The organism is Streptomyces torulosus (genome assembly GCF_001419765.1).
Lineage (GTDB): Bacteria > Actinomycetota > Actinomycetes > Streptomycetales > Streptomycetaceae > Streptomyces > Streptomyces torulosus.
Genome location: NZ_LIRK01000262.1, coordinates 1 through 57,671, shown reverse-complemented (window position 1 = coordinate 57,671; position 57,671 = coordinate 1). Strand labels below are relative to the sequence as shown.

Below are 57,671 nucleotides of genomic sequence, written 5' to 3'. Positions count from 1 at the left end.
CCCTACACGTACAAGTCGATGATCACGGGTGCCAACCTCTACCCGACCAACTGGCTGATCGACGCGAGCGTCCTGCGGGTGAACGGTCAGAGTTACCTGGTCGGCAGCGGCAGAACGAACAGCAGCACGCCACCCGGCCTGGTCATCGCCCAGATGACCAACCCGTACACCGTCAGCGGGAACTGGACGGTCATCTCCACGCCGACCCTCAGCTGGGAGACCCACAAGGCAGCCATCAACGAAGGCCCGGAGGCGCTGCAGCGTGACGGACGCACCTTCCTCATCTACGCCGCGAGCGCCTGCGACACCCCCGACTACCAGCTCGGCCAGCTGGAACTGACCGGCAGCGACCCGCTGAACCCCGCCGCGTGGACGAAGAAGCCGACACCGGTCTTCAGCCGCGACGACGCGGCGAGCGTCTACGGCCCAGGGCACAACGGCTTCTTCACCTCTCCCGACGGCACCGAGAACTGGATCGTCTACCACGCCAACGACTCCACCACCGACCGCTGCGGCAACGAACGCACCACCAGGGCCCAGAAGTTCACCTGGAACGCCGACGGCACACCGGACTTCGGCACCCCCGTGGCCCTCGGCACCACCCTGCCGGGCCCCTCCGGAGAGACGGCGGCCACCCCGACCGCGTACACGCTCGTGAACCGCAACAGCGGCAAGTGCCTGGACGTCGCGGGCGCCAACACCGCCGACGGCACCAACATCATCCAGTGGACCTGCGACGGCGGCGCCAACCAGAAGTGGCGGATCGAGGACCTGGGCAACGACACCAACCGGCTGGTCAACGTCTCGACCGGCAAGGTCATGGACACCGCCAACTGCGGGACGGCCGACGGCACCGACATCCGGCAGTGGTCCTGGCTGAACAACAACTGCCAGAAGTTCCGCCTGGTGTACACGGCCACGGGTGACTACGTACGGATCATGAACGAGAACAGCGGCAAGGTCGCCGACGTCGCGAACTGCGGCACCGCCAACGGAACCGATGTCCGCCAGTGGACCTGGCTGAACAACAACTGCCAGCAGTGGCGGATCGTGCCCACCACCTGACTGCCGTCAGCCGGCCGCTACCGACCGTCACCGCCCGGGGCAGGAGACCCAGGGTGTCGGCACTCCGCCGGAGGCGCCGACACCCGGGTCCGACTCACAGTGGTTCGCCCCTCCCGCGGATAAGACGTCGAGGGCAAGGCCGACGACATCGGTGCCGAGCATACGGGCGGGTACGTACCACGGCTCCGTCCGCTGACGGCTCATCATCTCCAGATGGAGCTCAGCTGCCACGCCTCCAGGTGGTTGAGGGTGGCAGTGCCGCCTTCGGCGAAGACCTCGACGCCTGTGCCGGACAGGTCGGGGAAGACCTGATCGGTGATCACGGTCTCGCCGTTGCCGCCGAAGACCTCGATGGACGACGAGTCCACGAGGACACGTAGCTTGATCTTGCCCTTCTTGGGATTCAGGGGTGCGGTCTGGACGCCGGTGGAGAAGGCGTCGTGGAAGTCCACGGCGCCGGAGCGGGAGCGGTCGACGTACAGCTCCTGAGTCGTGGCGTCGTAGCCGATGACGGTCTCCTCGCCGCCCGCGCCGGTGCGCACCTTCAGACCGAAGCGGTCGGCGTCCTTCAGGGAGAAGGTCGCCTCGATGTCGAGCGCCCTGCCCTTGGCCGTTCGGCTGAGCACAGCCTTGCTGGTGTTCTTGACGGTGACGCCGGACGCCGTCGCCGGGCGCTTGTTCCTGAGAGACTCCAGGCTGCTCACCGGCTTGCTGGTCAGCCGGATCCGGCCGTCGACCGTGCGCAGGGCCATCTCCCGGGGGATGCTCTGCGCGCCGCGCCAGGGGGAGGTGGGGACGGAGAGGCCGTAGTCCCAGTTGTTCATCCAGCCGATCATGTACCGCTTGCCGCCCGGCGCGTTCTCCCAGGAGACCGCCGCGTAGTAGTCCTTGCCGTGGTCGGTCCAGTCGGCCCGTTGCAGGACGGACTTGGCGGGCTTGTCGGCGGCGGTGAACTGGTCGGCCATGACGTGGCCCCAGCCGCCGGTGTTCATGTCGACGACCTGGATCCGTGCCTGCTTGCCGGTGTAGGGGCGCAGGTCGAATGAGGCCCAGTCGAGGGTTTCGCTGCCGGCTCCGGTGGCGCTGCGGACGACCTCGCCGTCGACGATCAGGTTGACGGACGTCTCGGTGGAGACGCGCGGGGCCGTGGTGTCGGAGAGCACGATGTGGTCGACGTTGATGTGGCCCCAGCCGCCGGTGTTGTCGTCGACGATCCTGATCCGCGCCTTCTTGCCGGCGAGGGCGCTGACGTCCCAGGACGCCCAGTTGAGTGCTTCGGCGTCCTTCCCGGTGGCACTGCGGACGACCTGGCCGTCCACGAGGAGTTCGATCGCGGTGGGGTGGTCGGAGCCGGCCGGGTGGTTGCCGCCGCCGATGAGGAAGTTGATGTGCTTTCTGTCGAGGGTGAACTCGGGCGAGGTGAGGGCGCCCGTGGTGGAGTCGCCGTTCAGGAAGGTGTTGGCCAGCCCCTCCCCCAGGAAGCCGGAGACCTGGCCCTGGTCGGGGAGGGTGCCGGTGGCCGGTACGGTGCCGAAGGCGTCCCCGGTCGCCGTCCAGTCGCCGTAGGTGCCGCCCTCGAAGTCGGCGAGGACCTTGCCCTCGGGCGGAGACGCGTCCAGAACGGTTCCGGCTTCGTGCGGATGCCTCCCGCCACCGATCTTGAAGTTCAGGTAGGGGCTGTCGACGGTGAAGGAGGGGGAGGTGAGAACGCCGGTGGCGCCGTCACCGCCGTGGAAGCTGTTGGCGAGGCCCTTGCCCTCGAAGCCGGAGACGGCCCCCTGCCAGTCGACGGCCCCGGCGGCCGGTCCCTGTCCGAACGCCGTGCCGGCCGTCGTCCACTCCTCGAAGCCCGCGCTCTCGAAGCCCTGCATCACGGTGCCCACGGGCGGGGTGTACGTGCCCTTGTCCTCGGCGGTGAACTTCTTGCCGTCGAAGTCACCGATGAAGTACTGCGATCCCGAACCACCCGCGATGCCACCGGGGTTGATGTTGACGACCAGGACCCACTTGATGTTCTTCCTGTCCCCGTCGACCGCGAGGGGGAACAGGTCCGGGCACTCCCACTCGCCGCCCGTCGCGCCCTGCGGCCCGAACTCGCTGAGCAGGCTCCAGTCCTTGAGGTTCTTCGACGAGTAGAACCGCACCTTGTGCTCTTCGGACAGCGAGACCGTCATGAGCCAGCTCTTGGTCGGTGCGTACCACTGGACCTTCGGGTCGCGGAAGTCCTTGGACCCGATGTCGATGACGGGATTGCCCTGGTACTTGGTCCAGGTGCGGCCGCGGTCGGTGCTGTAGGCGAGCGACTGGGCCTGCTTGCCGCCGTTCTTGTAGGCGCTGGTGTAGATCGCCACCATGGGCGGGTTCTTCTTGGTTCCGAAGCCGGTGGTGTTGTTCCGGTCGACGACCGCGCTGCCGGAGAAGACCATCTCCTCGTCGTCGTGCGACAGGGCGAGCGGCAACTCCTCCCAGTGCACGAGGTCCTTGCTCACCGCGTGCCCCCAGGACATGTCGCCCCAGGAGTTCCCGTTCGGGTTGTACTGGTAGAAGAGGTGGTATTCGCCCTTGTAGTAGACGAGGCCGTTGGGGTCGTTCATCCAGTTCTTCTCCGGGGTGAAGTGGAACCGGGGTCTGTGGGTCTCGGTGTACGGCGGCGTGTCGGCGGCGACGGCCCGGGGGGCGAGCGGGGCCGCCGACAGGGCGCAGACGGTCGCCACCGCCGCCATAAGTCGCATGCGGGCATGCCCCGATACACGTGCAGAGCTCATGGTGACTCCTTGTCCCGCGGACCGTCCGCGCAGCGGTGACCGCGGCCATGGCGCGGGCGGATCGAAAGTTGGCATCCCAGCGACGGCGACGTCCACGCAGCCGACTGGAGTGTCATCGTTGACTTATGTCATCGATGACAGCGAGTGCCCGATTATGAAGCGCAATCCGGCCAGTGCGTCAACGGTTCTGACGCGATCGCTCCGATACGGGCTACGACCCTCGGGCGTCGTCGGCGGTCGCGAACTGTGCCCACACGTGCGAGGCCCGGCGGATCCCGTGCCGCAACCGTGCAGGTCAGAGCAGGTAAAGCCGGGCGACTTCCTGCTGCCTTCCGGGGCATCGGCGAGGTCGCGACCGGCCGGCCAGGCGATTTGTTTCCGATGTGTTGACCGGTCGGTCCTCTCGGTGCTTCACTTCCGGAACCGGTACCGAAACCGGTTCCGGAACCGCTTCCGGTACCGGTTCCGAGGGTCGCTGTACGATCGGCCCTTCGGCGCGGGAGGACGTCTTCCGCCTCTACCGGGAGAGAAGGGAGGTGACATGGGAGTCACCATCGCCGACGTGGCCACGCGGGCCGGAGTGAGCAAGACGACGGTTTCGCGGGTGCTGAACAGCAAGGGCGAGATCAACGAGAACACCGTCTTGAAGGTCCGCAAGGCGATCTCGGAGCTGGGCTACGTGCCGAGCGCCGGGGCCGTGGGGCTCGCCCGCGGCACGACGCAGATGATCGGCATGCTGGTCCCTGACATGGCATGGGCCTGGGCCGGCATCGTGCAGGCAGTCGTCGAGACACTGGAGACCGAGGGGTTCGGTCTGCGCATGCTGACCTGTAGCCGCGGTGAGGAGTCGCTGCGCAGACTGGGCCTGCAGGTCGCCGCGAAGTCGTTCGACGGTCTGCTGGTGATAGAGCCCGAGGGCGCCCTGGGATACATCACGGAACTGCACGAAGCGGGGCTGCCGATGGTGCTGATCGATGACCGCTTTCACCGGCCGGGGTTCCCCTACGTGGCCACCACCAACAGGGAGGGCGGTGAACAGGCGGCACGCCATCTGCTGGACATCGGCCGTCGTCGCCCTCTGGTGGTGACAGGCCCCGAGGGGTTCGGCTGTACCGAGGAACGGTTGGGCGGCTTCGTCGATGTCTATGCGCAGGCCGGGATCGAGCTCGACCGGCGCAGCATCGTCTGCGGCGACTTCCTCTTCGACACCAGCCGGGCCGCGGTCGCGAAAGCTCTCGCGGACGGCGTGGAGTTCGACGCGGTCTTCGGGCACAACGACCCCTCCGCGGCAGGTGTGCTCGTGGCCTTGAACGAGGCCGGCCTTCGTGTTCCGCAGGATGTCGCCGTGGTGGGGTTCGATGACGTCGAGGTGGCGTCCTACACCTATCCGGCGCTGACCACCATCCGCCAGCCGATGCGGGAGATGGGTGAGGCAGCGGCGCGTCTGCTGCTGGACCATGTGCGCAGATCTCCGGAAGCCGCCACCTCGCGCATCATTCCCACCAGCCTCGTGGTGCGTGGCTCGACCTTGGGGCCGAGCGCGAACTGACGCTCCTCACCGCGATGCGCCCGGCCGGTCGGCGCTTCGTGGTCGGGCGGTGTGTCGCCGCTGTGTGACACACCGCCCCTGTCCTCCCGAGGTCTCGGCGAACCCTCTTCGGCCTCCCCCTCCTCACCACTCCGTTCGGCCGCGCCTGCGTTGGCGTGGCAGCGCACACACGCACCCTCTTTCTCGCGCGTTCCTGATCCCGGACACCGATCGATGCGCCTGGCACATCCCGCCGGGCCGTCGTCCCACTCAGCGTCGGACTTCCCTGCCGCGACCCGCGTCTTGCGTCTGACCGTCGATGCCGCTCTCTCCGCACACGGTCCCCACTCGTGGGACCACGCGTCCGAGCGCACGTCCGCTCCCCCACTTCGCCGCTCGCCGGCACACCCGCTTCCGTATCGCTCACTGGCAAGGAGCCGCACCATGCGTATATCGACCCGTCACGCTGTCAGAACCGTCCAGGTCCTGTGCGTCACCGTCACGGCAGCCCTGGTGGCCACCGGCTGTGGCCGGAGCGAGGACTCCGGTCCCGGCAAGGACGCGCCCGCCGAGATCGGCGCGGGCAAGGCCAAGGGGACCGTGGTCATGTGGAACCTGGGCGACATCGAACCCGCCCTGAAGGACCTGGCCGAGAAGTTCGAGCAGGAGAACCCGGACGCCGACGTCAAGATCACCGCGGTCCCGTGGGACGGCGCCCACGACAAGCTGACCACCGCGATAGCCGGCGGCAACACACCGGACATGTCCATGATCGGGAGCACCTGGATGGCCGAGATGGCCGCCATGAACGGCTTCCAGGCCACCCCGACGTCGATCAAGTCGTCGGACTTCTACCCCGGCCAGTGGGACACCACCAAGTACAAGGACACCTCCTACGGCGTCCCGTTCACCGCCGACACCACGGTGGTCTACTACCGGACCGACCTCACCGAGAAGGCCGGTATCAAGGGTGCCCTGGCCGGCGACCGGGAGGGGTATCTGAAGGACCTCAAGGCCATCCAGGCCACAGCCGGGAAGCAGAACCCCAAGCTGCGCCATGCCGCCGGGCTGGTGATGGGCTTCAACTCCTGGGTCTTCTGGGTGCCGATGGTCTGGCAGCAGGGCGGTGACATCTACGACGCCAAGACCGAGAAGTTCACCTTCGACACGCCCGAGGTCGCCAAGGCGCTGGAGTACTGGGCGAGCGTCCCGCAGAAGGGCCTGGCGCCGACCGACAGGTCGGACGGTGTGCAGGGCTTCCGGGACGGGCTGATCGCCACCTATCAGCAGGCCGCGTGGGCCGGTGCCAGCTTCCACAAGGACGCCCCGGAGCTGGACGGCAAGTGGAAGACCATGCCGGTGCCGTACTCCGAGCAGCCGGCCGGGTTCGCCGGCGGCACCGACCTGGCGGTGTTCAAGGAGGCGGAGAACCCCGACGCGGCATGGAAGTTCGCCCGGTTCCTGACCGAGCCCGCCAACCTCGCGGCCTATGTCAAGGCCACCGGCGGCCTGCCTGCCTCGCCCCAGGCGTGGTCGGACGGGAACCTGAGCGCGGACGAGAACATGAAGCCGTTCGACGAGCAGCTCAAGGTCAGCAAGGCGCCGCCCGCCCTCACGACCTGGCAGCAGATCGCCGACGCCATCGACTCCGAACTGGAGAAGCTGGCCCTCGGCAAGGCCACCGTCGCCGAGGTGCAGAAGGCGCTGCAGTCCAAGGCCAGCAGCATCGGCACCGGTCGCTGAGCACCACCGCCATGAGCAGCCCTCGTACGGACGGATGACATCCATGTCCACGAAAACGCTCCCCGGGCGGGGCGACACCAACCAGCAGAGCACCGCGGGGCCGGAGCGACGTGCCGAACGCCGGCGCCTCCCGCTCCGGGGCCTGGCACGGGGCAGGCAGGCCCGGGCCGCCTGGATCCTCGCCGCGCCCTTCCTCGCGCTGTTCGCGACCTTCATGCTGCTGCCGCTCGTCTGGTCGCTGCTGATGAGCCTGACCGACACCAGCAGCTCCGACCTGCGCACACCCCTGAACGTGTCGTTCATCGGCCTCGACAACTACGTGCGGCTCTTCCAGGACGAACAGTTCTTCACGGCCCTGCGCAACACGGCCGTGTTCGTCCTGGTGGCCCTGCCGCTGACGCTGGCCGCCGGGCTTGCCGCGGCGGTCGCCCTCGACCGCGGCATCCGGCGCTTCAGGGCCGTCTTCCGGGTCGGCTTCTACCTGCCGGTGATCACCAGCATCGTCGCCGTCGCCGTGGTGTGGAAGACGCTCCTCGAACCTCGCGCGGGCCTGGTGAACCTCGTCCTCGGCTGGTTCGGGATCGACGGACCGGCCTGGCTGGCGGACACCCGCTTCGCTCTGCCCGTCATGATCGTGATGGCGGTGTGGCGCAACCTCGGCACCGTCATGATCATCATGCTGGCGGGTCTGCAGTCCGTCCCCCAGTCCCTGATGGAGGCGGCCGAACTCGACGGCGCCGGGGCGTGGCAGCGGTTCTGGCGGGTCACCTTCCCGCTCCTGCGTCCGGCCCTGCTGCTGACCGCCGTGACCACGGGCATCGGCTATCTGCAGTTCTTCGACGAGCCGTTCGTGATGACCGACGGAGGACCGCTGGACTCCACCCTGTCGGCCACGTTGTACGCCTACAAGCAGTTCGGCAACGGCAACTACGAGATGGCGTCGGCCGCCAGCTACGTCATCTTCGTCCTCATCGTGGCGCTGACCGTGCTGCAGTTCCGCGTGCTGCGAGACAAGGACTGACGACCCATGAGCACCCTCTCCACTCGTCCCACACCGCACCACCCCGGCACGGACCGTGTACTGAGGCGCCGCCGCATCCGCCGGACCTGGGGTCAACCCTGGCTGTACATACCGCTCGCCGGTGCCCTGCTGCTCATGATCGCGCCGTTCCTGTGGATGCTCTCCGGCTCCTTCAAGCCCGAGGCCGACATCCGCAGGGTGCCGCCCGTGCTGATACCCACGGCGCCCACCACGGCCAACTACGGTGAGCTGTTCAGCAGGCTCGACTTCACGAGCATGTTCGCCAACTCCGTGACCGTGGCCCTCGCCGTCACCGCGGGCAACCTCCTCTTCTGCTCGATGCTCGGATACGCCCTGGCCAAACTGGAGTTCCGCGGACAGCGCGCCGTCTTCCTGCTGGTCATGGGGACGCTCATGATTCCCGGTCTGGTCACCTTCGTCCCCCTGTACGTGCTGGTGTCCAACATGCAGTTGTCCGGCTCCCTGTTCGGGCTGATCCTGCCGTTCCTGGCCGGCCCCTTCGGGGTGTTCCTGATGCGGCAGTTCATCTCCACCCTGCCCGACGAGCTGATCGACGCCGCCCGTGTCGACGGCTGCCGCGAACTGGCCATCTACTGGAAGATCATCCTTCCGCTGACCAAGCCGGCCCTCGCCACCCTCGGGATCATCACCTTCCTCGGCTCCTGGAACAACTTCCTGTGGCCCCTGGTCGTGGCCCAGAACGAGAGCCAGTACACCCTTCCCGTCGGCCTCGCCCTGGCCAGCAGCGGGCAGTCCTTCACCCGCTTCGGCATCCTGCTCGCCGGTGCCGTGGTGGTCCTGCTGCCGGTGATGGTCGTCTTCCTCGTCTTCCAGCGCCAGTTCGTGGCCGGCATCGCCACCACAGGCCTGAAGTGACGCCCCGGCGACCGCCGCCGGACATCGACTCTCCGCCCCTCACCACACATCACTGGGAGTTAAACGTGGGACAGCCGGTCCGCACCATCGTGTACCTGGACCCGGAAGCGACCGTGGAAGCGAGAACCGAAGACCTGCTGTCACGGATGACCCTGCCGGAGAAAGTCGGGCAGCTGCTGATGCTCGACGCACAACACGGGGACCTGGCGGACATCGTGTCGGCCAAGCTGGCCGGATCGGTCCTGCACGTGTCTCCCGACCTGATGCCGCAGGCCATGGAACTGGCCCGGCGGACACGGCTCGGCATTCCGCTGCTGACCGCCGACGACGGCATCCACGGTCACTCGTTCTGGCCCGGCGCGACGATCTTCCCGACCCAGCTGGCCATGGCCTGCGCCTGGGACCCCGCCCTGCTCCACCGGGTGGCCCGTGCGGCCGCGACCGAGATCGCGGCGACCGGAATCCACGGGACGTTCTCCCCGGTTCTGTGCATCACCCGGGACCTGCGCTGGGGCCGGATCAACGAGACGTTCGGCGAGGACCCGTTCCTGATCGGCGAACTCGGGGCGGCGATGGTGCGCGGCTATCAGGGCGAGGGACTCAGCGACCCGACCGCCGTGCTGGCGTACGCCAAGCACTTCGCGGGCTACTCCGAGACCCTCGGCGGGCGCGACGCGAGCGAGGCCGATCTCAGCCCGCGCAAGCTGCGCTCGTGGTTCCTGCCGCCGTTCGAGCAGGCGGTCCGGGCCGGCTGCCGGGCCCTCATGCTCGGGTACCAGTCGATCGACGGGGTGCCCATCACCGCGAACGAGTGGCTGATCAACGACGTGCTCAAGGGCGAGTGGGGCTTCACCGGCACGCTGGTGACCGACTGGGACAACGTCGGCCGGATGGTCTACGACCAGCGGACCTGCGCCGACTACGCCGAAGCGGCGGCGGTCGCCGTCAACTCCGGGAACGACCTCGTCATGGCCACCCCCGCCTTCTTCGAGGGCGCGCAGGAGGCGGTCGCCCGCGGCCTGGTCGAAGAGCAGCAGATCGATGACGCGGTGCGGCGGGTGCTGCGGCTGAAGTTCGAACTCGGGCTCTTCGAGGACCCGCGCGCCCCCGACCCCGAGCGGCAGGCGCAGGTGATCGGCTGTCGCACCCACGCCGACCTCAACCTCGAGACCGCCCGACGCTCCCTGGTGCTGCTGCGCAACGAAGGAGTCCTGCCCCTGGAAGGCGGGCTGCCCCAGGACGGAACCGGCCGCGCGGTGAGCCGGGGTACTCCGCGGACGATCGCGGTGATCGGCCCCAACGCCGACAGCACGGAAGCCATGCTCGGCGACTGGGCGGGAGCCACCGGCCAGGTTCCGTGGATGCCCGAAGGACATCCCCGCGAGTCGGTGGAGACGGTGCTCGACGGCCTTCGCGCCGTGGCACCCGCCGACTGGACCATCACGCACGCACGCGGAGCCGACATCGCGAGCCCCGACCAGAACACCGGGTGGTCCCTCGGCCCGGACGGCCAACCACAGCCGGACGTCTTCACCCCCGCCCCCGTCGACCAGACGCAACTTGAGGAGGCCACCGCCGCCGCCCAGGCCGCCGACTACGCCGTCGTGGTCGTGGGGGACACCATCGCCCTCACCGGAGAGGTGCGCTCCACAGCCACGCTCGACCTCCAGGGAGGCCAGATCGCACTGCTGGACGCGGTCGCCTCCACCGGCACGCCCATGATCGTCGTACTCGCCCAGTCCAAGCCGAGCACCCTCCCGGACTCGGCACTGAACGCGGCCGCACTCATCGAGGCGTTCAACCCGGGCATGCGCGGCGGCCGCGCCGTCGCCGAACTGCTCCTCGGGCTCATCGAACCCAGCGGCCGGCTGCCCGTCTCCTTCGCACGCCACGTCGGGCAGCAGCCGGTCTTCTACAACCAGGTGCGGGGCCAGCACGGGAACCGCTACGCCGACCTCACCCAGGACCCCCTGTTCGCGTTCGGCGAGGGCCTCTCCTACACCGCCGTCAGCTACTCCGACCTCGTCGTCCACGACCCGGACATCCCCGCCGACGGCACCGTCCACGCGACGGTACGACTCACCAACAGCGGCAGCCGTCCGGCCCTGGAGACGGTCCAGGCGTACATCAGCGACCTGACCACCAGCGTCACCTGGGCCGAGCAGGAGCTGAAGGCGTTCACCCAGGTCGAGATCCCTCCCGGCGAAAGCCTGGACGCCGACGTCAGCATCCCTGCCGCGCAGTGCTCACTCGTCACGGCCGACAACCGCCGCGTGGTCGAACCGGGCGAGTTCGCACTCCGCGTCGGGCCCAGCTCCCGACGGGAGCAGCAGCTGAGCGCACGATTCCGCATCCGAAGCTGACCGCGTCCCGGACTTGACCGCATCCGGACCTCAAGGCCGTACGCGGGCTCGAAGACCCCCGCCCCGCCGACCCGGCCGCCCCGCCGAATCGAGGGCCGGCGGGGCGGGACCCAGACATACCGAAAGGCACGCGTGTGTCCACCACACCCCGCGATCCGCACCGCCCCGTGGCGCACCTGCGCCCGCCCCACAACTGGATCAACGACCCCAACGGACTGGTCTTCCACGACGGCCACTACCACGTCTGCTACCAGTACAACCCGTACGGAGCGACGCACGCGAACCTGCACTGGGGCCACTTCCGCAGCCCCGACCTGCTGACCTGGGAGCCACTGCCGATCGCCCTCTCCCCGACCCCGGGTGGCCCGGACACCGACGGCTGCTTCTCGGGCAATGCCGTCTCCGACGGCGAACGGCTGGTCGCCTTCTACTCCGCGCACCGCGAGGACCGCTCCTTCCAGCACCAGCCGGTCACCGCCGCCGTCTCACACGACGGCGGCCGCACCTTCACCCCGCGGGGCGAACTGCTCATCCCCGAGCTGCCCGAGGGCTGCACGATGTACCGCGACCCGTATGTCTGGCAGGACGGCGACGGCTGGCGGATGCTGGTCGGCGCCGCCCTCGCGGACGGCCGCGCCGCCGCCCTCCTGTACGACTCGCCCGACCTGGAGACGTGGACCTGCCGAGGGCCCTTCGCGGCCCGTCGCCCGGAGCCCGTCGGCGACACCGGCCTGCATTCCGGCGAGGGCTGGGAATGCCCCCAGTACCTTCCGGCGGCCGACGGGAGCGGCGCCCTCATCTTCGGTACGTGGACCGAGCCCACCGGCCCGCTGAGGGTCGCGGCGCTGATCGGCGAGGAGCACGACGGCCACTTCGAAGCCGGCCCGCCGGTACCGGCCGACCACGGCCCCGACTGCTACGCACCGGCCCTGCTGCGCGCACCGGGCAACCGGTGGCTGCTGTGGAACTGGGCGTGGGAGGCCCGCGACGAAGCCTGGGCCGTCGGGGACGGATGGGCCGGCGTCCTCACGCTGCCCCGCGAGATCCACGTCCACGACGACTGCACACTGCGCCAGCGGCCCGCCACCGAACTGCTCGGCCTGCGCGGTCGGCACACCCTCCACTCCGCAGGCGCGACGGACGGCCCGCAGCCGGTGGACCTGGGCACGGTGGGCCGCGCCTTCGACCTGACGGCCCGTCTGGAGCCGACCGGAAACGCCGCTCTGCGGCTGCTCACCACCCCGGACGGCGCCGAGTACCTCGACATCCGTCTCGACGTCGATGCGGGCGACCTGGTCGTCGACCGTGACCACGCCTCACTGGACAGCCGGGCCCGCGGCGGCTCCCACCGGATGCCCTGCCCGGCAGACCGACCCGTCGACCTGCGCGTGGTCGTCGACCACTCCATCGCCGAGATCTTCCTGACCACCACCGGTCAGGTCCTCACCCTGCGCTTCTACCCCACAGGGCAGAGCCCGTGGCTACTGCAGGCCCGCACCGCGCCGGGCACGCGCCTCGGCTTCGCGGTCGACGCCTGGGAACTGCACCCGCTCATGATCAAGGAGCCGAGCGCCGGCGCCGCGGTATCGGCGCCGACGTCGCCGTAGCACCGACTCCGACCGGTCGATCCCCCACCTCGGCACCGTGTCCCACCCCCTCTCCCACGTACTGAACAAGCTGGTCCGAAGGAGGATCTTCCATGAACTCGTACGGTCTCGGACGACGCCGGTTCCTGGCCACCGCGGTCGGCGTCGCCGCCGCGTGGACCCAGGTGTCCCGGAATGCCATCGCCGCCCCGCCGCTGAAGCAAGCCTCACGTGACAATTCCGTCCGTGTGTGGCTGACGGACGTATCGGCCGACCAGTGGGTCGCCGGCCAGGACGATGTGCCGTTCAAGGCGAGGAGAGCGGCCAACCCACTCACGATCAAGATCGACGACAGCGTCAAGTACCAGAAGGTCCACGGCTTCGGCGCGGCCATGACCGACTCCGCCGCCTGGCTCATCGACAAGCTGTCCCCCGCCGAGCGGACCAAGCTGATGAAGAAGCTGTTCGATCCCTCGAAGGGAATCGGCCTCAGCCTGCTCCGCTCTCCGATGGGCGCCACGGACTTCAACGCGTCCGGAAGCTACTCCTACAACGACATGCCCGCCGGCCAGACAGACCCGACGCTCTCCAACTTCTCCATCCAGCATGACGTGCCGTACATCGTTCCGGCCCTGCGGCAGGCACTGTCACTCAACCCGTCCCTCCAGGTCATGGCCAACCCGTGGAGCCCACCAGGCTGGATGAAGACCTCCGACTCCATGATCGGAGGCACCCTCAAGAGCGAGTACGTCTCCGCGCTCGCCGACTACTTCGTCAAGTTCGTGCAGGCCTATGGCGAAGCCGGCGTGCCCATCTCCTACATCTCCCCGCAGAACGAACCCATGGGTACTCCGACCTGGCCCGGAATGTTCCTGTCCGCGTACCAGGAAGCCGAGCTGATCAAGGAGATCGGCAAGGCATTCGAAGCCAACGGGATCTCCACGAAGATCCTGGCCTGGGACCACAACTGGGACGTGCCCTCGTACCCGGAGACGATCTTCAGCGACCCCGCGGCCTCGCGGTACACCGCGGGAACCGGATGGCACATCTACAGCGGCGACCCGACCTACCAGACGGTGGTCCACAACGACTACCCGGGCAAGGAAACCTTCATCACGGAGGCCACCGGGGGCGTGTGGCAGGACAGCGACCAGACGGCGTTCAGCGAAGCACTGGGTACGTGGATCATCAACGGGACGCGCAACTGGGCGAACGGGGTGATGCTGTGGAACATCGCACTCGACCCCGATCGGGGCCCGCTCAACAGCGACACGGCCGGCATCCCCATGCTTCGGGGACTGCTCACCATCGATCCGGACGGCGGGCGGGTGTCCTACAACGTGGACTACCACGCCCTCGCTCACGCCAGCAGGTTCGTCAAGCCCGGAGCGCGCCGGATCTACTCGAACACCTTCGGGGAAGGCAGCATAGAGAACGTCGCGTTCCAGAACCCGGACGGATCGAAGGTCCTGATCGCGCACAACTCGGGAAAGGCGGCGAAGACCTTCAGCGTCGCGGACGGGACGCACTCGTTCGACTACACCCTGAACGCCGGCGACGCCGTCACCTTCATGTACTCCGGACCCGCGCGGAGCGGCCACGCCCCCGCAGCGACCAAGGTCCCGGACCCGACGCACGACTTCACATTCACCTCGGCGTCTGGTCCGGTCACCGTCACGTACGATCCGGCACTGCTGCCCCACCAGAACACCGTCCGCACCGGAAACAAGCTGGTCACGTACTCCCTTCCGATCGGAGCTTCCGTCCGGACGACAGGAAGGGCACTGAGTCGCGGCAAGTGGACCGCCACGGCTTCCGCCCAGCCGGACTGGGGTGTGGCGGCCAACGCGATCGACGGTGACATCGACACCAGGTGGAGCCTCGGGCACGGGCCGACGAGCGGCGACTGGTTCCAGATCGACCTGGGGAGCCCCACGAGCTTCAACAAGATCGTCTTCGACACCGGTGTGAATAATTCGTTCGACTACGTCACGAAGTATCAGATCTACGTTTCCGACGACGGCGTCGACTGGGGCAGCGCGATCGCGAGCGGCAGCGGGGGCATCGGGAAGATTGCCGTCACCTTGCCGACCCGAACGGCACAGTTCATTCGCATCGTCAGTACCGCGGCATCCGGTTTCTGGTGGGCCATCGGCGACATCGAGGTGTACGGGTCCTCGCGGGGAACCGGCTCGATCACAGCTCCGACAGCGGTGTCGAACGGCCTCCGACTGAAGACCTGGACCGGCAGGAAGGGGGAGCAGGTCACCGTGGTCTTCAACGGGACCAGCGACAGCAAGAGCTTCAAGATGTCCACCGACGGGTCGTACACCTACACGTTGCCGGGCGGCACCTCGGCGATGTTCACGACGAGGAAGGTGCCGAGCTTCCCCTCGCCGACCTTCAGCGATCTGAAGCCGGAGCGAGGCATGCCGCGCTCCAAGTTCACGATTCGCGGTTCCGGCTTCGGCGATGCACAGGGGCTGGGTACGGTCTATTTCGGATCAGCCTATGCCGAAATAGACACCTGGTCGGACACCAGCATCACCGCCTACGTCCCGAAGGGGCTACCAGCGGGGAAGGTCACGGTTTCCGTGAAGGGAGCCGGCGGAGCGGACGCGGGCGGATCGTCGTTCGACGTCATCGACCTGGGCCCCGCGCTGCCACGCACAGGCTGGACCGCCACGGCCTCGGACGCGAGCCAGTGGGACGCGCCCGGAAACATGCTCGACGGCAATTCCGACACCCGGTACAGCTCCGGGACAGGGCAGTACGACGGTCTGTGGATCCAAGTGGACCTGGGGCAGACGCGGACCTTCGACAAGATCGTGCTGGATGTCGGCGCCAGCGTGAGCGACTACGCGCGGAGCGCGGACGTACACGTGTCCACGGACGGAACCGACTGGACCAAGGTCTCTTCCGTAGCGGACGGCCAGCGAGTCCACCTGATCTCCTTCCCGACGCAGACAGCTCGCTACATCAAGGTCGTCAACACCGGAAACGTGGCGCGTAGCTGGTGGTCGGTCGCGGAGTTCAACGTCTACAACTGACCTCGGGCGGCGGCATCGTCGCCGGTGATGTGGCCGACCCTCGCGGCCGCATCACCGCTGACGGGGATCGCGACCATGGTTGCCCGGCCCGCCCGGCCCGCGCTGCCGACACGGTGCCTTCTGATCGTGGGACTGACGAGTCCGGTCCGGTAGGCGACGATGACGGCTCGGACGCGGTCGCGGAGTCCATGTTTGGCAAGGATACGGGCGACGTGGGTCGTGACGCCGGCCTCCGACAGGGGGAGGTGGACGACGAGTCCGGCGTTGTTCAGCCCTCGGGCCAGCAGTCTGTCAGCGGCCAGTTGGACTGGCTCTGATCCACTTGTTGGATACGGATGGTGATCTTCACTCGGTGGGGTGAAGATCACCGCCCGCTGGCCCGAGAACACAGCACCGACTCGGCGTGGTCCGGCAAGACGGCCGAAGTGCAGGTACCGCACCCGAAGGACGCCAAGGTCCTCGGACCGGGCAGACAGGTTCCGCATGCTGGGCCGGAGATCCCGGAGGCGATCCAGTGAGCCCGGGTGATACTCGCTACCCGGCGGCTTCTTCCCGTAGTCGTTACGCCGGGTCGATGCGGGAGACGCTGCCTCTCAGGTCGAGCACGTACAGCTCGCCCTTGCCGTCCTGCACGAACGAGGCGACCGAGCCGCCGTTGACTGCGAGGTCGTTCACGCCGGTCACCTTGCCGTTCTCCATCTGAAGAGTGCGGAGGGTGCCGTCGCAGTAGTCGCTGAACACGTAGTGGCCCTTGAGGTTCGGGATCGCTGTGCCTCGATAGACGTATCCACCGGTCACTGAGCAACCCCGCCCATTGCGGCCGTACTCGTGGATGGGCGGCACGTGGTTCGCGGGCTCGATGCCGCCCCGGAAGGGATGGTTGCCCTCCATCTGGGACCAGCCGTAGTTCTCGCCGCCCTTGCTGCTTGCCGGGGCCCAGTCGATCTCTTCCCAGGCGCTCTGGCCGACGTCGCCGATCAGCAGGTCGCCCGTGCCCGCGTCGAAGGAGAACCGCCACGGGTTGCGCAGCCCGTACGCCCAGATCTCGTCCTTCGCTTTCGGGTCGCCCACGAAGGGGTTGCCCGGCGGGATCGCGTACGGCTTGGCGCCGCTCGGGTCGATCCGCAGAAGCTTGCCGAGCAGCGTGCCGAGGTTCTGACCGTTGCCGTGCGGGTCGCCACCTGAGCCTCCGTCGCCGAACGCGATGTAGAGGTAGCCGTCGGGGCCGAACGCGATGTCGCCGCCGTTGTGGTTCGAGTAGGGCTGCGTCTGGGTGAGGACGGTGCGCCGAGTGTCCGGTTGGATCTTGCCGTCCCGCACGGCGAATTCGTCCACGGTGCTGGTGCCATTGCGGTTCGTGAACGAAATGTAGAAATGTGCGAACCCGTTGTCGAACGCGATGCCCAGCAAGCCGCGTTCGCCATCGGTGGTGGTCTCGGCGGATATGTCGAGAACGGGCTCGCCAAGCCCTTGATCTCCCAAGACCCTCACGGTGCCTGCACGTTCGGCTATCCAGATCGTGCCACCGGGACCGGCCGTGCCGGCGACCGGATTCTTGGCCATGGCCACTTTCTTGAGCGCGACCTTCACTGCCTGACGTGGGGTGGCGGGCTCGTCGGCGGACGCCGTGGTTAACGCGAGGGAAGCGACGAGGCAAAGGGTGCCGATGATCGCCGAGCTTCTGGTACGAACTTTCACCGTGATCCTCCTGGAGGGGCGGCGAACGGGAAGGTCACCCGGCTGCTTGGGCAGGTTCAGGGGTGCCGCCCGCGCCAGCACGCAACCCGGGTGGGGGACGGTGTGCTACTGGCCACAGATGAGGATAGTGAGACAGAGGCGCCTGGTGTAGACCACAACTCCGCCCATATGCCTTCGCTCCGCCTTCCGTCGCGCCAGCCTGATGAACGGCCGAGCGCCCTCGGTGTCGCACCCCTCGGACGAGGGCCCACCGGGAAGGGCCCTGACCACGAGGCACCCGCACGCACCGAGGGCTCCGCGAACGCGGCATCCGTCACCGTATCGCCCGGAAGGGCGCAGAGCCCTCCACGCAGCTCGACCGACAACGTCAACAAGCGGCTGCCCGTGGCGATCGCGGCTGTGACCGGGCTCGTAGGCGCACTTCCTGCGGTCCTCTACGCCCTGCACTCCGCGCTCAACGCCGTGGCGTAGGGCATCTGGGCAACGAGGCTCCGGCCCGGGGAAACGACTGCTTGGCCAAGTCACTCCCGCCGGGGGACCTCTACCGGCGCAATTCGCATCAAATGGACGGTGAACGTGGACTCCCCGATTCACCAGCATGCCGCCAGGCACGCCAGGTCGGCCAGGCCCAGTGGAAACCGCCTTGGTCCAAGCGATCCCGCGAGCCATGAGGCGTCGTGCGGCGGTACGTACGGTCGAACCCGTCACCGGAAGGACTGCTGATGCGCCCCGGAGACATCGATCACCGAGGTCGGCAACCAACAGACGTGGACAAGAGGGAACTGTTCCATCTGGCCCAGCCGACAGCCCGCCGCACGAAGTCTCCCTCCCGGGTCGAGCGGGTCCGCCCGCACCTGCGGCAACTGATCGAGAGCTGGACCCGGACTCCGGCCTTCATCATCGGCCACGCCCAGGACCTGCTGGCCGCCAACGCCTTGGCTGACGCTCTCTACCGCGACTTCGCGCAGCACGACAACGTACTGCGCATGCTCTTCCTGGACCCCGCGGCGAAGACCTTCTACCGGAGCCCGGAGCGGGCCCGTGATCGTGCGGTCGCCGACCTTCAGCAGACCGCCGCGAGCGCGCCGGAGGATCCTCGCATCCTGGAGCTGGTCGGTGAACTGTCGCTGCGCAGCGGTGAGTTCCGCTCGCTGTGGGCACGCGAGTACACCCGGGTCCCGCCCTATGAGGTCAAGCAGATTCACCACTCCGTCGTGGGAGACCTGGAGTTGAGGCACGAGGCCCTCTACATCCGCAGCGTCCCAGGACAGCAACTCATCATCCTGCAGGCCGAGCCGGGCTCAGCCTCCGCCGACGGTCTGGCCCTGCTGGGCTCCCCCAGCGCACCCGAGGTACCTCACCAGCAGAATCCCGGACGCGGCGCCTGAACCAGGAGACAGCCGGAACACCGTCTCCCGCTCCGGACCCGCGTGTACGCCGGCGGGACCGGCACGCGCCCCACCCCGAACTGCTGCCGCTCATTCCTCACTCCTACCCCGGAATTCCGGACGGGAGATAGCCGGAAATCCGTACCCAGCCGGGTTCCGGCGGATCGAGAGTCAGCTGTCACACGTCTTCCGCGTCCTCGGGTGCGGCTTTTCGACCGCTTCCCGGTCTTTCCGTTTGCGCATAATTTCAGGGTGCCAACGGTATGCCTCTTGCGCGCTATGAGCCGCTGTTTCTGCGTGCTTCTGATTCGCTGGTGTGGGCGGCGCGGTCCCGGAGGGCGCAGTCCGTGGCTGAGCCGCTTGCTGCTGCGACTGGGCGTCGTGGCCCCACTGGTTGCCGCTGGGCCGCGGCCTGCTCGGCGCACTGGAGGAGATCACCGACGCGGAGGCCCGGTCGCTGTTCGACCTCAACGTCTTCGGTCTGATCAACGTCACCCCCGCCGTGCTGCCCGTCATGCGCAAGCAGGGTTCGGGTCGGCTGGTGCACATCGGTTCCCGTTCCGGTTTCGAGGGCGAGCCGGGTGTCAGCCTGTACTGCGCGTCGAGTTCGCCGTCGCCGGCATCAGTGAGGCGCTTTCCGCCGAGATGGCGCCGTTCGGGATCCAGTCGATGGTCGTCGAGCCGGGCGTCTTCCGCACCGACTTCCTCGACGCCAGCTCCCTGTCGGAGGGCTGGGAAGTGGGTCGCCGGGGGACGGACGAGGTGCTCGAACACCAGCCTCGGCCGTGCCCGCTGCGGCAACCAGGCCGCGGTTTCCCCAGGTGCCGCGCACCCAGGATCGGAACCAGCAGGATCGGAACCAGGGAGGCGTTGAACGGCGCAGGATCAGCCGAGCTTCATGACGTAGCCCGCGTGGCGCAGCTCGTCGCCCTGGAACTCTCCGTAGGCCCAGAAGCCGAGGTCGTCCAGGTAGTCGATGCGGTCGCCGTCGATGCAGTACCTGCCCTGGTAGGCGTGCGGGCGCCCGCCCCGGATCTCGTCGTAGCGGCCGTCGGCGGTGAGCTCCTGGTGCAGGAAGCCGTTTCTGTCGATCCAGACGCCGACACGCGGACTGCCGGTCAGATCCTCGGCAGCCGGAATGCCCGCCTCGGGCGCGGCGGCCCGGCCGGGGACGTCGGTGCCGGACCACAGGACCGGCCGGCCGGCCGCGACGAGCGCCCGGACCTGCTCCGGCCGGGTCATGAGCATGGCTACCGCGTTCGGCACGGCGGCAGCGAGTTCGTCGGGCACCACCAGGAAGTCGGGGATGTTGCCCGGAGCCAGCGTCGCGACGTACTCCGAGCGGTGGCCACGGCCGCCGGCCAGCGCGACGGTGTCGACGACGGCGGAGGCGATGGTCAGTCCGGTGCAGTCGACGACGATGGCGTTGTCGTCGCCCGCGGCGGTGATGATTCCCGGGCCGACGCCCACGAGCAGGGAGCCGACGAACAGGAGGTCGGCGCCGGTCATGGTCCCGATCAGCGGGTCCATCGTCAGGATGCGGGCGTTGGTGAACAGGATGGGCCGCCCCTCGTCGTTCGAGAGGATCTCGTCGAGGGCCTCGGGGTTCCAACGCACCGTGCCGGTGTCGGTGATGGTCATTGCGTGCTCCTAGGTGGAGTCGCCTCATCGGTGTCCCCTTCATGCCTACGAGCACACCGGCATCTCTGTCCGAATGATCACCCGCACCGCAGGCTTCGAACGAGATCCGCTTTGCCACCACGCACTGAGAACGCGGTCCCCAGCGACGCTCTAATCCTGGCCTCAGGTTGATCGGGGACAATGGGCGGCAAAAACGTCGACTGGAAGGGGGCGGGCCGGCGTGCGGATCATGATCGCGGATGATGAAGCGGCCATCCGTGAGTCGCTGGAGCGGGTGCTCCAGGTCGAGGGTTACGACACCAGCACCGTCGCCAACGGTTTCGCCGTGCTCGACGGGGTCGTTGGGGCCGACGGCGACACGCTGGATCTGCTGATCCTCGACGTGATGATGCCCCGCCTCGGCGGGTTGGAGACCTGCCGGCGGTTGCGGGCCGCGGGTCGGGATCTGCCGGTGCTGATGCTGACCGCCCGTGACCAGGTCTCCGACCGGGTCACGGGGCTGGACGCGGGCGCCGACGACTACCTGCCCAAGCCGTTCGCCACCGAGGAGTTGCTGGCCCGGGTGCGGGCCCTGCTGCGCCGGCGCACGCCGACCGACGGGGAGTCGCAGATCCTGTCGTTCGCCGACGTCCGGCTCGATCCCGACAGGTTCGAGGCGTGGCGGGGCGGGCGGCCGCTGCGCCTGACCCGGACCGAGTTCTCCCTCCTAAAGGTCCTCATGAGCAACGCGACCCGGGTCTTGACCCGCGACGCGCTGTTCGAGGCGATCTGGGGCTTCGACATGAGCGCCACCGCCAACAACCTCCAGGTATACGTGAGCTACCTGCGCCGCAAGATGGAGGCCGAGGGTGAGCCGCGATTGATCTACACGCTGCGCGGCCTGGGATACACGTTGCGGGAGACTCCTCCGTGAGCAGGCCCACCAGCCGGGAACCGCGCCGGCTGACCCGATGGTGGCGCCGGCGGTCCCTGCGGAGCAGGCTGACGGTGATCGCGGCGACGGCCATCGCGGTCAGCGTGTTCGTGGCCTTCCAGGTGGCCAGCCAACTACTGGGCTGGGAGCTGCAGGACAGCGCCAAGAATCAGCTGCGCGCCGACTCCCGCGTCCTGGCGACGAACGCGCAGCGCGCCGGTCTGGCGCAGGTCCAGCTACCGCCGTATCCCGGATCCGGTCGGCTGGTGCGGGTCATCCTGCCCGACGGCTCGACCCGGACGCCGGCCGGCCAACCCGCCCTGCCCCCCGTCAGCGAGCACGCCGGGCGCGTGGCGCAGGGCGCGTCGGCCGACCTGATGGAGTCGGACGACAGCGACGAGGACGGCTACCTCATCTACACGCTGCGGGCGGGCGACGGCGCGGTCCAGGTGGCCCAGGTCGCCGACGACAGCCCGATCAACCAGTTCGGGTTCGGCATGCTGCTGATCGGGCTGTTCTGCGTGGTGGGCGGCGCCCTTGTCGGGCGGACCGTGGCGCGGACCGGGCTGGCACCGATCGACCGGCTGACCGCCGCCGCGGTACGTGTCGCGCACACCCGGGATCTCGACGCCGGCATCCCGGATGAGGGCGGTGGGGAGATCCGGCGGCTGATCCAGTCGATCAACGACATGCTCGCCGCGCTCCGGGACTCCCGGCGGGCCCAGCGGCTGCTCGCCGAGGACGCCGCCCACGAGCTCAAGACCCCGCTCACCAGCCTGCGCCTCAACGTCGAGCTGCTGATCCGGCTCGATCGGCGCGGCACCCTGGACAGCGCACTGCCGGCGGAGAGCCGGACCCGGCTGCTGACCGATCTCGGCGCCCAGGTGGCCGAGTTGAGCACCCTTGTCGCCGAGCTGACCGACCTGGCGCGCGGTGACGTCAGCGACGAGAACACCGAGCTGCTCGACCTCGCCGACGTGGTGGCGGCCGCCGCGACCCGGGCACGTTCCCGCACGCCCGACGTCGAGGTCGCGCTCGACGTGACCTCCGTGTGGGTGAGCGGGCGTCCCGCTGCGCTCGAGCGGGCGGTGCTCAACCTCATCGACAACGCTGGCAAGTGGTCCCCCGCGGACCAGCCGGTCCAGGTCCGGCTCCGTGCCGAGGACGCGTCGGTGGTGCTCGAGGTCGACGACGCCGGGCCGGGCATCGACGCCGCCGACGTACCGCGGGTGTTCGACCGGTTCTACCGTGCCGACAGCGCCCGGGCGTTGCCGGGATCCGGTCTGGGGCTGTCGATCGTGCAGCGGGTCGTCGACGCCCACGGCGGCCGGGCCAGCGTCGCCCGCTCCGCACGCGGTGGTGCGCTGCTTCGCATCGACCTTCCGGCCGCGGCCCCGCCCGCCCCGCCCGCGCGGCTCACCACCGGGGAGGACACCGCGGCGTGTTGACCCGCCCCGGCGGCGCGGCGCGGGACAAGGGACGGCGGCCCTCGGGCATGGCCCCGCGCGGCTCACCGTCAAGGCAGGACACCGCGGTGCGCCGACCCCAGCCCCGGCCGCACGGCGTAGGCCCAAAGGGCGGCGGCCGTCGAGCCCCATCAAAGATCCGGGGCGGGCCTGGGTCCCCGTCCCGGATCTCGTCCGTGCCGCCGCGCTCACCGTTGCAGCGCGGGCTCCTCCTCGTCGGCGAGCGGCTGTTGACCGTCCGGCAGCTTTGCCGCTGGACGGGACAGCCGGCTCGGCCACCACATCCGGCGGCCGATCAGCAAGGTGAGGGCGGGCACCAGGACCGACCGCACCAGCAGGGCGTCGAGCAGCACGCCGAAGGCCACCAGGAACCCGACCTCGACCAGCATCACCAGCGGAAGTGTGACGAGGACCCCGAACGTGGCCGCCAGGACCAGGCCTGCCGAGGTGATGACGCCACCGGTGGCCGAGAGGGCTTTGAGCATGCCCTCTCTGGTGCCGAGACGCACGGTCTCCTCCCGGGCCCGGCTGGTCAGGAAGATGTTGTAGTCGACGCCGAGCGCCACCAGGAACAGGAATGCCAGCAGCGGCACCGAATAGTCGATGCCCTTGAACCCGAGGATCGTGTCGAAGACGAACACGCTGCCGCCGAAGGCTGCGGCGAATGAGACGATGACGGTGGTCATCAGGACCAGCGGGGCCAGGATCGCGCGCAGCAGCAGTCCGAGGACGATCAGGACGACGGCGAGCACCAGCGGGATCACCAGCTTCTCGTCGCGCTTGGTGGTCACCTCGGTGTCGAGGTTCTCCGCACTCGGCCCGCCGACGATCGCCTCCGCCCCGCTCACCGCGTGCACGGCGGTGCGCACCCGCTTGATCGTGTCGTACTCCGCGGCGGTGTCCGGCGCGTCCTTCGGGAACACGGAGATGTTGGCCCAGCCACCGCTGGTCTGCTCCGGGATGGCCAGGGCCACACCGCGAGTGTCCTTGACGACGTCGAGCACCCGCTCCTGGTGCGCCGGCCGTGTGAAGATCTCCATCGGCTGGCCGCCGAGCTCCGGGAAGTGCTGGCGGAGAACGGTGAAGCCGGTGACCGACTCCGGCGCGGAGAGGAACTGGTCCTGCTCCCGCAGGGCGCCGGTGTTGCCCGCCAGCCCGAGGGCGAGCACGCCGAGGGATCCGAGCGAGCCGAGCGTCGCCAACCACCGGCGGCGGCTGATTGCGGTGCCGAGCCGTCCCCACAGCCCCGGCTTCTCCACCACGGCCGTGCTGAACCGCGGGATGGCCGGCCAGAAGATCCTCCTGCCGAGCACCACGAGCACCGCCGGGAACAGCGTCAGCATGGCCACCAGCGCGCACAGGATGCCGGCCGCACCGATCGGACCCAACCCGCTGGTGCTGTTCAGGTCCGCGACGAGCAGGCAGAGCAGGCCGGCGACCACGGTGGCCGCGGACGCGACGATGGCCGGCGCCGCGCCGCGTAGCGCTTGAACCATCGCGACCCGGACGCTCTCATGGTGGTGCAGTGCCTCCCGATATCGAGCGATGAGCAACAGCGCGTAGTCCGTGCCAACGCCGAACACCAGGATCGTCAGCAGCGCCGAGTTCTGGTCGTTGACCACGATGCCGAAGCCCTTGACGAGCAGGTAGACGGTCCCCATCGAGGTCAGTGCGGCCGCGCCGACGGCCACCAGCGGGATGATCCACAACACCGGGCTGCGGTAGGTGAGGATCAGCAGGAGCGTGACGACGACGATGGTGGTGAGGAGGACCTGCACGTCGATGCCGTCGAAGACGGCATCCATGTCGCCGTCGATCGCGCCCGGGCCGGTCACGTCCAGTTCCAGACCGGAGGGGCGGTCCTTCGCGGCGTCACGCAACGGGCCGACGATCTCCTCCGGTGGGCCGTAGGCCGTGCTCACCTCGAGGGTGAACGTCATTGCTTTGCGGTCGGTGGAGAGGCTCGTCGGTGAGCCCTCGTCGTCCTCGCCGACCGCAGCCGTCGCCTTCGTCGGGTACCGCTTGGCAAGGGTGTCGTAGTGGCGCTCGACCGTCGCGCGGTCGGCGTCGGTCATGCCGCCGGCCCGGTGGTACACGAAGACGAACGTGCTGTCCTCACCGCCGGGGAGACGGTCGTCCAGCGCTGCCACCTTGGTGGACTCGGCACCGGCCGGCAGGGTGTCCACGGCGCTGTCGGTGGTGACCGAACTCAACTTTCCGCTCAGCGGCACCATGAACGCCGCCAGCACCAACCACAAACCAATCACCAACCACGGCACCCACCGGCCCGCCAACCGGCCCCCCGGCGCTCCCCCGGACGGCGCTGCGTCGACTGCCATCACTAGCCTCCTACATACGGGTTGCATCGCTCATCTGGATGCCGACTTCCTACGGAGCGAACCTGAGACGACTGTTAATGCGGTGCTCAGACCGGTCGGCCGAACCATGTGCCCAGCGCACGCACCAGCGTGGTGGCGTCGAGGTCCTGCCCGGTGGGCAAGGCCCAGGCGACGAGGCCGTCGGGCCGGATGAGCAACGCATCGACGTCCACCCGGCCCGAGCGGGCGGTGACGGTGTTGACCCGTCCGCTCCACGCGGCCGCGGCGTCGCGGGCCTCCACACGGTCGACGAGGTCGAGCAGGGGCCCACACCCCTCACGCAGCAGGTCCGCCGACCGGTTCACCGCGGTGACGACGTCCGGGTCGGGCCGCTCTAGCGTCAACTTCATGTCCGGGCACAGGGTGGCGACGAACCGGTGGTCGTCGCCCAGGTCGTACCGGGCGTCCATGCCGGCGAGCGGGTCGGCGACGTACCGGTGGGCGTCGTCGAGGTCCATCAGGTCGGAGAACATCTCCCACAGCGCCCTCCTGCGGGCCGGGTCGCATCAGGGCTCCTGTCGGGCTGGTGGGGCGGATCCGCAGCGACCGGGTGATGCGGCTGCCGAAGCCCTCGATCAAGGAGTACGCCCTGGCCTGTCCCCAGGGCGGGCGACCGCCGAAGCACGGCAAGGAGTTCCGCTTCGCCAACCCCGAGACCTGACCCGAGGCGGCGATCACCACCGTCACCGACACCACCAACTACGGCAAGGCCGAAACCCAGGCGTGGGACCGGGTCCACCCGAGGCCTGGCAGAGCGTGCCGGTCGGCCCATCGCGCCCGCGCCCGTTGCCATCGGTTCGGAGGCGGAGGCCCTGTCGGCGGCGGGGGCGCAGGCGGTGCAGACACACGATCACGGTGGGGGACGTATCGCCCGCCTGGCAGGCGAACGGCAGCCTCCACAACGGCACTTGGCATGACGTCTCTGTTGGAGCGCCGGGCCTCGGTGTACGCGCCGACGAGTGGAACGGTGGTCCTGCGCCACCGGACCTTGAACGCGTGCCATCGCAGGTTGAGTGACCCGTCAGTCCCACGAGTTGAAGATCGCCGCGTCAAGAGTCGCGGGCTGCCAGTGCTTGATCTGGCGCCACTCCGCCTTGGACAGAGCTGAAGTGTCTGCGTCCTCCAGCGAGGACAGGAGTTCCGCCGCAGTCAAGAGAGTGAAGCCGAAACTTCCGAGGGCGGCGGCCCAGGAGGGTGGGGCGACGAACTCGGTCCGATAGACGAAGAGCCGCTCTCCAACGAAGGCGATCAGCGGGTAGTGGGCGTGGAGAGCCATATGCGACAGCGTCGGCCGTCGAGCATCCGTCCGGCCTCTGCACCGCGACGGTTTAAGGACGGGTTCTAACGTTCGTCTCAGGTTCGCTCGGTAGGAAGTAGGCATCCAGATAAGCGATGCAACCCGTATGTAGGAGGCGAGTGATGGCAGTCGACGCAGCGCCGTCAGGGAAAGCGCCGCCCGGGCGGTTGAGGTTCGGGGCGGCCACCAGGGCGCTGGCGACGGCGTTCCCTGTCGCCGCCCGCGGGTCGCACGCCGACAACAGTGCGATCCGGGCCTGACCGAGACGGCGTTCCTGACCGGGACCCAATTCGCACCGGAGACCGTTGCCATCGCGCACCACGCCGACGTGTACGGGGTGCCGCCGGGCGGCGCTGCCGCGGTGCGCGAGCAGGACGCGAAGACCCCTGGTCTCGGCTGGCAGTGTTTCGGCGGGACCTGCGTGGCTGGCGTCGAGGTCGAAGCGGGGGACGCGGCGTGGGCGGACACCTGGGCGCGTCTGGTAACGACGAAGGGTCGAACTGAAGCATCTCGCAGACGGATGCCGTACGGATACCACACCACACAAACACCTGAAGAGAGACTGACATGAAGTCTATGGGACGTCGCGGCTTTCTAGCCGCTGCCACGGCACTTGGCGCTGGTGCCGGCGTGTCCGCGTATGCCGCCGTTTCGGCAGCGGACGGGAACAAGACTCCGGACATTGCATTGCGAGACCGGGACCTGCCCTTCATCGGCACGGAGGAGACCTTTACGACTCCCACGTTGTTGAAGCTGAACTCCATCAATCAGGATCACATAGCGTTCCTTGAGGAAACTGGTCTTTCGGATCTAGGCCAACGCCGCATCGGCGATATGGATGCGGGGGGACTCAACGTTCAAATCCTCTCTGCTCATACACCCTCCGTACAAAATGTCCCTGGGCAAAGGGGCATCGACCTTGCCTATCGTCTTAACCGGCAACTCGTAGACGGGCCAATCGCCAAATATCCGGGCCGCTTCAAGGCTTTCGCCACCTTGCCCTTACAGAGCCCGGAGGCGGCGGCGGACGAACTGGAACGCTCGGTTCGGGAAGATGGCTTCTTGGGCGCACTGACCAACGGACACATCGCGAAGAAGTATCTCGATCATCCCGATTTCGAGCCTGTGCTGGCACGTGCCGTTGCTCTCGATGTGCCGATCTACCTGCATCCCGGCTATCCAGCTGACGAGGTCTTCAAGATCTACTACAGCACCACACGGTCTAAATACACGGAAGAGTACCAAGACTACATCTTCAGTGGGTCTGGATATGGCTGGCACCAGGAGGTGCTGACTCAATGCATTCGGATGATCGCGTACGGGGTTTTCGACAGATTCCCCAAACTGAAAATCATCATCGGCCACATGGGCGAAGGTCTTCCCTTCTACTACGAGCGGATCGTCAATGACATGGGCGAGCCGACCAAAGACTCGCTCGAGAAGCCCATCGGGCAATACTTCCAGGACAACTTCTGGGTCACAACCAGCGCATTCCCCCAGACCGAACTGCTCGATCTCCTGCTGAAGTACATAAGCGTGGATCGAGTGATGTTCGCAACCGACTACCCGTTCGCGGACATAAAGGAGCAGACCGACTGGTTCCGCGGAGTCGATTTACCACGCGAAGCCAAGGAAAAAATTGCGTTCCGAAATGCGGAAAAACTGTTTGGAATAAAAGTGCCCGTGAAGTGACGCGCCAGCGTCGGCAGAAGTGGAAAATTCTTTGACTGTAATGCGGAGAGTACAGTCAAAGTATGCGATGCGCGGCTGCCGCATCACGCGGTCTTCATGCAACGGCGGATCGCATGCTCTTGGGTCTGCTGCAGGTTTGGGTGACAGGTTCGGTCACGCGGCCTGTGGGGCCGGTGTGGTCATGACGGCCTCGAATTCTTCAGCACTGCTTCGGCGCCGGTGAGTCCCCAGCGACCACGCGGCGAGGTACCAGCTGTGAGCTGGCCCTTTTCCGCATGGTCTCCCTCCGAACCGGACATGCCCGTTTCCGGGCATCGCGGCTCTCCAGTGACTACAACGTGAGCGTTTCTGCGGCCCGCCTCCCGTGGATACCGTCATGACAAGCTCCGCAGACCACAAGGGATTTGCGGCGCTTGGAGACTCATGATCCGTACCCATTCCGGTGGTGGGTCCCCGGCCCGTTCGAGATCGGCCAGCTGGCGGACGTGATGGACTTCCACATTCGTATCCGCCTGCTGACACAGCTCACATCTGCCCGCTTGGAGCCGCTTGACCAGCTCCTTCGTCGGATAGACGGGGAAGGGGGAAGAACGGTCCAACAGGGCCGCTCTCCTTTGACCCGCCGCCTGGCCCGGCCACGCTCTTCGCGGGCGTGAACCGGCCCGGCGCCGACTCGACCAGCCAGCCCCGGGCCACCAGCCGCTTCGCCTTCGACCGCAACGCCTCGATCTTCGCGGGCACCGGGTCCAGGCCGAAGCAGGCGGCCATCTCCTGGCAGGTCAACGGTCCTTGACCGAGACGGTTCCGGTCCGCGAGAACCTGAAGGATCCGCTGGTAGTCCGCCGACAGTGCCGACCAGACCAGTCCCGCACGCCACATCGGTACCACCGATTTCGGCTTCGCGGCCCCCGAGGTCCCGGGCGCTGCCGGCAGATCACCGCGATCCGACCGCTCCTCGCAGGCCTCGTCATCGCCGGGGGCCAGGACCTCGCCGACACGCGAGCGGGCGATGACCCACTCGTTCCACTCCCGCTCGACCACGACCAGCTCAGCCTGGATGCGGTCGGCCTCCTCCCGCAGCTCGTCCATGCGACGGCGAGCGGTCAGCTCACGCTGTTCCAGCAGCCCCACGACCGACGGCATCCCCGACCTCCACCTGAGCGACGACTCGACACGTCACCACTCCCCGAGACCCCCGACCCCATGCTTGACCAGCGGAAACCCAGCCCTCAATGCCGGAAGGACAACAACCACCAAAGGATCCCGTTGCACACAGTGGGCGGAAACCCCGCCGTTGTCCGTCCTGGTGTGCCCGGTCATGCTTCGAGCACTACTGCGAGTTGACACGGTTGAGGCGGCGGGAGGGGGCCAGCCAGCTCAGCGTGCGCTCCACCACCCGCCTGCGGGCCAGTACGACAAATCCGCGCCGCCCGTCCAAGCGGCGTACGACCTCGACGCGCACGCCGTGGCGGGCGAACGCCTTCGCCAGCGCCCGACCCTGGTAGGCGCTGTCGACCCACACCAGCTTCAGCAGCCGGCCCGGCTGCTGCATGAATGTCTCCAGCAGTGCGGGGGCGGCCTTGGAGTCGTGCACATCGGCCGTGGTCACAGTCACTTCCAGGAGCAGGCCCTCGGTGTCGGTCAGGATGTGGCGCTTGCGCCCGTCACGTGATTTGCCGCCGTCGTATCCGCGGCTGTCCTCGCCGACGGTTTCGGAGGCGTCCACCGACTGACTGTCGATGATCCCGCCACTGGGCTCGGCGTTGCGGCCTGCGCGATCCCTCGCCGAACGTCGCAGGCGTTCGTACAGTTCACGCGCATAGCCGTAGGACCGCCAGCGGCGGAAGAAGTCGTAGACCGCCCGCCAGTACGGGAAATCGACCGGCAGAGCCGTCCACTTCACGCCGTTGTCGACGAGGTAGCGCACCGCGTCGAGCATCTCGCGGTGGCAGAACTCCTCCGGACGCCCGCCCCGCTTGAGGAGCCAGGCCGGCACCGGCATCGCGGCGCGGACCTCGGACCATTCCGCATCCGTCATGTCACTGGGATAGCAGCCTGCCCGCCGTCCCGGCGCGATCGAGCCGAACCGGTGCACGGAGCAGTCACACCCAGGGGTGACCGCGGTGGACGCAGACGCAGAGATACTGCTCAACTGATCAGGCAACGGGCTTCCTTGGTCGTGCTGGTGTCGTAACCGCGTCACTACCAAGGGGCCCGTTCTTTCATGCCCGCAACCACATTGGCATTCCTGTCCGAATGATCACCCGCGCCGCAGGCTTCGAACGAGATCCGGTTTGCCACAACGCACTTAGGCTTCCCAGCCACCCACAGAGGCCACCTGCGGCAACTTCCCCGGCTGCGAGACGAGACATCTGCGCAGGTCAGAGCAGTTCGGACGCTCTTTGGCGGCAACACTGTCGAACTCGCGAGCAACGGATTCAGTCCGTTCAAGCAAAGTTGACGCCCCAACAGGACAAAATTAACGTTTCCGCAGGTCAGAGACCTGCATTGGTGGGGCGGGTGGGACTCGAACCCACGGCCGACGGATTATGAGTCCTTAGAGGATCTTGTCGACCCTTGTCGATCAACGCTCATTCATGGCGATTTCGCAGGTCACACGCCGTGAGCCACGTTGGCCCTTCCGGTCTTTGTCTGTCTGTTCCTACCTTGCGTCCTGCACGCGTCCCGAACGCGTCCAGGACGGACAGACTCCGCCAAGGGCGGGACGGTGGGGTCAGCTCGGGGAAGGGGCTCAGATTCGCTCGCAGCGGATTGCCTTTCCGACGAGTCAGAGGGCTCTGAAACCTGTACCGATCACATTGCGTTGTTCGACCAGGCCCTCACACAGATTCCCGACGCGCACCGGCACGGCACCAACGTCCTGGTCCGCACTGACAGCACCGGATCCGCGAAAGCCGTCCTCGACACGTTCGTGGTCGGCGTGGACGACCGTACGCCGATCGCGGCGGCCGAGCCGTACGCTCCGCTGCCCGCGGCACAAGCTGTGGACCGGGTTCCTTGATCGTTTCGGACCCACGCGCGAGGCGGAGATCGCTGCTTTCGTGGAGGTCGTGCGAGGCGAGCAGGCCAATCCGTGCGACGGGCGTGAGGCGTTGGAGTCGCTGCGGATCGCTGAGGCCTTCGAGTTGTCGCGCCGGGACGGGGAAGTTTCGGAGGACTGAGCGGGGATGCGCCCCGCATTCGTGTCATGTGCCGCGCAGACTCCGCCTGACCTGTTGGGCGGTCCCGGACTGATGCAGTACGTCAAGGACGCGCGCAAGCGATCGCCCGGCTGCCTCCAGATGGCAGCCGGGCGCCCCTGCGGAACGCTCGGCGTGTTCGGCGCCCTCGACCGCGCAGCGAGCGGCCTTCTCGATGTCGTCGCGGATCAGCAGCAACCGGGAGCGGGCCCACAGGGCTTCCGCGTGGGCCACATGCTCATCGGACGTTCTCGCACCGGCCGACGCAGCACACAACTCCTCCACGCACTGGAGTCTTTCGACGGCGTCACGGAGGAAAGCCGCGAGATGCAGGCGGAAAAGGTCGAATCGGCGCTCGGTGGCTTCATCCCACAAATGACCGAAGATGCGCAGTTCACTCGAGAGAGAGTGGTCGAACTCGAAGCCGATCGACTGGCGCGCGTCGTGCGTCGTGAAGCGGAAGGCCCCCCGGACCAGGTTCTTCCCCCTGTGCTCGAGCAGCACGATCCGCCCGTCACCGGGATACTCGCGGTCGGTCGTCAGGCTGCCCGTCACCGCGGGCAGGAGCATGTCCACGGCCAAGTGACCGGCACGGCCGTCATCCGTGGAGCCCGGCGGCAGTGCGATGTCCTTGGTGACCTCCCTGTACAAGGCCCGGACGCCCGCCAGCGCATCCGTCAGAGCCGCCGGACCAGCCACCAGACGCCCAGGAGCACCGCCAGAACCACCAGAGCGGCCACGAGATACGCCTTCCAGCTCCCGGTGGGGGCGTGGCTCTGCGGCGCCTGGCCGGGTACTTTTCCCAGCGGTTCGACTCCTCGTATGTCACTTTCATGGAGCAGTACGGCCGTTGTACCGGCCAGTGCCCTCGCCGCTCGGCGGGCGCCATCCGGGCTGCCGATTGCGTGGGTCGTGAAGGCGTATCCGGGCCCTCCGTCCTCCAGGAGGTTTCGGGCCCGGGCGAGAAAGGCCGTGACGGCCGTCTCGTCTCGGACAGCGCCGGTCCACGAGCCGAGGAGGTCGTCGCCCCCGGCTTCCGCAGTCACGTCCCCGGCTGCCCGCCGGAGCACGCCGAGCAGCCGGTCCTCGATGTCGGCGTTCGGATCGGACATGAGGGCGTGTACCAGGTCGCCGTCGAAGGCGGTGTCCAGAGCCTCTCCCAGCTCGGTCCGCTCCACGTCGCTCAGTCCGCACCGCACCAGCCACAGGGCGAGCCGGGGCTCCAGGTGCGCGTAGTCGAGCACCACGGTGTGCCGGATGCGGGTGCCGATCACATCGGTGCGCTGGGAGGGGACACCGCTGATGAGCAGGCCGGTGACACCGTCCGCACCCCGGCGGACGACGAGTTCCTCGCTCTCCAGGATCACCCAGGGGGCGACCGGCTCCCACCACACCTCCGGCGGGACCTCGCCGAGGAAGCCGTACCCCTGGTTCCGCATCTTGCCCCGCGTCATCAGGTAGGCACGCGTCCGACCGCTCACCACTCCTCCACTCGTTCGTCGGCGGGCTGCTTGGCCATCCATTCGAGGACGGCCTGGAGCTCTTCCTGGCGTCGCGCGGCCTCTCCGATCACCCGCTGATTGCTCAACCGGAGGTTCCTGTTGTCGAGGGCCTCGCCCAGGAGGTAGTAGTCGAGCGCACCCCAGAATCCCTTGGGCTCCGACTTGCGCTCCAGGGCCGCCTGGTAGGTGACGCGTGCGGATTCCGCCCGGCGGCGTTCCGCGGTGTCCTGGCCCGACACCACACACCGGCACAGCTCACGCATGACGGTGGCGGCCGCCTTGGGCCTCACTATGGGCGGGATCTCCCGGAACCGGTAGTGGCCGCGGAAGTCCAGCTCGGGTCCGTCGTCATCGAGCGGCTTGTGCCACTGCCCTTCCATCAGGTCCACGCAGCCGTAGGTGTCGATGGGGGCGTAGATGACCCTCATGTCCCGGTTCTTCGCCTCCGCCTGGACCACTTCCGTGATCGTCCGGTACTTCTCCCGCACTAGTTGCCGCAGCCGTGCCGCGTCCCGGCCCTTGCCGCCGTTGTCGTCGAAGTACTTCTCGCACTTGATCGGCGCGAGCACCAGGACGGCCGGCTCGTCCTGGTGGGCCGGCTGGTTGCGGGCGCGCGCCCACTTGCGGGCCATGGCCTCGACGTCCTCGAAGGCGAGCAGGTCGGCGACCGCCCGCCGCTGCGCGGGAGTCACCGCTTCCATCAGGACGGCCGCCTCCACCGGAACGAGCAGCATCAGGCTTTCGGAGATATGTGCCTCGCACGTGGCCCACTGCGCCTTGGCACGGGGATGCTGGGCACGCTTCGACGGGTCCAGCCATTCGCCCGGATAGTCGAGCACGCTGAACGGGATGCCCGGTGTGCTCTCCCCGACCGCCTGCAGACCCACTTCGTACAGCGCCATCGACTGGCTGCCGCTCAGCGAGGCGGCGTCGAACTCCCGCGCCTCGATGGCCCTGCGCAGTTCCACGCGGTTGCGCCGGATCCGCAACTCCGTCTGTTCGTCCATGACGAGGCTGATCCCGCTGCCCGCCAGCATGGTCTCCGTCTCGGCCAGAACGGCGGTGAGCAAGGTCGTCTTGCCCACTCTCGACGGGCCCACCATCGATGCCTTGAACGACAGGGTCACCGTGCTGCCCTCCCGGTGGTGATACGGCCCGGCCGGCCCTCGCCGAGCAGGCGTTCGAGCTCGGCCACCAGGCCGCGTAGGCGGCGGACGCGTTCCGTCGTCTCCCGGTGCCCGGTGCGGTCCTCGGGCCACATACGGTCCTGGAACGCGCCCACGAGGCGCCGGAACTCGGCCTCGGAGGACTCGGACCGTACGAAGGAGTCCTCGAACTGCTCGGCGTACGCGAAGAGCGCCTGGGCGGCGGTCGCCGGCTCCTGGGCGAGCACCGTCTGGGCGTCGTACGCCGCCTGCCGGGCCAGCTGGGTGATCCTTTCCAGCAGCAGCTCGGCGCCTTCGGCCGTACGCGGCACTGCGAGCAGACTGGTCGGGCCCGAGTCGTGTGCCGGATCGTCCGGTTCGGGATGCAGCACGCCCAGCGCCCGGCGCACGCTCGGCAGCACCCGAGTGCGGTAGTCGAGGCGGACGTCCAGGGCGAAGTCGATCGTCTCGGCCAGGACCGGGCACGGGTCGTAGGCCTCCCGCAGGGCATCGGCCAGCGCTTGCAGGAAGGCCCGGGACCGCCCGGTGTCCGCGTCGCCGTGTGCGTCGCCGACCAGCAGGGCCAAGCGCGGCCCGAGCGCGTCGACGAGACCCGCCCAGTACTCGTCCAGGCGCTGCTGGAGGAGGTCGTCCACGGCGGAGAAGCGGCGGGCGATCTCCACTCGCACCCGGTTGAGCTCGGCGGAGGCGAAGGGCAGGGACGCCCGGTCGACACGCACACGGTTCAGCGCCCGCTCCTGCCACCGCTCGGCCCCGGTGCCGAACCCGGTGAGCACCCAGGTGCGGACTTCCTCGTGCACTTCCGAGACGCGCTCCAGGAACTCGGTGTCCTCGAAGTCGTCCCCGGCGCGGGCCCGCAGGGTGTCGACCCAGGCCTGGGTGGAGGCCGCCACCTCCTCTCTCAGCAGTTCGGCCCGGGCGATCGTCTGTTCCGTGGCCGTGGGCGCCGCGAGGGCACGCAGTGCCTCGGACCAGGCGGCCAGTTCTCTCGTGATGAAGTCCATGCGCTCACGGCAGCGCGCTTCCGCATCCTGGAGAACCGCCTCGTCCATCCGCGGCAGCGCGTTTGCCAGATGCTCCAGAACCGGCCGGAGAACGTGGTCGCGCACGGCGTCGCGGTCCTGGGCGTCCGCGAGGATCACCCAGTAGGCGCGTTGCGTGTCCGGGCCGTTGAGCCGTCGGCGCAGGTCGTCGTCGAGCGCCTTGACGTTCTCCGTCAGGCAGTCGCCCGTGTTGACCAGGATCAGGACGAAGTCGCGTACGTCGACCGCGGTGCAGACACTGCCGACGAGCTGGAGGGCGTTGGCATCCGCCTTGTCCCACATGGCGTTGGTGTCGGTCGGCCGTTTGACGACGACGACGAAGTCCACCTCGTTGCGCAGGCCGTCGAGGTGGTGGGCCTCCGCCTCGGGGACCAGTTCGCCCAGGCCCGGCAGGTCCCCCAGCCCCAGCGCGGAGACGTCCTCGAAGGGGAAGGGGCAGGTGAGCACCGCGTCCCTGACGGCCAGATAGGACCGCTTGACGGGACCCGGTCCGTCCTCCGGATAGGCCACCCATTCCCTGATGTCCTTCAGGTCCACACTGCGGGTCTCACCGGTGAGGCAGTGCCGGTAGGTGTCGAGCGCCTCCTGGGCCTCGCGCACCCGGGCCAGCATCGGACCCAGCGTGGGCTGGGCCTTGACGTCCTCCGCCCGGATCTCCCGCGGATAGTCGTAGTCCGCGAACTCCGTCAGATTGCGCGGGGCCGGATGGAGACCGAGTTCGGTGTGGAACGGAGCGATCACGGAGTCGAGGAACGACTGCTCGGAGTGCATCGTCAACCGCGCGCCCCGGTCGGTCGCGGAGTGGTAGATCCGGCTGCGGACAGCGGTCACGGGCTGCCCCCGGCCCGCGGGAATCTGCTCGTCGCCCAGCCCGGACAGCGACTGGAGCAGTGTGCTCTTGCCGTTGCGGGCCCGGCCGCTCACGCCGATGTCGACGGTGTCCCGGGCGACCCTGCTGCGGACCGTAGCGAGTACCTCGAGACACTCCTGTGCTGCCCTCACCAGCACCGTCGCGTCCAGGGAGTCCGATGCCGGGCCGTCCTGTTTCCCGAGGCCGGGAACGCCCTCGGTGGCCCCGTTGCCGAGTTCCTGGGAGAGTCGCAGGATCCGGCGCCACCGGTCGATCAGTTCGTCGACCACGGGAAGGTACTCCCGCCGCCTGTGCAGCACCGCGTCGAGCCGTTCTTTGATATCACTCATGGACGAGCCCCCCTTGCGCACCCATGTGCGCCTTTGCGCCCCACAATGACCCCGCGCGCGGCCGGTGCCGCAACGGCCGCAGCTCTCCCCGGGTAACCGGTGGGGTTGTGCGCGTCACGCTACCGACATCCGCCCTGGGTACGTTGAGTTTCCGCAAAAGCTGGAAGTCGAATTCCGCCCCAGTCATAATCAGCCGCATCACCGAGCAGCCCAGGCCCCGGCTCTCTCCTGATCGTCGACAGCCCACCTGCCCACGGACGGCATATGTGGCCGATCTACTGACTCGGCAGGGCGAGCGCACTAGAGTCTTCGGGGGAAAGATCTGACGGGGACCATCCAGTTCCCCGGGAGCGGCGCGGGGGTGATGCGTGCGCTGCCGACTTTCGCGTAAGGGGGACGCATGGCGATGTCACCGGTTCGGGACGAGCTCGGTGTGGTGTTCGTTCACGGATTCATGTCGGGGCCGGAGACGTGGGACACCCTTGGGGAATTCCTGGCCGAGGACGCGGACCTGAACGAGGAGGTGACGCCTCTGAGGTTCAAGTACGCAACCAGCCTCTACAAGCCGAATCCCATGCAGTCGATACCCTCCTTCAGCACGGTCGCCGAAAGTCTGAAGGAATTCCTGGACACCGAAGCCGAGAACTTCGGGCGTCTCGTCCTGGTGGGACACAGTCAGGGTGGTCTCATCATCCAGCGCTACCTCACCGTGATGCTCTCGGAACAACGGGGATTCGATCTGCAGCGTATTCGGCGGATCGTACTTTTCGGCTGCCCGAACGACGGGTCCGAGTTCGGAGGGATCCTGCGGAAATTGCTCGTCCGGAACAACCCGCAGGAACACCAGCTGAAGCCCTTTGACGAGGAGATCAAGAACACACGGCGCGCGGTCTTGCGGAACGTCGTCTATGCCGCACCGGAGGCGACAGCGAGTACCTGCCGGATTCCGTTCACGGTGTTCGCGGGCGAGAGCGACGGTATCGTTACCCCGGCCTCGGCACAGAGCGTTTTCCCCGAAGCCGCTGCTCTCCCGGGGGATCACTTCAGCATTTTGAAGTCGAAGCAGTCCTACAACTCTTTGAAGAAGCGCCTGCGCGAAGCGATCCTCGGCGACCGGCCTCCGCCCGGCACCGACTACGAACCGATCAAGACCACCGCGGCCCATGACGACGCCCCCGCCCTCCGGTGGTTCGGGGGCAGCTCCTTCAGCGCCGAGACGGACCGGCTGCTGATCGGCGCGGCACCGGTCCGCAGCCCGATACAGATTGCGGTCGAGGCCGAGGACGCACCGCTGACCGAGGCGGAGTTCCCGCGGACACAGCGGCATCTGACGGTGTCGCTCAGCACCGACGTCCTCGATCGTGTCACAGCCGCGGCAGCGGCGGCCGAGAAGGCCGACGTACCCGAACTGGTGCAGGTGGGGCGGCGTATCTGGGAAGAGCTGGTGGCAGCCCAGAGCCGACTGGCGGGGCTCATCGACAGAGTGCGCCGGGCCGGCATCTGTCAGCCGGTGGCCTGGTGCGGCCGCGGAGAACTGCTCGACCGGCTGCGGACGGCGATCCCGCTGGCGTACACGGGCGGCGACGGAGCGGACGGATTCCTGGCGGTCGGAGCCGGAGCCCCCTACTTCACCCCGGTGGACTCCGACAGCCGGCCCCGCACGCTCCGGCAACGGTCACAGCACGCCCAGATACGCGTACAGCGGGCGGCGGCGCGGACGACGACGACCGCGAGCGCGGACGCCCTGCTGACCGACGGCCGGACAAGCCTGGCCGACGTGGTGAACGGGATACGGGCGGACAAGGCGGCGACGACGCGGGCCGTAATGTCCTTCACACCCGAGGAGATCGGAGCCGACGCGGTCCGCGAGACGCTGGACCTGCTGCCGTTCCTGACCGTCGGCGACCCTCGACTGGCGCACCCGGAACTTCTCGACGCGCTGGAGGCGGCCGTTCGCGACCACGGTGACCGGCTTGCCGCACCGAGCATCGTGACCGGGATCCGGAGCCTGGTGGCCGGGCGAGCCGCCGAGTGCGGCGACGCGCCGTTGCTGCGCCAGGCGCTGACCTGGCACTGCTGGTCGTGGGCGGGCCTCCCCCTGTTCGCCCAGGCCTTCGGTGAGGTCGAGCCGGCGGTCTTCCCCCACCTGATGGATCTGCGCGCCATCTCGTCGGGCGACCGCTACTACGACCGCTCGGTGGGCGAGGAACGTTACTCGGCGACCAAGCTCGTCTGGCAGAAGGAGCGTTTCCACCTCTATCTGTCCGGTGCCGGAGGGACGGGCAAGAGCTGCTTCCTGCACCACCTCTACGAGACGATCGCCGGCCAGACGTCGCGTATCGCGGTCTGGTACCGGGTCGACGCCCCGAACTCCGAGTGGGCCGCCGTCCAGGCCCGCATTCGCGGGGAAACAGTGGCCGCGATCCGGGAGAAGCTGGGCGAGGCCGCCGGCCTGCTCCTGTCGGAGGCCACCGACCTCGGGGGGTTCCTCCATGAGACGGTGCGCGGGTTACGCAGGTCCCCTCACGGAATCGACGAAGTGGTCATCTTCATCGACCAGTTGGAGCGCACTTTCGAGTCCGGAGACGAACCGAACTCGGAGCTGCTCGCGCAGGTCTCGAAGAACCTCGTCGCCCTGCTCGAGACGGTCCGAGCGGACCGGGGCGTCCGCTTCTTCGTCGCCTCCCGCAAGCAGTACCTGCCGGACTTCCTCGGATCGTCGGCGAAGGCGGCCCGCTCGCGGCTGGAGTTCCAGGTGCTGCAGGCGATCACAGACGCCGGCGAACAGCGCTACTTCGTGGAAAAGAGCGTCGCATGGTGCCGCGAGCAGGAGTTGATCCGCTCCGATCTGACTCTGCCCGGCGACGTCGCCCAGTACTTGGTCTCGAAGGTCAAGGGACACCCGCTCAACACCTCACTCGCTCTCATCCACCTGCTGTCACAGGATGTCGGCGGTGAACTGTCGACTGGAGACCTCGACCACCATCGACCATGGGAGCACCTGTTCGACCTCGACCTGGTGGCCGCCGCCCGGGACGATCTCGCCTGGTACTTCCTCCTGGCCATGGCACATGCGCGTACCGAGATCGTCCGAGTCGAGGAGGTGTGGTGGCGGCTGCGACTCGTCAATCCCAAGCTGACCCGACGGGTACACGAACTCGGTATGACGGGTGTTCTCGAGCATCTGTGGATGCTCGGCACACTCGGCCGTACGGTCCACGTCCGAGCGGGCGGCACCCGCTCCGCGTTCGCGGGTCGGCCGCGGTTCGTCGAGTTCTTCCACGCCAACCTGCGCGACCATCTGCTGCGCGACGTCATGGTGCACGGCGGGGCGGACATCCGCGGCTTCGGCCGCCCAGGCGGTACGCCCGCCACATGGCGCGCCCTGGACCGCCTCGCCCTGTACGCCCACAGTTGGGAACACACGCAGCAGTTGCTGTCGGCCGAGGACGTACAGGCGCTGATGGAACACCGCGAGGTCGTGGCCGAAAGTTACGCGGCGGCGGGCCGCGGGCGTGGCGACGCACGCGACACGAGGAGCGCCGTCGACAGCACTGGTCACTTCGAGCTTCTGTTCCCGAGACAGGATGCCGACGCGCGCCGTGCCCTGGGCCGGGGCGCCATGGAGTGCTTCGTGCTCTCCGCGCTCGTGCACGACAACCTCGGCCGGTGGGCGTTCACCCAGATGTTCCCCGATCAAGCCGAGCGCATCAAACTCTGCCGCGCATGGCTCGAAGACTGCCCGGCCGGGAGCCGTGAGGCGGTCCTGCGCTACCTGATCGAACTGGACGGACGTGCGGCACACGAGTTCCTCACCGAGATGGTGCTGGCCGAGTCCGGCCCGCAAACCGGTTCGGTGCGCCGCGCCATCGCGGACATCCTGGCGGAGCCCCTGTCCGCCGCGCGCTTCCGGAAGAAGGTGCTCACCGGCTTCCTGGAGATCGCCCTGTCCAAGGTACGCGGGGAGCCGGGCCGCCTTCCGCGGACGGCCCTCGAGTTGGTCGTGCTGGCCTGCAACCACGACCGCGGCGAGCTGGTACTCACCCTGAGCCACTCGGCCGAGCTGCTCAAGACATCCGACTACTGGTATGTGCAGGAGCACGCCGACGAACTGGTCGCCCCGGACCTCGTCGACGCCTGGCTCGCCGCGGTGAGCACCGACGGCATCGTGCCCTCTCGCGCCATGGCGGCGCACGGTGGCCGGGCGGCCACGGCACTGGGCCTCGTACTGGGGAAGGACCTGGCGGCCGAGGTCTCCCCCGCGAAAATGGCTGCGTGGTCCAAGCAACTGCGTGAGCGCATCGGCACACCGCTGCCCGACCTGAGCCTGGTCCCCGGGGAGTGCGAGCGGGACGAGGCGGAGCTCCGTATCCGTGGGCAGCGCGTCTCGAGGGGCCTCTTCCCTCCGGGGCATGTACAGCTCGCCAGGCGCCGATGGGAGCAGCTGGCCCACGAAGGGCTTCCCGAGCCCCGCCCCGGCTCGGACGACGGTGCCGACAGGGCACTCGTCTGGCTTCCCGCCGAGCAGGCGCGGGAGCTGGGCGCGACGATGGCCAAGGACAACGAGGCCACCCTGCTGGACTGGCTGGAGGAGCACTGTCGCAGCAACTTCGACCGCCTCTTCGACCGGGGCCTCGCCATGGAACTGGTCGATGAGCTGCAGGGGACAACGACGAATTCCCGTGGGCACCGCTTCGAAGTGAACGGCTCCCTGGTACGCCAGATCATGGTGAACCTCGTCGAGGAAGGGGTCCGGCTGGACAGCGGACGGGACGGACTGCTCACCGAGCTGTGGAAGCTGAACGGACTCGGCCGCGGCCGCGACCCCGCGGACTTCCTCGCGCCGATCCGGGTGTTCCTGCGCGCCGACGTCTCCCGCTCCGCGCTCGGCGACTCCACACGGCTCACCGTCATCACACTCGAGCGGCAGCTCCAGGACCGGCTCAACAACCAGGTTCGGCAGCGCGGCGGCCCCTCACTGCTGGCGGACCCCACCCAGACCAGAAGGCTGGTCCAGGCGGTCAGCCGTGTGGCCACCGCCGCCCTGCGCGACGACGATCGCAGTTATCCGGTCCTGATCACCAGTGCCCCGTTGCGGTACCCGCTCGCCCGGCTGCTGCTCCCGGTCGACCGGCGACTTCGCGTGCTGAGCCCTCTGGAGTTGCAGGAGGGCACCACGCGGGTACTGGGCGGCTCGGTAACCCTCACGGTCACGGAGTGAGGCGGTGGGAAACGTGACCGCTGATCCCTATGAGACCTTTCTGTCCAGCACGGACGTGCCCACCTGGCAGGCATCGCTCCACGAGTTGCTGAGGCGTTTGAATGCCGCCACCGACAGGCACGTCCGGCTGCGCCTGCTGAGCCAGGCCGTCACCGTCAGCGGCTACCTCTCCTGGCTCAGCAGGGTGGCGGGCAAGCCGGCCGCCCAGCGGACCGCCGAGGACGCCCAAGCCTTGCTGCGGGACCGTCTGGCCGCTGAAGGACAGCCCGCGACCGCTGAACTCCGCGCGGTGTGGGGGCAGATCCTGTGCTGGAACGGGTTCACCCGACTGGGGAGGTCCCTGCTCACCGAGGCCGGTGAGCTCCCCACCGAGTACACCGTCCTCGGCCCGGACCAACCGCCCGTCCAGCGGCTGGCCCGGCTCCGTGAGCGGGTCGAACGCCGCGGCGGACACACCTTTCTGCCCCTCGTCTTCCAGTACACCCTGGAACTCGTAGAGATCGGAGCCGTGCACGAGGCGCGCTCGGTGCTGACCGCCCCCGGCATCGACCAGTCCAGTCCGCTGGTGCTCGACCTCCTCGGGAAGATCGACGAGCGGCAGGGCCAGTGGGAGGCCGCACTAGCCCGCTACCGGTGCTCCAGCTGGCCCGACCACCGCCACCGGGCGGCGATGCTCGGCATCATCGTCCGTTCCGGCGACAGCGGCGGCCCGCACCTGGAGCTTGACAAGCCCACCCTGGAGGTCCTCCAGGGCACGGACGGCGAACTCGACCAGGCCGAGCTCGCACGCTGCTCGGCTTTCCTCAACGCCTGCCTGTGGCAGCCCATGGACGACTGGCTCATCGACCTAGAACTCGGCAAGCTGGCCTTTCGCAGGCGCCATCACTTCGAGGCCGACCACCACCTCCGCCGGTCCATGTCCCGCGCCCCGGCGGGCGCCGGCTTCGCTATCGCGAGCCTGGCGTCCACGAACCTGTCATGGGTGCTGGGAATCTCCCTGTTCCAGGGTGTCAGCCTCGTCCCTGAAGCGGTGACTCTCAGTGAGGAGGCCCTAACTCTGGCGGGCGAAGAGGACGACGCCCGCACAGCCTCGATCGCCGCCTGGCTGGCCGCGGAGACCGGCGACATAAAGTACGTGGCCGCCCCCGGCGCAAACTGGCCGGACGAGGACCGGGCCCGGGCGCAGGAAGCCCGCGGCGAGAAGGCGACGGCCATCGAGACCTCGCTCACCGGCTACGCCCGGACCGGAAACCACCGGTCGGCGATGCGGCTCGTCGGCGAGTTGGCGGCCGCGCAGTTCACCCGGGCGGCCGGCTACCTGGTAGACTTGGTCCTCTCCGAGAACTCGCAGGATCCCCTGGCCTTGCTGGAGACCGCCGAGACGGTCCTCGACGTAGGCCTGGACACCAGGACCACGGGTGCCGACGGGACCGACTACGCCACCGCGCTCTTCGAGCGGATGCTCAGCCTCGGCCGCTTCGAGTTCAAGGACCTCGTCCGTGCCTGTGATCTCGCTGCCAAGCACCAGCGCACGGACGACGCGGAGGACTTACTCCTGCTGGCGGGCAGCCGGGCCGAGAGCAGTTCGGAGCTGCTGGAACTGGCGATCCTGCAGCGCCGGTTGCGCGAGGAGCGCCCCGACGACATCGACCGGGAGAATACCGTCGCCGTCCTCGACCGCGTGCTCCGTCAGTCCCGTGACCGGTTCGAACGGCTCCAGGTGGCAAGGGAGTACGACTTCCACGGCGAGCATCAGCGAGCACAGACGATCCTTGAGGAAGAGGGTGTCTGGGCTACGGACACCGACCTGTCCCACGCCGAGCTGACCGTGGCGCTGCAGTGTCGCATCACTCCTGAGGAGCGCCGGCAATTGGGCGAACGCGCGACTCGGCACCTGGCGACCGACCACGAGGCAGGCCGCCTCGGCACACACCCCCACTTGTACGCGGAGCGGCTGTGCGAGGTGCTTCAGGCGACCGACTTCCCCATCGAGGAGGCCCTTGCGCGCTATCGGTCGAGGCCGCGTACCGAGACCCCGGCGAGCGGCTGGATTTCCCATGTCGAGGAGCTGGACGCGGCGCTGGAGGACACCACGGTGGATCTGGGTGCCGTCGTCACCTCCGCATCCTCCGCCCGGTCGTTCGGCCACCGGTTGGCCACCATCGCGCACCTGCGGCAGAAGGTGGACGACCTGATGCTCTCGTACGGCAAGCTCACACCCGAGATCGTCACGGACGACCCGCCCGTCTCCAGGGCGTACGACAACGGCGACAGCCCCCGCGCGCTGGAACTGAGCGAACTGTGGTGGGCCTTTCTGGACTCCGGGGACGACCGGACGGCCGATCGCCTGCACGCCTTCTTCGAGGAGGAGAAGACGCTGGTGGCTCGGTGGGAGGCGCATCGGAAGGAAGTACTGGCTCCGCTGCGCGACCGCCTCGTACGGGCCTCGGACGTCCTGCGCACCCTCGCGGAGAACCTGATCGGGCCGGAGCAGGAGCGTGAGCCGCACCCCATCCTCACCGGCCTGTACGCATCCCTCAGGGCCGACGTGACCCGGTTGCTGAGCGATCTGCGCGCCGACCGGGCCGAACTGGAGTCGGAGGAGGAGCATCATGCCTAGCTTTCGGACCACGGGCGACCGCATCGGCATCATGGACCGCTGGGAGCGGCAGCTGACCCGGGCCGGCGGGGCCACGATCGGCCGGCCGCTGGCGCTCGCCACCGCTAGCGCACCGCCGCTCCCGGATCGGTTCCAGGTCGAGCTGGGTGAGCTGTCCGTGGCCGCCCCTGCCTCCGCGCGCGGCACCAGGGCCCTGCTGCTCCTGGGTCTGCTGGGCCGCGGTGCGTCGATCGGGCCGCACCACACCTCCCACTCCGACCTGAGCGTCCGTCAGGAACTCGTGGTGATCGGCCCCGACACCTTCTGGGAGCACGGCGGCAGCAACCCGCTGGGGCTCACCGCGGCCGGCATCCGGCTGGGCGACCCCGGCGCCCCCGTGAGCCACGTGTCGGTCCTGGTGCTGTGCGTCGACACGGCAACGCGCGCCTCCGACGTGGTCACCTCGATCATGGCACTGGCCCGCACACTGGACTACCTTGCCGACCCCGCTGGCTCCGACGCGGTCGCCACGGAGATCCTCGACCGGACGGGGGCACTCCTGGACGCGCCCAGAACCCGGGTGGCCGTCGCCGGGCGTTATACGGCCCTGATCGATGAGCCGGAGCAGAACGTCCTGTTCGGGCGCGATCTGTCCGCCGTGGCGGGCGGAGAGGTGAAGGGCGGACGGGTCATCGTGCGCGACCGACACGGCCAGGCCCTCGATCTACGCGGCGCCGACTACCTGTACCTGCGTATCGGAGCACCGAAGCCCCACCAGGCAGCAGTGCGCACCCTGGACGAGCTGATCAGGGAACAGGAGCTACTCGACCACCGGGAGGCGGTCGAGGCGGCCGGCAGTCCGGCGACGTACGAGGAGCCGTTCGGCCACAAGCTCGCCAGAACACGATTCGCCATGCGCGGCCAAGACCTCGTCCACGCGGTGGGTGACGGCGACCAGTCTTCGGCTCACCAGCTGTACATCGCGGGCCTGTCACAGGAGTACGCGGGCGAGCTGATGGCTGACGGGATCCTGGCTCCCGTCGAGAGTATCGGCGCATACCTGCGCCTGAGCCGTCTCGTCGCGGCAGCGGACGTTCCCGGGTCACTGGGCGAGGTCGACCGGACGGTCCGCGCCCGGCTCGCCGAGGGCCTCGACCGGCTCCTGGGCTTCACCGCCCCCACCGAGCAGCGGTCGCTGCCGATGATGACACCGCTGGTGATGGAGGTGCACGACTCGCTGAGGCATCTGGTGGACCCGCAATTGGACGGTGGCGAATTCCTCCACAGGCTGGTCCCGGAAATGCGCGAACGCGTGCAGAGGTCCATGGCGGTCCCGGAGCCGCCGAGCCTGCGCGCACGCACGAGCACGGATCTCGCGCCGGGCTCGTTCACGGTCCAGGTGAACGAGATCCCGGTCCTTCACGGTGGGGCCGACCACCCCGCCTATGCCGTCAAGGCCGGCGGCAGGTGGCCGGCCGGTGACACCATCGCGTACCCGGCGGCGTATCACCCCCTGACTGGTGAGCGGGGCCGCTGGTGGCTCGTTCCGCGCAACGAGCCCGACCCGGACGACACGGTGCTGACCGCCGCGCAGTTCCTCTGTTGCCAGCTCGAGCACACCGTCCGTGGCCATCTGCACCGTCTGATCGGCCTCGATCTGCTGGAGCACTTCCTCACCGAGTGGCCGCAGGACGGGGCCGGGCTGCTGGATCGGGTCCGCGCCGACTCGAAGCTGCAACTGCGTCTGCTGTGGCTCGTACAGGAGTTGCTCCGCGAAGGCGTCCCCCTCCTCGAACAGGACGTGATCCTGGAAGAACTCGTGCGCCGGGACGACCCCCGTGAGCTGCACCGTGCCGTCCGCGACAGGATGCGCGATCACCTCCCCGGCACGCGTGAGGAGGCGCTGATGCTCCCTGAGGACCTCCAGAGCGACTTGTGGGAAGCGTCTCCTTCGGGGCTCCCCGAGCGTGGCGAACCCCGTTTGCGCCTGCTGAGCTGGCTCCGCGAGACCGTCACCGAACACAGTCCGTTCCTGTCACTCGCAGTCGCCGACGACCAGGTGCGCGAACTGCTCGTCCCGCTCGTGCGGGCGCACAGTCCGCTGATCACCACCTTCACCTACAGGGAGCTGAGGTCGCGGTGACGCCGAACACCGACATGGTGCGGTTCGAGATCCGACTGCCGCCGGCCGTGCTGGACAGGTGCGGCCCCGGCGTGGAAGCCGGGCTCTCCCATGCGCTGGGCACGGTGATGGAGGAGCTCTGCCCGGACAGACCCATGGAGCTCGGGCTGGCTGGGACGGAGGACCCGCTCGGAGGCACCCTGGAAGTGCACATCGACGGAGTGCTGTGTCCTTGCTCCGCCCGCGACGTCGACCGCGCCCTGTCCCATGACCGGCATCAGCCGCTGGGCCCCGGTCCGTCCGGCCGGGATCTGTCCGCCGTCGCCGATGACAACGTGCTCATCGGTGTGGTGACGCGGATCGTGCAGGACACCGTAGCCGTCCACGCTCACGTGCTCGGCGTGACTCCGGTCGACCGGACGATGCTCGACCTGGGCATGGCCGTACCGCACCGCGCGGACGACGGGCCGGGCGGCGGCACCTCCGTCGAGGCATGCGTCGACGATGGCGTGGGCGAGGTACTCGAGGTGCGCATCCATCCCGAGTACCTCGAGACGTTGGCCTCGGAGGACTTGGCGGAGCTGTTCGCCTTCATGACGGACAGCCTCTTCTCGGAACTCGGTGTACCACTGCCGCCTCTCCACTGCGAACTCGACACGGGCGTGCACCCTCGTTCCTACGCTTTCCGTGTCAACGCGGTCAGGATGACACCATCCATTGGGCTGCCCCCCGGGACCCTCCTCGTCAACGACACCATCGAGCGTCTGCGGCTCATGGGTGTCTCCGGCGAGGCGGCGCTCAATCCGGCCTCCCACCAGCCGGCGGCGATCGTGGCGGACGAGCACGGCCCGCTACTCAAGGCGGCGGGCCTGACGACTTGGACACCGGCCGGGTATCTGATCCTGGACTTCGCGACCTTCCTGCGTCGCTGGATGTTCACCGTCGTGTCCGGTCGACGGGTCGGCGATTCGCTTCGCGAACTGGGCCGGGCCTTCCCTTCGCTCGCGGGACTCCTGGCCGAACAACCCGTCAGGGACCGGCTGACCGGCCTGTTGCGCGACCTCGTGCGCGAACAGGTGTCGATCCGCGACCTGCCGAGGATCGGCCATCTGCTCCTGCGCCGTCCCGAGCTCGACGGCGGCGACCTCCTGGCCCATGTCCGCGCCGGACTGGCCGATCAGATCTCGTTCCAGGCCGCCCGCAATACGCGGACGGTCGTCGCCTACCTCCTCGACCAGGAGATCGAGGACGCCGTCGTTGAGTACGCGGCGGCCGGGCCAGACCATGAACCGGCGATACGAACGGACCTGACCACCAGGGTGATCCGCGCCGTCGGTGCCGAACTCGCCAACCTGCCTCCGACCGCCCAGGCGCCGGCCCTTCTCGTCTTCGCGCCGGTCCGACAGCTCGTCGCGGCTCTGCTGCGGGGCCTGTATCCGCCGCTCAGTGTCCTGTCCTACGACGAGCTGCCGCCGCACTACAACGTGCAGCCCGTTGCGCGGATCGGCTGGGCGGCGACATGATCAGGGCATCGCAGGGGAGTTGGGCGCTGTCCGCCCGCGTATGGCTGCCTCCACCGCGCACAGAGTCGCCGCACTGTAGACCCGGGAACCACAGGCGGGGCAGCTGCCCTGCTCCACCGGGTACGGCTCTCCCCCGACCCTGACCTCGACGGTCCTTCTCAGGTATGCGCCGCCGCAGGGGCACTGGTCAAACTCCGACGGGTCGAAAGCAGACGGATCCACAAGTCCCTCCCATCCGCGCCTATGTTGAGCAGGATATGCGGCAGGAGGCCGCAGCGAACCGGGATGTGCGAGGGAAGCCCGGACGACGGACCGACCGGGCACCACCCACACCGCTGGGCCGTTACAGCAGGGGCCGCCACCTCACAGCCAGTTTCGGCGAACAGCCATGCGCCCAGCGACGTCGATCGCCAAGAGGTCAAGAGACCGACACACGTGATCCTGACTCAGGAGATCAGGCTCGTGCGTCTCGCTGCTGAACTTCCTTGAGGACTCCGGCCACCGTCGCGAAGTCATTGTCCACGTGGAGGACGGTGTGCCCATGGTGCACAGCCGTCGCACACACCAACAGGTCGATCGCTCCCGCCGCCCGGTGCTGGCCCCTCTGGGTCAGTTTGTACTGGGCAGCGTCGACCCACCGCCAGGCATTCTTCGGAACCGGAGAGAGCAGACAGAGCGCGTCCAACTCCTCGGCCAGCTCATCTCGGTGAGACGGGCTGGTCGCCGAGTAGAGGAATTCGGCTCGTGTCGGCTCGCAGATGTGGAACACCCCGGCGGCGATGTGTCCCTCCCAGGGGCGCAGTGCGCCCGGGGTACGGAACAGGTGCCACAGAGCCGAGGTGTCCACCAGATACGTGATCACTCGAAGGCCTCGCGTCGCGCACGCTTCTCGGCTTCATGCACCGCTGCGGCCTGCTCGAACTCGCCGCGCTCACCTCGCGCGGCCAGCTTCTCCGCGGCCTCCAGCCTCTTGATCCGCGCCACGTAGTCCCGAAGAGCCGCGTTGACGGTCTCCTTCTTCGTCGTGGCACCCATGAGCCGCATGGCCTCGGCCAGCGCCTCGTCGTCGAGATCAATCTGGGTAACGGCCACCGGGGACACCTCCAACATACGCAATGTATGTATCCAAGATACATCGCCAACATTGCATACGCCCACCGACCGCGACAGACCGCTCAAGGGAGTGCGCAGGATGCCGAGGCGTTTCCATTTGGGCTGCTTTCCGACGCAGGACGGATCAGCGGGGCCTGCTGCACCCCGACACGAATCACCCCATGGGCCCTATGACCGACTTGACCGTAATCGGCGTCCCGAATCTGTCCTGCCGATCATGAAGACTCGTATCGAGACGCTCTACGAGCGTCCCCCAACTCGCTGCCAAGCTCGCATAGTTGCTGGTCAGATCGATTCTTCTCGCGTAGCGAGTGGTGGGGCGGGTGGGACTCGAACCCACGGCCGACGGATTATGAGTCCTTTGAGGATCTTGGCGGTCCTTGCCGATCAACGTCCATTCGTGACATTTCTGCAGGTCAGAATGGGCGCACCGTGTTTACGCGCCTGCGTCTTTGCCGGTTTGTTCCTATCCTTGCGTCCCAACTGCGTCCCGACACCCTCGCGGATGGACAAGCCCAGCCTTTGGGCAGCCGTCTAACCTGCTCGGAGAGGGCGCTCCAAGGTGAACGCAGCGGATTTCCCTTCCCCTGCGCAGATGCTCCGCTCCCGGCCAGAAGGGGGACCAAGCATCCACGACGGCAACCCCGCCAGCACCTCGTGTACGTCGAGCCCACTGGCCGAGGAGGCGGGGCGCGACGCAGTCTCACCCTCAGCGACCGACACCAACCCCCGGATTTGGAGTGACCCATGGCCCCAAATGTCGGTAGCGTGCCGGCATGAACACCGCTCCGGACTTGGCAACCTGTCTGTATGCCTGGTTCAACGAGGTGAGGCAGGCGGGGATTTCCATCGAGTCCGGCGCCGCACTCGTGAATGCCATGAGCCGCTTCCCGGCATGGGCATCGGTACGGGCCGCAGTACAGGCGACAGTTCCGCTGACTGTGCGCCCAGATCTCTACACGAGCGAGGGAGAGCTACGGGATGCGACGCTACTGGGTATGACCGGCCTCGCCCGGGCTGCGCAGGCCATCACCAACGGCCTACCTGTGAACGACCAGTGCTGTCCACGGTCCTACCAGCACAGCGACGACCTGCAGGTGGGCACCGCCGTCGCGGAGTTCGTGACCTTCTGCCAGTCTCCGTTGCCGATGCCAGAGGACTGGCTTCTTCTGGACGCCCAGATACCCAAGGGCACTTTGGTCTCGGTCGGTGGGTACAGCTTAAAGTCGGCGACGGCCGAGGACTTGCGTCAGCTCCTGGCACTGCCCACGGCCCGGGCGGTGTGCGACGTGTTGGAGCGGTCTGAGATGGACCCGAAGTTGCTCGACGGTGCCGCCTTCCTGTGCCGTGACGATCCGGAAGGGGAGCTGGTCCACGGCCTTCGCTGGCCGCTCATGGACCTTCCAACCCGGCCCGAGCTGCATCACTGGCGGCCGCTGTTCATCCTGCTGTTGTGGCGCAGCGATGTGGCGTGCCACATGGATGCCTGGTTCGTGGTCGAGCGTGGCCGACGCATCGATCGCCGCAGCGGTGCGGTTCCCTGGACGATGGACATCTTCGTCAATGAGCAGGGAGAAGAGGTGGAAGTGGAGCGGCGCCAAAGGGGTCTCTACGAGGTGTCGCAAGAGGAGATGCCCCGATTCCTCACTTTCTGTAACGCCGTTGATTCACTGATCGACATCGTCCTGGCGGACACCACGAAAGCTGGCAAAAAGCGGGCACGTCGCTTGGAGCGTGCAGCAAAGCACCTAGTGCGCGCCTCCCACCGCACGCATATTGACGGATCCATCTGGGAAGAGGAGGCAGACGAGATCACGCTGCAGTACGTCATCGCGATGGAGGCGCTGCTGACCGGTAATGGGAACAGCGGGGTCGCCCAGAAGATCAAGCAGCGCGCGGCAATGCTCTGGATGACCGACGAGACCCGCGAACGAGTGCTCGACATGGTGTCCACGAGCTACGACAGCCGGTCGAAGTATGCTCACGGCGACGACACGAGGGAAGACGTCCAGCACCTGCATGATCTCCGGAAGCTTGCCACGAACGTGACTCTGCGCTGGCTGATCACCGCAGCCGCGGCTGGCCCTGATCTAGGAAAGCGTCTGGATACGGCATTGACCTCTGACGCAGTCCGCCAGAACGTAGTCACGGATCCACTGACGGTCTTCTTCACCCGTACTCCACCGCGTCAGGCCCCGCCAGACCTCGCACCGTGAGGCACTTGTGCCCCAGCGGCGTCCTGACACCGCGCCGGAGTGTCAGTGGGGCACACCAGGCTGTCATCGGGCGCTTACGTCAGCTCGGAGGTGGTGTCGAACCCGTCCGCAGCGGATTCCCTTTCCAACGTAGAGAGGCTCCGCCCCGGGTGTCGGGGCGGAGCCCCTGTGGCCTTTCCGCAGGCCAGACGTCTACGCAGAGCTTGTCCGAGTGCTAGTGGCCGGCCGCTCCAGGAGACACCCGCGGAGTCGGCGGCCAGACAGGGGAAGGCGCGCTGACCTAGGCCCTGGCTGGGAACAATTACCATGAGGCCCGGCTGTCGGCGGGAGTGGTGCTGACTGTCCGAGGTTCGCGTTACGGTGGCTGAACCTAGGAGCGAGGGAGGCGTGGACCGTGACGGCGAGCGCCGATCACCTCAAAGCACTGCTCAGCGCGCATGCGGCTGGGGATGATGATCGGTTCTACAGCATTGCGCTGCAGGTGGCGGCGAAGTCCGCGCGTCAGGGCCATAGCCGTCTTGCGGCGGAGTTGCGAGAGCTGATTGACGCATCGCGCGCGGAGAAGATCAGCCGTCAGCCCGCGCCTACTCCTGTCGTGCAGCCGCGCGGGGAGCTGGCGAGCCTGCTCACTGCAGACTATCCAGAGACCAGGTTGGCCGACATGACCCTGGCCGATGAAACGCGCACAGCCTTGGAGAAGGTGCTGCATGAGCAGCGCCAGCGCGGCCGTTTGGAGCGTTTTGGGTTCACGCCGGTACACCGACTGCTGTTGTCTGGGCCGCCGGGCACCGGCAAGAGCATGACGGCGGCAGCGTTGGCACGGGAGCTGGGGCTGCCGTTGTTTACGATCCGCTTGGATGGGCTGATCAGCCGGTTCATGGGGGAGACGGCTTCGAAGCTGCGCCTGGTGTTCGATGCCGCAGCGCAGACTCGGGCTGTGTACTTGTTTGACGAGTTCGATGCGCTGGGTGCTGACCGGGGCAATGGCAATGATGTCGGCGAGGCTCGTCGGATTCTGAACTCGTTTTTGCTCTTCTTGGATCAGGCTCCGGCGGAGAGCCTGGTGGTAGCAGCCACCAATCACCGTCGTTTGCTGGACGGTGCGCTTTTCCGCCGGTTCGACTTGGCGATCGTCTATGGGCAGCCTTCGGCAGACCAGGCGATCGAAGTTTTGCGACGACGCCTCGCCGCGATGGACACCTCAGGGGTAGCGTGGGGAGATCTCTCTGCTCTCACGGAGCAGCTGAGTCACGCTGAGCTGGTCAAGGCTGCCGAGGCAGCCGCCAAGCGGGCGATCCTCGGGGGAAGCGACACGATCGACGCCGACCAGTTGAGGGACGCCCTGAACGAAAGGCACCTCCTGCGTCATGCCTGAGGGTCCCCCTCCGAGCGTCCCCCATCTCCTAGTTCCGTGGTCACCGCGCACTCTGACGCCCAAGCCACCCCGAGCGGCTGGACAGGCGCAGATACTGGTTGACCGTTCCTCCGATCGTCCTGGGCATTCGGCTCGGCTGATCAGCAAAATCGAGGATGTGCAGGCGGAGGCCCTCAGCGCGCGCAACTCGTTGGATCCTCGTGATCGCGCGGACGGGTTCGCCATCCGGTTGGAGGCGGCTCCAGAGCATGAGCTGAAGCTGGACTCGCTCGACAAATCAGGGCTGACGCTCATGAGCGTCCACGAGGCCGATGGGGAAAAGCCGCAGGAAGCCGTGGTGTGGGTGCCTGACGGGTCGGCGCCCATGCTTCTGCGGAAGATCGACCAGTTCACCGAGAACACCCGGTCCGGCAAACCCAAGCATGCTGCACTGGTTGCCAACATTGAGCAGATCGAACAGGCCACGGTAGAGAGTCTGTGGCAGGAGGAAGATCCACTTCCTGATCCCGGTGCTGCGATGTGGTGGGAGTTGTGGCTTGACCCCACGCTCAGCGAGGCGGACCCCGTGGAGACTCTTCGGCACCTGTCGCGGGTCCACGACTGGAAGATGCTGCGGCGAACCGTTGGAATCGGGCGTTTCCGGGTCGCCCAATTGCGCACCAGCGTGCGCGGGCTGACCCAGATCCTGCGCACGAACGCGTGTCCGTCTGAGATCCGCAAGCCGACGTTCACTGAGGAGTTCCACAGCCGTGAGCTGCGGGACCTGCATCGTGACTTCGTGGTCGATCTCGTCGGCCGTCTTCGCCCTCCGGCAGCTGGCGCGCCCGCAATCACGCTGCTTGATACCGGTGTGGACCAGGAGCATCCCTTGCTGCGCTCCGTTCTGGTCGGCGCTCACAGCGTCATCAGCGAAGAGGGGCCGGACGATAACGACCCGCGTGGGCATGGCACGCGGATGGCCGGTCTGGCTGCCTTCGGGAATCTTGACGACGCACTCTCCTCGCCCGCGGCAGTGCAGCTGGACCATCATTTGGAGTCGGTCAAGATCCTTCCACGAAGAGCCCCAGACACACCGCGGCCGTTCGGGGAGGTGACGGCGACGGCGGTCGCCACAGCCGAAACAGCGAATCCCGAGCAGTTGCGGACACGTGTGTTCGCCATGGCCGTGACAGCTGAGTCCGGGCAGGGCATCAACGGAACTGACGGAACGGCGACTCTGTGGTCTGCGGCGGTAGACGCTCTCGCAGTTGGCACCGACGTGACGGTGACGCACGACCGTATCGATCTGATCGGGCCACCAGAACCCGATCAAGCTCGCTTGATCGTTGTCTCTGCCGGCAACGTCCGCGATCACCGCGCCAGCGACCTGGTCGACGAAAGTGGAATTGCCACATATTTAGACTTGTGCGATACCTCCCGGATTGAGGATCCTGCGCAGGCCTGGAATGCGCTCACGGTTGGCGCTCACACCGAGCTTGATCATGTGCCTACCGCCGCCGACTTCGCCGGCTACCGCGCGGTTGCCGCGCCCGGACTACTGTCCCCGCACAGCCGCACCTCTGTGATGTTCCGCGACGCCGCGGCTCTGAAGCCCGACGTCGTGATGGAGGGAGGCAACCTTCTGGTCGATTCTGACCTGACCGAAGTCAGCAGCCACGATGCGGTCTCTCTCACCACCACTGCCCGCTCTCACCTCGGTCAGTTGCTTACCACGATCGATGCCACGAGCGCAGCGACGGCGCAGGCTGCTCGTCTTGCAGCCCTCGCTTACACCCGCTATCCCAACCTGCGCGCAGAAACCATCCGTGGCCTGCTCGTGCATGAAGCCCAGTGGACCAGTGCCATGATCGACGGCGTCTATAACCGCAACGGCCGCCGCAAGATCGGTGCGGGCCAGCTCGCCCGCACCGTGCTGCGACGCTACGGCTGGGGAGTGCCCAGCCAAGAGCGAGTGCTGTCCAGTACCGCCAGTGCAGTCACCATGATCGTTCAGGGTTCTTTGAAGCCCTTCGTCCGCGACGGCAGCGCGGTGCGCCTTGGCGAGCTGAAACTGCACGAGCTTCCCTGGCCGCGTGAGCAGTTGCTGGACCTGGACGCCGAGGATGTGCATCTGCGAGTAACGCTGTCCTACTTCATCGAGCCAAATCCCGGTCGGCGCGGCATGCTCGGGCAGCACACCTATGCCTCCCATCGTCTCCGCTTTGCTCTCAAAGGCCCATTTGAGCCCATGGAGGAGTTCGAGAGACGGATCGCCCGAGCCGCCCAGGCAGAAGATGACGCCCGTACGACCATCCGGCCTTTCGACGCCGACAAGAACTGGCTCGTCGGCCCAACCAATCGCGACCGCGGCTGCCTGCACGCCGACATCTGGAAAGGCACTGCTCGGGAGCTGGCCGACTGCGGTGTCCTTGCCGTCTACCCCGCTGGCGGCTGGTGGAAGTACCACAACAGCTCCGACCGCATCGGCCGGAGCGTCACCTACGGCCTGCTGGTCTCCTTGACCACGCCTGAGGTCAGCGCCGATCTGTATACCCCCACGGCGATCCAGCTCGGAGTCTCCGTCCCTGTTGAACTAAGCACCACAACAGACACAGCCATCGCCCTCGAGGCACGCCTGTTCTAAGCATTACGGAACGGGGGGATAGAAATGGGCCTTACAGCAATTGATCCCGCCGTCGGGATCCTGGACGCAACTCAATCGGATCTCGGATGCGGGCGGGATTGGTCAACCGTGCACAGGGTACGGCCTCGACCGGTCCTGTTATGTCCGGCCTGCCACAATCGCGTTCACGCCAAACTCTCCCCAGGCAGCATCCGGTTCTTCGCACATGATTCGGGAGCGTCTCGGCGGTGTGCCCTGGCGGGCGAGTCGGTGGCACACCACCGACTGAAGCTGGCGCTGGCTAGTGCCATTCGGGCTGCGGGTCATCAGGCATCCGTGGAAGCGGCCGGGCCCGAGGGACGATGGCGGGCGGATGTGTTGTCGGCCAGTCCCGATGGCACCAATCGCTGGGCCTGGGAGGTTCAGCTATCCGCGACCACCAACGCGGACATAGAAGAGCGCACTGCTCGCTACGCTGCCGACGACATTGGGGTGTGCTGGGTATCCAACCAATCCAGGAATTGGCTGGGGTCCGCCCCGTCGCTGCTCGTGAAAATCGCAGACGGCGGAGGCTATGCCGTGGAGGCCGGTCCAGCACGGTTCGTCACCGAGGAATGTACCTGCAGCCACGGCCATCGTACGTGCCCGGCTGGTCGGCACGGACACTGGGAGGGCGACTGTGAGGCCCCTCTGAGGGAGGTAGTGGTCCGTGTTCTCAATGCCGCCCTTCTGCCCCATGCCCCGGCAGGTCCAATGAGTCTGGGGAGCACGGGCGTCTGGCGATGGCTGTGGGCGACAGCGGGTGCACTTGCGGAGGCCGAGGCCTATGCAGAGGAGGAGCGTGTCGGCAGGGAGCGTTGGCGCACCCAGCAGATTGAGTACGCAGCTCGCCGGTTCCCCGAGGCCAATGCCCCCTTTGTCAGCGAGTGGCAGGAGACGCTAGCTCCCGCCGCCCGGCAGCGGCTGGAGGACACCGCGTTGGCACAGGCTCGTGCCGAGACCGGCAAGCCAGCATTCGTTCATCTGACTGCGACCGCTTATCACTTCGGCTGCGGTGTCCTAGTCACAATCGGCTCGGCCGTGCCCGGGTCGACCAGGGGCTGGTACGGCCTGATTCGTCCCGATCCCACCAAACTCGACATGAAATTAGTGGAGCAACTCGGCTTGGTGCTATTCACCATCCCTGACGAGGCCGCAGCCCTAAGAGAGGCAGCCCCGCCCGGAACACGAGTCGTCACCGTCGAAACAGGACAGAACATTTGAGGCCTGGGCGACCATTACCAGTGTCCGTTCAAAACGCTTGGGTGCGTAGCATCCTCAGCTCTCCGTTTGTTCCAACGCATAGAGGCCCCTCCCCTCTGCGTAGGGGCGGAGCCTCTATGGCAATCACCACAAGCCGAACGTCTTCGTAGAAGAAGACAACCCGTTCAGGCGGCCAGCCGGAGCTACAACGGGGCGCTTTCGGCTATTGCCGGGGCCGGCCCGAACCGGTCAACGAGCGTGACGAACCATGCGCTGGGTACGGGGATCCCAGTGGCAGTCGCGGTACAGCCGGTTGAGGTCCGGCATCGCATCCGGGGCGTCGGCGGCACACTCCTGCCAGCCCGCGCCGGGGACCAGGCGCGCGAAGTACCCGTACTCGATGGCCTCGGCGAACCCCGGGTATTGACCGGTCCACATGGTGTTGCAGCCCTCCCCGTGGTGGCAGCCGCTCCGCTGCCTTCCCGTGGCGGCGCATCGGGCCACGTCGCACCGTTTCTCGTGAAGGTTCCCGGGGGCGACGCCGCAGGAGGGGCACAGCTGGTCGACGTCCACGGTCACTTCGCCCCCTTCCCAGAGGTCCGTCGGGGGCGTATCCGTCGAGGCGGTGAGCCTGCCTGAACCGGTGGGCTCGCAGGCTCGTGTGGAGCTTCTTGGGTCGCGGCCAGCTGTGGGTGCCCCTCTACGGCGGGGCCGGGTTCGGCGTCGGCGGGCTTCTCGGCGGATCCGACGATGTCGTCCGACGCGGGGTCCCGCCCCTGGAGGGTGGTGTCCGTTGCTGGCGTGGCTTCACCCATCACTTCGGACAGCGCATTGTCGAACAGGTCGACCCAGGGGCGGTTGCCGACGTACCTGGGTTTGTACTCGAAGGCCGGAATGAGGTCGTCTTCGAGGGTGCGCATGATGATGGTCTCGGGTTCCTCGTCGTTCTCGGTGACGAGGGTTACCGCTTTGTTGTATCTGCGCCCCTGGGGAAGGCGTACGGCGTTCTGGGCATCGTAGGTGCTTTGTTCGGTGGGGGTGGCGTCGATCGGGGGC

37 protein-coding genes and 5 pseudogenes (1 of these 42 running past the window's edge) are annotated in these 57,671 nt (G+C 67.7%); 24 read left to right on the top strand and 18 right to left on the bottom strand.

From position 1 onward, the window contains the following. A protein-coding gene (locus AOK23_RS19090; RefSeq protein ID WP_079049562.1) for a family 43 glycosylhydrolase crosses the window boundary here: on the top strand, positions 1–1,065 show its 3' portion. Its footprint begins 432 nt before the window's first position; the window shows 1,065 of its 1,497 coding nt (coding positions 433–1,497); its start codon lies beyond the left edge, outside the window; its stop codon occupies positions 1,063–1,065. A gap of 203 nt (positions 1,066–1,268) precedes the next feature. Here AOK23_RS19090 and AOK23_RS19085 read toward each other — a convergent pair whose 3' ends face one another. Beyond that, the gene (locus AOK23_RS19085) at positions 1,269–3,830 is read right to left on the bottom strand and encodes a GH32 C-terminal domain-containing protein (RefSeq protein WP_055713904.1); all 2,562 of its coding nucleotides are present in this window, start codon (positions 3,828–3,830) and stop codon (positions 1,269–1,271) included. Between the two features lie 541 nt (positions 3,831–4,371). Here AOK23_RS19085 and AOK23_RS19080 point away from each other — a divergent pair. The 7 genes from AOK23_RS19080 to AOK23_RS19050 all read left to right on the top strand — a co-directional run bounded on the left by AOK23_RS19080 (position 4,372) and on the right by AOK23_RS19050 (position 16,018). Continuing rightward, positions 4,372–5,379 carry a LacI family DNA-binding transcriptional regulator gene (locus tag AOK23_RS19080; RefSeq protein WP_055713903.1) on the top strand — a complete coding sequence of 336 codons (1,008 nt, stop codon included), beginning with the start codon at positions 4,372–4,374 and terminating at the stop codon, positions 5,377–5,379. A gap of 423 nt (positions 5,380–5,802) precedes the next feature. Beyond that, positions 5,803–7,101, top strand: coding sequence for an extracellular solute-binding protein (locus AOK23_RS19075; protein ID WP_055713902.1), 1,299 nt, complete (start codon positions 5,803–5,805; stop codon positions 7,099–7,101). 34 nt (positions 7,102–7,135) lie between these two features. Further along, a complete protein-coding gene (locus tag AOK23_RS19070; protein WP_055713901.1) occupies positions 7,136–8,122 on the top strand; it encodes a carbohydrate ABC transporter permease in 987 nt (328 codons plus the stop codon). A gap of 6 nt (positions 8,123–8,128) precedes the next feature. After that, positions 8,129–9,019, top strand: coding sequence for a carbohydrate ABC transporter permease (locus tag AOK23_RS19065; protein ID WP_055713900.1), 891 nt, complete (start codon positions 8,129–8,131; stop codon positions 9,017–9,019). 65 nt (positions 9,020–9,084) lie between these two features. Further along, a complete protein-coding gene (locus AOK23_RS19060; protein WP_055713899.1) occupies positions 9,085–11,382 on the top strand; it encodes a glycoside hydrolase family 3 N-terminal domain-containing protein in 2,298 nt (765 codons plus the stop codon). A gap of 134 nt (positions 11,383–11,516) precedes the next feature. After that, on the top strand, positions 11,517–12,989 hold the full coding sequence (locus AOK23_RS19055) for a glycoside hydrolase family 32 protein (RefSeq protein WP_055713898.1): 1,473 nt from the start codon (positions 11,517–11,519) through the stop codon (positions 12,987–12,989). Positions 12,990–13,081: 92 nt separating this feature from the next. Further along, positions 13,082–16,018 (top strand): discoidin domain-containing protein, encoded by a 2,937-nt coding sequence (locus AOK23_RS19050; RefSeq protein ID WP_055713897.1) that lies wholly within the window; start codon positions 13,082–13,084, stop codon positions 16,016–16,018. A gap of 125 nt (positions 16,019–16,143) precedes the next feature. On the opposite strand, the pseudogene AOK23_RS49945 reads toward AOK23_RS19050, so the two are convergent. Then, positions 16,144–16,311 (bottom strand): annotated as a pseudogene (locus AOK23_RS49945) (LuxR C-terminal-related transcriptional regulator); the annotation flags it as partial. A gap of 268 nt (positions 16,312–16,579) precedes the next feature. Beyond that, positions 16,580–17,716 (bottom strand): PQQ-dependent sugar dehydrogenase, encoded by a 1,137-nt coding sequence (locus AOK23_RS19040; RefSeq protein WP_055713895.1) that lies wholly within the window; start codon positions 17,714–17,716, stop codon positions 16,580–16,582. A 767-nt stretch (positions 17,717–18,483) separates the two neighbouring features. Here AOK23_RS19040 and AOK23_RS19035 point away from each other — a divergent pair. Both AOK23_RS19035 and AOK23_RS45190 read left to right on the top strand, forming a co-directional pair. After that, positions 18,484–19,104, top strand: a complete 621-nt coding sequence (locus tag AOK23_RS19035) for an MmyB family transcriptional regulator (protein ID WP_240496450.1) — start codon at positions 18,484–18,486, stop codon at positions 19,102–19,104. 403 nt (positions 19,105–19,507) lie between these two features. Beyond that, positions 19,508–19,830: pseudogene (locus tag AOK23_RS45190) on the top strand (SDR family NAD(P)-dependent oxidoreductase); the annotation flags it as partial. 159 nt (positions 19,831–19,989) lie between these two features. Here AOK23_RS45190 and AOK23_RS19030 read toward each other — a convergent pair. After that, positions 19,990–20,745, bottom strand: a complete 756-nt coding sequence (locus AOK23_RS19030) for an Atu4866 domain-containing protein (protein ID WP_055713894.1) — start codon at positions 20,743–20,745, stop codon at positions 19,990–19,992. A gap of 220 nt (positions 20,746–20,965) precedes the next feature. Here AOK23_RS19030 and AOK23_RS19025 point away from each other — a divergent pair, with 220 nt between their 5' ends. Both AOK23_RS19025 and AOK23_RS19020 read left to right on the top strand, forming a co-directional pair. Continuing rightward, a complete protein-coding gene (locus tag AOK23_RS19025; RefSeq protein ID WP_055713893.1) occupies positions 20,966–21,658 on the top strand; it encodes a response regulator transcription factor in 693 nt (230 codons plus the stop codon). After that, positions 21,655–23,106 carry a HAMP domain-containing sensor histidine kinase gene (locus AOK23_RS19020; protein WP_055713892.1) on the top strand — a complete coding sequence of 484 codons (1,452 nt, stop codon included), beginning with the start codon at positions 21,655–21,657 and terminating at the stop codon, positions 23,104–23,106. Before AOK23_RS19025 ends, AOK23_RS19020 begins: the two co-directional genes overlap by 4 nt. Positions 23,107–23,312: 206 nt before the next feature. On the opposite strand, the gene AOK23_RS19015 is transcribed toward AOK23_RS19020, so the two are convergent. Further along, on the bottom strand, positions 23,313–25,463 hold the full coding sequence (locus tag AOK23_RS19015; RefSeq protein ID WP_055713891.1) for an MMPL family transporter: 2,151 nt from the start codon (positions 25,461–25,463) through the stop codon (positions 23,313–23,315). Between the two features lie 86 nt (positions 25,464–25,549). Beyond that, positions 25,550–25,975: an aromatic-ring hydroxylase C-terminal domain-containing protein gene (locus AOK23_RS19010; RefSeq protein ID WP_055713890.1), complete on the bottom strand. Its 426-nt coding sequence runs from the start codon at positions 25,973–25,975 to the stop codon at positions 25,550–25,552. A gap of 41 nt (positions 25,976–26,016) precedes the next feature. Here AOK23_RS19010 and AOK23_RS45185 point away from each other — a divergent pair. Next, positions 26,017–26,247 (top strand): annotated as a pseudogene (locus tag AOK23_RS45185) (transposase); the annotation flags it as partial. A gap of 276 nt (positions 26,248–26,523) precedes the next feature. Here the strand turns inward: AOK23_RS45185 and AOK23_RS47940 are convergent. After that, complete coding sequence (locus AOK23_RS47940; protein WP_055713889.1) at positions 26,524–26,778, bottom strand: hypothetical protein; 255 nt, start codon at positions 26,776–26,778, stop codon at positions 26,524–26,526. 588 nt (positions 26,779–27,366) lie between these two features. On the opposite strand from AOK23_RS47940, the gene AOK23_RS19000 reads away from it, so the two are divergent. After that, entirely contained in the window at positions 27,367–28,491 is a 1,125-nt protein-coding gene (locus tag AOK23_RS19000) for an amidohydrolase family protein (RefSeq protein WP_055713888.1), read from the top strand. Between the two features lie 374 nt (positions 28,492–28,865). On the opposite strand, the gene AOK23_RS51660 is transcribed toward AOK23_RS19000, so the two are convergent. From AOK23_RS51660 to AOK23_RS18990, 3 genes are all read right to left on the bottom strand, one after another. After that, complete coding sequence (locus AOK23_RS51660) at positions 28,866–28,991, bottom strand: hypothetical protein (protein ID WP_338056481.1); 126 nt, start codon at positions 28,989–28,991, stop codon at positions 28,866–28,868. Positions 28,992–29,016: 25 nt separating this feature from the next. Then, positions 29,017–29,634 (bottom strand): hypothetical protein, encoded by a 618-nt coding sequence (locus AOK23_RS18995; RefSeq protein WP_420823721.1) that lies wholly within the window; start codon positions 29,632–29,634, stop codon positions 29,017–29,019. Between the two features lie 187 nt (positions 29,635–29,821). Next, positions 29,822–30,529 carry an IS5 family transposase gene (locus AOK23_RS18990; protein ID WP_240496449.1) on the bottom strand — a complete coding sequence of 236 codons (708 nt, stop codon included), beginning with the start codon at positions 30,527–30,529 and terminating at the stop codon, positions 29,822–29,824. Between the two features lie 882 nt (positions 30,530–31,411). Here AOK23_RS18990 and AOK23_RS45180 point away from each other — a divergent pair. After that, a pseudogene (locus AOK23_RS45180) lies at positions 31,412–31,673 on the top strand (dehydrogenase); the annotation flags it as partial. A gap of 24 nt (positions 31,674–31,697) precedes the next feature. Here the strand turns inward: AOK23_RS45180 and AOK23_RS18980 are convergent. The 4 genes from AOK23_RS18980 to AOK23_RS18965 form a co-directional block, all read right to left on the bottom strand. Continuing rightward, positions 31,698–32,267 carry a hypothetical protein gene (locus tag AOK23_RS18980; RefSeq protein ID WP_169800311.1) on the bottom strand — a complete coding sequence of 190 codons (570 nt, stop codon included), beginning with the start codon at positions 32,265–32,267 and terminating at the stop codon, positions 31,698–31,700. A gap of 101 nt (positions 32,268–32,368) precedes the next feature. Further along, positions 32,369–33,172 (bottom strand): hypothetical protein, encoded by an 804-nt coding sequence (locus AOK23_RS18975; RefSeq protein WP_157878084.1) that lies wholly within the window; start codon positions 33,170–33,172, stop codon positions 32,369–32,371. After that, positions 33,169–34,320, bottom strand: a complete 1,152-nt coding sequence (locus AOK23_RS18970; protein WP_055713884.1) for a hypothetical protein — start codon at positions 34,318–34,320, stop codon at positions 33,169–33,171. Before AOK23_RS18970 ends, AOK23_RS18975 begins: the two co-directional genes overlap by 4 nt. Beyond that, positions 34,317–36,602, bottom strand: coding sequence for a hypothetical protein (locus tag AOK23_RS18965; protein WP_157878083.1), 2,286 nt, complete (start codon positions 36,600–36,602; stop codon positions 34,317–34,319). The genes AOK23_RS18970 and AOK23_RS18965 overlap by 4 nt, the downstream gene beginning before the upstream one ends. A gap of 400 nt (positions 36,603–37,002) precedes the next feature. Here AOK23_RS18965 and AOK23_RS18960 point away from each other — a divergent pair, with 400 nt between their 5' ends. The 4 genes from AOK23_RS18960 to AOK23_RS18945 are packed head-to-tail and all read left to right on the top strand — an operon-like array spanning position 37,003 to position 48,067. Then, entirely contained in the window at positions 37,003–41,823 is a 4,821-nt protein-coding gene (locus tag AOK23_RS18960; protein ID WP_055713882.1) for an alpha/beta fold hydrolase, read from the top strand. Between the two features lie 13 nt (positions 41,824–41,836). Then, positions 41,837–44,443 (top strand): hypothetical protein, encoded by a 2,607-nt coding sequence (locus AOK23_RS18955; RefSeq protein WP_157878082.1) that lies wholly within the window; start codon positions 41,837–41,839, stop codon positions 44,441–44,443. Then, on the top strand, positions 44,436–46,565 hold the full coding sequence (locus AOK23_RS18950; RefSeq protein ID WP_055713880.1) for an FHIPEP family type III secretion protein: 2,130 nt from the start codon (positions 44,436–44,438) through the stop codon (positions 46,563–46,565). Before AOK23_RS18955 ends, AOK23_RS18950 begins: the two co-directional genes overlap by 8 nt. Continuing rightward, on the top strand, positions 46,562–48,067 hold the full coding sequence (locus AOK23_RS18945) for an FHIPEP family type III secretion protein (RefSeq protein WP_055713879.1): 1,506 nt from the start codon (positions 46,562–46,564) through the stop codon (positions 48,065–48,067). Before AOK23_RS18950 ends, AOK23_RS18945 begins: the two co-directional genes overlap by 4 nt. Positions 48,068–48,521: 454 nt before the next feature. Here AOK23_RS18945 and AOK23_RS18940 read toward each other — a convergent pair whose 3' ends face one another. Continuing rightward, complete coding sequence (locus AOK23_RS18940) at positions 48,522–48,929, bottom strand: PIN domain nuclease (RefSeq protein ID WP_055713878.1); 408 nt, start codon at positions 48,927–48,929, stop codon at positions 48,522–48,524. Continuing rightward, a complete protein-coding gene (locus AOK23_RS18935; RefSeq protein ID WP_055713912.1) occupies positions 48,926–49,159 on the bottom strand; it encodes a type II toxin-antitoxin system VapB family antitoxin in 234 nt (77 codons plus the stop codon). The genes AOK23_RS18940 and AOK23_RS18935 overlap by 4 nt, the downstream gene beginning before the upstream one ends. Positions 49,160–49,956: 797 nt before the next feature. Here AOK23_RS18935 and AOK23_RS18930 point away from each other — a divergent pair. The 5 genes and pseudogenes from AOK23_RS18930 (at position 49,957) to AOK23_RS49940 (ending at position 56,636) form a co-directional block, all read left to right on the top strand. Further along, positions 49,957–51,396 (top strand): HEPN domain-containing protein, encoded by a 1,440-nt coding sequence (locus tag AOK23_RS18930; RefSeq protein ID WP_157878081.1) that lies wholly within the window; start codon positions 49,957–49,959, stop codon positions 51,394–51,396. 394 nt (positions 51,397–51,790) lie between these two features. Then, complete coding sequence (locus tag AOK23_RS18925) at positions 51,791–52,771, top strand: AAA family ATPase (protein WP_055713876.1); 981 nt, start codon at positions 51,791–51,793, stop codon at positions 52,769–52,771. A gap of 157 nt (positions 52,772–52,928) precedes the next feature. After that, positions 52,929–55,394: a S8 family peptidase gene (locus AOK23_RS18920; RefSeq protein WP_055713875.1), complete on the top strand. Its 2,466-nt coding sequence runs from the start codon at positions 52,929–52,931 to the stop codon at positions 55,392–55,394. 24 nt (positions 55,395–55,418) lie between these two features. Beyond that, positions 55,419–55,877, top strand: a pseudogene (locus AOK23_RS51935) (competence protein CoiA); the annotation flags it as partial. A 198-nt stretch (positions 55,878–56,075) separates the two neighbouring features. Continuing rightward, positions 56,076–56,636 (top strand): hypothetical protein, encoded by a 561-nt coding sequence (locus AOK23_RS49940; protein WP_240496448.1) that lies wholly within the window; start codon positions 56,076–56,078, stop codon positions 56,634–56,636. Between the two features lie 228 nt (positions 56,637–56,864). On the opposite strand, the gene AOK23_RS47935 is transcribed toward AOK23_RS49940, so the two are convergent. Then, positions 56,865–57,053 carry a hypothetical protein gene (locus tag AOK23_RS47935; RefSeq protein ID WP_157878079.1) on the bottom strand — a complete coding sequence of 63 codons (189 nt, stop codon included), beginning with the start codon at positions 57,051–57,053 and terminating at the stop codon, positions 56,865–56,867. Positions 57,054–57,190: 137 nt separating this feature from the next. Further along, on the bottom strand, positions 57,191–57,671 hold a 481-nt coding region (locus tag AOK23_RS18910), incomplete at its 5' end, for a hypothetical protein (RefSeq protein WP_055713873.1).

What these genes read in the sequence shown, in the direction of transcription:
- AOK23_RS19085 (WP_055713904.1), bottom strand. Translation starts at nt 3,830, where the DNA reads ATGAGCTCTGCACGTGTATCGGGGCATGCCCGCATGCGACTTATGGCG.
- AOK23_RS19080 (WP_055713903.1), top strand. Translation starts at nt 4,372, where the DNA reads ATGGGAGTCACCATCGCCGACGTGGCCACGCGGGCCGGAGTGAGCAAG.
- AOK23_RS19075 (WP_055713902.1), top strand. Translation starts at nt 5,803, where the DNA reads ATGCGTATATCGACCCGTCACGCTGTCAGAACCGTCCAGGTCCTGTGC.
- AOK23_RS19070 (WP_055713901.1), top strand. Translation starts at nt 7,136, where the DNA reads ATGACATCCATGTCCACGAAAACGCTCCCCGGGCGGGGCGACACCAAC.
- AOK23_RS19065 (WP_055713900.1), top strand. Translation starts at nt 8,129, where the DNA reads ATGAGCACCCTCTCCACTCGTCCCACACCGCACCACCCCGGCACGGAC.
- AOK23_RS19050 (WP_055713897.1), top strand. Translation starts at nt 13,082, where the DNA reads ATGAACTCGTACGGTCTCGGACGACGCCGGTTCCTGGCCACCGCGGTC.
- AOK23_RS19030 (WP_055713894.1), bottom strand. Translation starts at nt 20,745, where the DNA reads ATGACCATCACCGACACCGGCACGGTGCGTTGGAACCCCGAGGCCCTC.
- AOK23_RS19015 (WP_055713891.1), bottom strand. Translation starts at nt 25,463, where the DNA reads ATGGCAGTCGACGCAGCGCCGTCCGGGGGAGCGCCGGGGGGCCGGTTG.
- AOK23_RS19010 (WP_055713890.1), bottom strand. Translation starts at nt 25,975, where the DNA reads ATGTTCTCCGACCTGATGGACCTCGACGACGCCCACCGGTACGTCGCC.
- AOK23_RS47940 (WP_055713889.1), bottom strand. Translation starts at nt 26,778, where the DNA reads ATGGCTCTCCACGCCCACTACCCGCTGATCGCCTTCGTTGGAGAGCGG.
- AOK23_RS19000 (WP_055713888.1), top strand. Translation starts at nt 27,367, where the DNA reads ATGAAGTCTATGGGACGTCGCGGCTTTCTAGCCGCTGCCACGGCACTT.
- AOK23_RS18995 (WP_420823721.1), bottom strand. Translation starts at nt 29,634, where the DNA reads ATGCCGTCGGTCGTGGGGCTGCTGGAACAGCGTGAGCTGACCGCTCGC.
- AOK23_RS18990 (WP_240496449.1), bottom strand. Translation starts at nt 30,529, where the DNA reads ATGACGGATGCGGAATGGTCCGAGGTCCGCGCCGCGATGCCGGTGCCG.
- AOK23_RS18965 (WP_157878083.1), bottom strand. Translation starts at nt 36,602, where the DNA reads ATGAGTGATATCAAAGAACGGCTCGACGCGGTGCTGCACAGGCGGCGG.
- AOK23_RS18960 (WP_055713882.1), top strand. Translation starts at nt 37,003, where the DNA reads ATGGCGATGTCACCGGTTCGGGACGAGCTCGGTGTGGTGTTCGTTCAC.
- AOK23_RS18950 (WP_055713880.1), top strand. Translation starts at nt 44,436, where the DNA reads ATGCCTAGCTTTCGGACCACGGGCGACCGCATCGGCATCATGGACCGC.
- AOK23_RS18930 (WP_157878081.1), top strand. Translation starts at nt 49,957, where the DNA reads ATGAACACCGCTCCGGACTTGGCAACCTGTCTGTATGCCTGGTTCAAC.
- AOK23_RS47935 (WP_157878079.1), bottom strand. Translation starts at nt 57,053, where the DNA reads ATGTGGACCGGTCAATACCCGGGGTTCGCCGAGGCCATCGAGTACGGG.